A 56536-nucleotide genomic window follows, 5' to 3' on the forward strand; every position below is an offset into this window, starting at 1 on the left:
GCAATAGTCAAAATATCAATTAACTTGTGCCGCTTCGTGCGATCTATTCTTGGATCTGACATCACAGCAAAATGGTCGGCAATGGTAATTTTAGCCTTGAGTTTCACGCTTTGTTGGGGCTAGGTTCTACTTTTACTATGACTCTACCATCAATGAGCGATCGCTCAACCTCCCTGACACACGCGACCAAGCTTTTTTAGTAAGCATGTACTACATTTAGATGCGTTCGCCCTGCCTAATTCCAATAATGCAAGATAAGTTGGATGTTTAAAGGGATTTTTGCTAAACCGTTTGAGAATTGATTCTGTTTCAGCCGTTCCCAACTTTAAAGCAGTAGTAAACTTCACCATTTGGTCATACTGTTGACGAATCAAATCCCAGTTGATTGGGCGAGTCAGAATCGGTTGTAGATTAGGGTAAGCATCACTTTGTCCAACGTAAGGACGATATAACTTTTGTACCTTAATCCGCTTCAATCTGGGCATTAACTGAAATCCCAATAGGTGAGTAAAGGCAAACGCCACTTCACTTTGACCATGACTATCAACATAGTTTTTCTGCACATTCATATTAGTACAGTGACGTAAAACTCCTTCAATCATGGCTGCTACCTCACTACTAGAACAAGTTTTAAGTTGGGAATAGATACAGGTAGATTTCTTCTCGACGTGCCAATAAATCATGACTCCTCGACCCCCATAACGGAGATGATACTGGGTTAGAAGATTCTGATCCCATGCGCCAAAATGTTTGCTATCACTGGCGCAAGTAGTAGTTCCTTCTCCCCAAATATGAGGTAAGCGAATAGAGAAGATAGCATTAATAACATCACCAATTGCACTGCGTAACTGGTCTTTGTGGATATACCGACGACGTACATAAAGTAAATCTTGATAGTTTTCGCCATTAATACCTGTATTAATTCTCTTTAATCCAGTATTAGTTCCCATGCCATAAAGACACAGTAATAATCGCTTTTGTAGTGTTTCTCTGTCTATAATCTCTCTCGCACCCATACTTGTGAAGTTACGGGTAAAATCTACTCTTAAATCCGTTTCCTTGAGAATGTCTAAAAGACTGGTATGCTCCCAAATTTTGTTAATTTCTCCCTTGAGTTGTTTAAGATTAATGGGTTCAGGTGCAGGGTCTATAGGGCTAAGTCTAATAAAACTTTGACCTTTCTTCCCGATAATAGTAACATCTTGGTTCTTGGGCATTCCTTTATCTAATTTTTCTAGCCCCTGTGCCATTTGTTCTTGTAAGCTTGAGATAAAAGTTTCTACATCTAATGGAAGGCTTAAAGCCTGATAGTAGACTTGACGATGTTGTTCAAAATCAGTAGGTAAATTATGATCTGGATTACCATAACGAGATGCTCCTACTACCCAAATTTCTTTACAACTGAGTCTTTCTCTCAGAGCTTGTAAAACGCTAATTTCGTAGTTAATTCGGTTGATTCTATCTTTGCCAATCAGAATCTTTTTCTAAGAGAATTTCTTTCCAACCACTTTTGAGGACTCCATCAATCGGTATAGTTTCTCCGTTGTCATAATATCGGGATTTACTTTGAGCATATTTTTTTAGTAGCTCTAATGCCTGAATTACAGGGCGATGAATGTCATTATTAGAACAAAATTCTAAGACTTCTAATAGTTGAGGAATCAGCCGTCGATAGTGACTCGCAAAAGAAGAACGCATTACAGTATGTACTCTTTGACGATAAGCTGTACCAGTTGCTTTATATTCAGCCACTAAATCTCTAAGAGTTTTCTGAGAAACTACAGGATATATAACTTTTTCAATAACTCCCGAAGGTTCAGCTACAGCTACTTCTGCAATGCGGAATAAAATATTAGTTTTTCCGGTTACTTCTTTAAAGTCCGAGACTAATTCTTTGTTGATCCGCCTTTCCGCTCTTGTCCCAATTCGTTGAATAATTGACATTAGTAATTCGATGAGATTATCAGTAATCTCTTGAGCGCGTTGAACACAAAATGCTGCCATCAGAGTATAGCGAATCGCCGGGGGATGTTGTCGTAAAAGGTAAGGAGTTTCTGTAGCCGCCCGATGACGGTAGGTTTTAATTAGTTTGGGTGATATTCCTGCAAATAAGTCAAGGGGTAAACCAATACCGCGAATCCGTTTGAGTTTTTCGATTTCAGTTAGGAAACTTTCTAAGCCAACAGGCCCCGGATCTGTTTTGAGAAAGGCAAAATCAGAAGTTTTTAGTTTCAGAGAATCCTGTTTTTCTTCTGCATTCAGAGAATGTTCTGTGATTAAGAGAATATCAATTTCAGCCAGGTTTTCTTTTGATAACACAGAAAGTGTATGATAGCAGAATTCACTTTCATACTGACTGATAGCACTACGAATCAAACGCTCAATCCTTCCTGATGTGGGCGGTTCGATTTGCAATTCTCTCCATCTTTGATAGACACTTTCAACGAGTGATTCAAACTTTTGTTCGTGAGGTAATACTTCTTTAATTAGCCAGTCGCTCATTTCTACTGAATCTTGGACGGTAGCTACTCTAAAATTAAATAAACTACGAATTTCAACACGATACACTTTTGCGGTTCGTCCTTGCCAATCATAATCTGAGTATGAGCTTTCAGGAATTTTAAGTTGATTTGCTATGTAAGAGATAATAATTTGGGGAATAGACGATTTTTCGTCAGGAAAACAGGTAAAAATCTGAAAATGTTTTAATAACAGAGCAAATCCAATCTGATTACCGCCGACTTTGTTTCTGACTAATTCTAATTCCGTTGGCAGAAGTGTCCAATTTTCAATTAGTTCTTCTGTGTCCCAATTTGGCTTGACCATTCATCTTCTTCCCATCGTTTGAAAGCCTGAGTATTTCTCAAGCAAGTGTATGAGAAAAGATTGTTGCACTATGAGAAATTAATCAACATTACAAACTTTAGGCTATTTGTCAAATGTTCAAAAAATATATATTTAGAAAACTTATGAATTAGGGGCAAAAAGGGGGCTAAGAGAGAAAAGTCATTCAGAGGCTAGAATCCATATATATCAAATGTTCTAGCCACAGGCTGCACCTGATGACACGAACCTTCTATTTACGCCGTGTCCCAAGCTCTGTTTCCTGGTTCACAGTCTTCTTCGCATCCATGTCTAGACTGTCTAGCCTGACTATCTTCACCTGGAGGATCAAGAACATCCAGACGCGATTCAATCAGAGCGATCGCTGCTGCAAGAGTTGCAATCTGATCTCTGTCTTTCCTAATTTCCCCCATTAAGCCTATCTGATTATTAGCTATACGCCGTTTCAACTCATCCACCTCTACCTTGCTAATAGTTGGTTTAGCTTGGGTAGATTGAACAAGCAAAGGAACTGTTAGACGATTCTTCAACGCATCCAACACAAATTCTTTAAGAGAAATACGCTCATCTTGCGCTCGTGCCTTTACAGCCTCAAGTAGTTCTTTCTCGCCCTCTCCATCAAATTTGATGTTTAATTGTGGTCGGCTCATGACTAGACTTGACTAGACTTGTCTACCCAATAATAGAACAAACTGCATCCATCTGTAGGGGTTAGAGTGTTTTGTCCCATGACATGACACTACAACATCTACCCTAAAACAAGAGTCAGCTAATTACAGATGGCTTTTAGAGTGATATCAGTTTTGCTATCAAAATTGCCTGTCAACGCCAAAATTAACCCCACTATTGAGGTAGGGATTTAGATTAGGTCAGCTAAGGAAATTTTAATAGTACTATAGTACTATTAAAAATGATCTAAAGTAGCTATTAATGTGGACTGGACTGCTGTAATACCAAGGGTAATCAATATAATGCAGCGCGATCCTGCCTTGGAGGTAATAAAAGCGTTGTCTTGCCCTACCTTCTAAAATTACTATGGATAACAAGGTTGAGTACAAGATTAGGCGGTTTGTGCGAGATTTACACATTAATCTGCTGTACACACTTAAAAAAGTAGAGAAAAAAGACTCTCAAGGCGAAATTGAAATAAATTATTCTTTGTATAAACGATGGAAGCTAAGAAATGAAAATCAAAAAAGTATCGCCTTTGCTTTTACAAGTATTGAAAATGTAAGCGGACAAACAAGCTTATGGGTACATGAATTACAGGTTATCCGTGACCAAGATAAAGCTAAGGGTTTGGGTTCATATTTGCTTCGTAAAATTATTAAAAATGGTGAAAAATTAAATTTACCAGTATCCCTTTTTGCAGACCCTGGTGGTGCGGGCGGTGTTTGGTTAAACCAAGAAGAATTAACAAATTGGTACGCCAAGTATGGATTTGTAAAGGAAGGTGGAGCGATGGTTAAAAGACCTAAATTGCTTGACTCATGGTCATAATATTCAGATGTACCACCCTACCTATATTTTTTCAATTAGTACTAAATTTTATGAAACATATCTGTTACTATTGTAATGAAATTGCAACTACTAAAGAACACACTCCACCTAAATGTTTTTTCCCGAAAAAGAAAGATTTACCCTCTGGTAGCCCTGATTATCGAAAAAATTTAATTACAGTTCCATCCTGTGAAAAACATAATACTGGGCGTTCCAAAGATGATGAATATACAGCCGTGTCAATTATTATGCACTCTGACAACAGCGATTTAGCTTTTTCTTTGCTGATGTCTAAGTGGATAAACGTTTTAGTCAGGCAAAATGCATCACTAGGAAAGTTAATTTTCTCTAGGTCTACACCAGTGGTAATGCCTTATATGCATGGAGACTTGTTAATTCCAGGCAAAACTTTAGCTATCGCTTACGAACGAGAACGCATTGATCAAGTGATTAAATCTATTGCTTATGCTCTTTATTATCACGAATCAAACTATAAAGACAAGTGGAAGGGAGAGTGCATTATTAAAAGTCCAAAGTTCTTAATGCCTGATTTATCTTTAAACCCAGAGCATGATTATTTAGTTCGTTCTAGTCAAGCATTTAATGAATTAGGGCTAGAAAAGAAAGGAGGACATCCTAATATTTTTTACTATCAAATACATAAATTTAAAGATAAAGGTTGGGCGCTAAAAATGGTTTTTTATCAAAGTATTATATTTTTTGCATTACCTTGTTCTCCAGCATCTGAATTGATAATTTAGTAAAGAAAAGTACTTTTTGATTGGCTATTGATGCGTTTATTAAGGAGTTGAGGGAATGAGTAAATATCACTTTGCCCAGAGGTGGGACTAAAACCGCAACGAATATATTGAGTCAGATATGCACTGTGAGATTTGGAATGATAATAGCCAACTACTGATATGGACTGAATACTTCCCCACAGCATTGCGAGCGCTGACATTTACAAGGGTTAAATCGTTTTTGACGATTGTGTAGACTTTGGTTGTTTCACTCACTGTCTGACCTCATTTCAAGTAATATTTATTGATTTGTTCCCTCATATAAGCTAAAGCCGAATGAATATCTGAGAATGGTAGGCTTTCTTGTAGCACCATTAAATCCTCCACAGGCACATATAATTCACCCAAGTAGCAGCCAAGACGCAGATCAAACCACACGTCAATAATGCAGCCTTTATGCCAACCTTGCGAATAGTATTTATCGATCTGTTCCCTCATATAAGCTAGAGCCGAATGAATATCTGAGAAGGCTTGCCTTTGTTGCATCAACATTCTGTTGCGTACCGGGGCATATAATTCAGCCAAGTAGCAGCAACGCCTATCATCACGCCACACATCAATAATGCAGCCTTTATATTTTTCCGAATGCTTTAAATCCTTAGACAGTAAATCAATCATGATTATCACTCATTTTGTCAGACGTTACCAAGAAGACACTGTGTTTATACTTTATACCAATTAACCGCTTTGTTTCTTTAGGATTCTCCTCAATGTGATTCAGTATGTCGCTCATATTTTGGTGTCAAAAAACTTATTATTATGTTCTTTTACCACAAAATATACTATTTTAGAGATGTCTAATGTGTTACACAACTTAAAGTTATATTAAAGTAAAATTTAGCACAGAAGTATAGAGAAAAATATGAGAGATCGCTTAATGGAGAAACTGTTTAATGAGGCAGCCAGCCCAATCTTCTCTTCAAACAACTTAACTAAATATTCAGCGCTCAAACAAAGAGAAGACGAATTCAAAGCATTATTTAATATTGAACTAGTAGAATATGTTGACTCGAAGAGAGGATTTAACTTATCTCTATTTATCCGCGACTTTTTGAGCGAAGCTAAATTGCCATATAAGAGTGCCGTTCAGCAAAAATATGGAGAGCGAGCAGCGAATTTGATTGGGGAATTAATTTGTATTTGAAAGCCATATTTTCTCAACTAAACTTAAGCATAAATAAGGATTTTAATTGATTTTTACTGGCTGAACTATTCCATAAATTTAAATCAAATCTATATCCTGACTGCTAACATGGTGTCTATTATGTGATAACTCCTGTTTTCTGTGAAGTAATCGTTCCCTTTCTAAAATCATCACTTCTAGCTCACTCGCACGTTCTTCTGAAAGTGGAAATATCTCCTCACTCGTCTGTAGATTACCTCGACAAATTGTCCGTTTACCTTCATTTCGCACAATAAAATCACCACTGGGTTGCACATAAGCAGTCCAATGGCTACCAATTTTAAACTGCTCAATTTCATTACTTGCAGATTGATTGGCTTGTCGCTGTGCGTAGGTAGTAGCGATCGCCCCTACCAAATTATCAAACATTTCTTTACGCCAGAATTCACGCTGAGTATCTCGGAATTGTCCAGCAGTATCTAACGTTGGTTCTGATTCCGGTAATGGAACTTCTGGCAGATTGATTGATTCAGGATTAACCTTGAGGATAATACTAGAGCCATCTGGTTGCAAAGTAGCGGCAAATGTAGCACCAATTGGCAGTTTCGGACTGTCAGGAGCAAAAGTGCCTAAATTCTTACCATCAATCTGTAATATCGGTGTACCGTTGTAACGATAAAACTCTGGATGAGATTCGGGTAACTCAAAAACTCCTACTTCCAGAGTAACGCTGCGCTTTTTCCATTGCTGACTAGCAAAGTTTTCATTAGCAAAGTGATTGTATTTGATACCCAACACTTTAATTTCATCAAACTGAAAATCCTGAAGCTGTTGACATACTTCCTCTGTAAACAGGTTATATGCCAAAGCACCAACACCTGAATCCTGACGTGATGTTGCCCAACTATGATCTGCTGGAGAAATAATTCTCAAATCCTTGGGGATATTAAGTTCATCTAAATCGTTAATGTTTTCACCAAATTTAGCTGCTAATTTATCAACTACTTTGGGGGATAAGTCTTTCAAAGCAAATTCAATCAAAGGTAATTGAGGATGAATCGTGGCATCAAATTTAATTCCTTTTTGTTCTAAAGATTCTTTCCATTTAATAGCACCTGCACCGAAAGGAACACTCAAAACATAAATATCCTGTGGTAATGCAACGCTTGGCAGTTCATAATCGTGCTGAAACGAAAACGTAATTTCCATCTGTTCTGCCAGCTTTAAACAGTCTTTGCGATGCCGATCTAATTCTGGACGGGTATGTTGTGTGTGCCACAGCGCTGCTGCGCCTTCTGTGCGAGACGCTACGCATTGGCGGAGCCTGTCCGCAGGATTTACAAACCTCTCTTCTGGACTGGTGAATAATTCATCAATTTCCGCCCGATAGCTTTCGTAGAGCTTTCCTAGTTCCTCATTAAAGGCTTCCCTGTCATCTCCCACCCGTTCCTTAATTTCGTCTCTAGCTTGCTGAAACCTTGTTTTCAGTTCTTCTGCCCATTCCAAGGCATCTACAGATAGCGTCTCTTTAGGAAACAGGTAGCGAAACTCATGCCTATCTCTGCTGCGAATGCGTGTTGGTTCCCACAAAGGATTGACTACAACTTTTGCAATGACGTTGATTGAGCCGGGAGCATCCGCAGGCATGGCAAAGGAGCGATAAAGCCGTTCATCTTTCTTAAAGTCAAAAAAGTAACTGGGGTGAGACTCTGACCATTTTTTGGCATCGGCGAGCAAATTTTCCCCACCTATTTCCTTGATATCTTCCAATCTTTCTGCACTTTTGGGCGAATCTACCTCAACCTGAAGTGCCTGAAATAGGCGGTTTAGTAGCTTCCTTTGTCGTCTACCAAATCGCTCCACATTGTCACCATTTTGGGGCATCGATGACTGTACACGCCCAATATTTGTTGCTACCAGCCCTACTTTATTTTGACTGCTGGCAGCAGCAATCTCTGCTAAATTTTTGTATTTTAAGTTGCCTTCTTCATCTGTAATTTCCGTATACGCCAGCTTAGGGCGTTGTTTAACTGGCTCAAATCGTCCCGGTTCACCTGCGCGAAGAGTTTCTTGAGCAATATTAGGCAGTTTACTAGCAGGGCTGACCATTAATTGGTCGCCGTCAAAATCGGCTTGATGGTATTCCTCAGCATCCTTGGGGTGAATCCAAACTACGTTGCGAGTTTTCTTTAATTCTGGATCGTGGATGTTACTGTAGAGGCGGATGTTGTCTGAGTTGACGATGGGATAACGGGTGAGAATGACATCTCCTTCCGGTAGATGGGGTACACAGATTGTGCCACGAGTTAGGCGATCGCATGGCATTGCCATACCCGAATTATGGTTGTATCCTCCCTTAATCGCTAAATCCCGCCATTGATTGGCTATGTAATCGGTGGCAAACTTGCGGAATTTGGGGGTTTCAATCAATTGACCATATTTATCGCTGCGTAATAAGGAAATCCAGCGAGATTCCTGTGCTTGATTGTTAGCATTACCCTCAATTTCGTTAAAAGCTTCTTCAGATTGCTCTTGCTGCGATCGCTGTTGTTTGTCATATTGTTGGATGATATATTTTGCCAACACCAAGGGATTGCGCTGTAACTCGGCAAGTTCTCTAGCTTTTTCTTCAGTGGGTTTGCTCAAATCTTGTTTGATTGCTTCTTCTGAGTACCAAATGGTAAACTGCCAACTATTATCGTAGCTGGTAGCTTTGGCGTTACCTCGATTACCGATTACCGCTTGGGGAAACTCATAGTCACCGCAGGGGATTAAGTTTTTGAGTTCTGACTTTTTAATGCCTTTAATTGAGGAACGATCCATAATAATGTCGTAGCCTTGAGCATCAGTCAAATTCGCATCGGGTAGGAAAGTACCTTTGGATAAGAAGCTGGTTTTTGGACACTCGGAATTATCTGGTTCAGCCCAATTACTCCTCCAGGCAAACCGAAATTGGAATGGACAATTGCCTTCTCCTCCCAATTGTTTGGCAAGTTGGGGCGAAATCTTGCCGTGACAGTCTCCTGTTTTATAATGAGCATACTGTGGATCTTCAAAGTCCACAATTTTAACTCGCAGCCCTGTAAAAGTTTCTGAGCCTTTGTAGCAATTACTAACTAGTAAAGAACCATAGCGACAGGCAGTATCCGGTTCTGTAGCGAATAAGCGTCTAATTTTTTTATGCAGTGAACCATCAGCAAAGTAATAACTATTGCCAGAACTGAAAGCTAACTTGCGTCGGATTCCATCCTGAAAGGTTCTTTGTCTTAAATGGTTGGCATCTGGATTTTTACTGTCAATTTTAACCAGTAGTAGAGATTGTAAATCTTCTGCTTCAAACATCTGTTCGAGCAGAGAATTTTTAATGATTTCTGGTTCAGATAAATATCTCCCCTTACCATTGTTATACGACCCATCAAAGATAGGTATGCTCAAACCAGAACCTTCTAAGACTCTAGTGGTTAAATCCATTACCAATAATCTATTAGATAGCTTATCTAGCAAGCATGAAACTCTAATATTCACCTTGGCACGAAATTACACTCGATAAAATCATCCAACTGGATAATTTACTGATTTCATGGCAGGCGGTATTTTATACGGTATTAGCTCTGATATTAGACTTCCAAGAAAGTTAAGTAGCTGAACAGCGCTTTTTAAGCGTATTATCATTGTTACACTGTGTTACTTAAGCTACACAATTTTTAAGCTACCACTAGATTTTATGAATAAAAGAATTCAACGGCTAGAAGATGGTTTATTAGTAATGCTTTATGACGATGACCCAGATTCGCCAGGAGATGAGTTGATCACTCCTTCTGATGATATATCCCAAGATGAGCATTACCCCGAATATGCTCATCTGAAATCTGGTGAAAGCATAATAATTAAGGAAAATCCTATCAAACCTACATCAGGTTCTTATTATCCAAGTGGATATGAAGATTTAGATGAATTCCTGAATAGCGATCCTGGGGCAATTGATCGACTAGGTGATGAAAGTTCAACTACTCGTGGTTGGCGTCCACCTGAACCAGATGAATCTTGGTAAAACTTCCGGGAGCATCCACTTTTAGCAGATCGATTTTTTGGGACCAAGCATATAGTCATCGCTGAGAGATTAAGAACAAGCGCCTTTTGTCAATCAGTTAAAATACTCAAGATATTCTTAATAAGAATGATAATCATGTATGTGCAGAGGGGGATTTAGACCCACACTTCTTTACGAGACGCTGCGCGTAGCTTGCTTCCACGAAGTGGTACGACAAAGCTAGTGACCACCACTTGATTATTACACCACCAAATTTTGAACTTGGCGGGGGACTTAAACCCGTTTATTCAGACGCTCTCTACGAGACGCTGCGCGTAGCTTGCTTTCTGGGCAGGAGTCACGGACTCGCTCTAAGCGTTGGGGCAGCCTCTCTAAGAGTTGCTATGCCGAAGGCGTTGCCTCTGGTTCGCGTTAGCGTCTCCGTTCGCGCAGCGTCTCCGACAGGAGAAGGAGAAGAGAAGGCTTTACGCTGCGCTATCCGCCACTCGTACAGAATTCATTCTGAATTCTGACTCCTGAATTCTGATTGGTAAATAAACTGTGAAAATACTGCCTTTCCCTACAGTCGATGAAACAGAGATATTCCCTTGATGGGCTTCAACAATTTGACGGGACAAATATAATCCTAAACCGTTCCCCCGACGTTGATGCTTACCCTGTCGAAAGCGATCAAATAAGAGTAATTGTTCTTCTGGATTCATGCCAATACCTGTATCCTCTACTTCAATCGTTACCCCTTGAACAGTGGAATTGAGGCGAACTTCTACTGACCCAGCATCACTGAAGCGAATGGCGTTACCAACTAAGTTAGTGAGAAGTCGGCGTAGTTCCAGGCGATCGCCTTTAACTCTAACTAAAGAAGCTTCAGTACCCTCTGTCAAGACAGCTTTGAGAGTTAAATGTTTAACATTAGCCAAAGGCATTAGTTCTTGCACTACCTGCTGACATAATTCCCACAGGTCAACTACAAAAAAATCCAAAGTTTTGCCTCCAGCTTCATACTGGTAAACTTCTAACAAGGTATCGACCATTGACAACAAAGTTTGGTTACTCTGAGCCATTTGTTCTAAAGATTCACGCATTGCTGATAAAGTATTACCAAAAACACCTCTTTGTAGCAACTTTAGGAATTGGTCAGCAGCTATCAACGGAGTTCGCAGGTCGTGAGTGAGACGGGTCACAAAATCTTCCCGTCGCTGAATGAGGAACAGTTGTTCGTCCATACTGTGTTTCAGTCTCAACAAAGCCCGCACTCTGGCCAGTAATTCCTTCTTATCTACAGGCTTGCGAATAAATTCATCTGCACCTGCATCTAAACCTTTAACGACACTTGATTTTTCAGAACCTGTCACCAGCAAAATTGGGATAAAAGGTAAGTTTGAGTTGTGCTTAATTTGCCGGGTAACTTCATAGCCATCCATATCCGGCATCACCACATCAAGCACTACCAAATCGGGAGGAGATTCGGCAATTTTTACCAATGCTTCAGCACCACTGTCGGCTATGGTCACGTTGTATCCCTTCAGCTTTAAAGTGACTTGCAGCAAGCGGAGGCTGTCAGCTGAGTCATCCACCAGCAAAATTCTTTGGTTTCTTTGTTCTGAAGTTATATTCAAAGATAAAGTGTTTTTCATAAAACGCCTTTAATAAACCTAATCCCTTCCGAGTAGAGAAATAGAGTAGTCAAGCTAAATTTCGTTGGGAAAAGTGCAATTTCAAGCGCCATGCTGACCACTACGCAGTGATTAACATTCATCAAACTTTTCTAAAACTCAAGGCATTGTTCAACATAATTACTAATTCGTAATACTCGCCTCCAGCGAGAAACAAGGTACGTAATTTGTAATTAATAAACTGCTTATAGTCTCCCATTTTTACAGGTCACAACCTTATGGTTGGGGTCTAATTTTCCATCCATAACGTAATTACTAATTCGTAATTACAAATTGTTAATTTGGCTATGTTATGTGTAAGAGCCAGAGTTCTAGCTTAGAAATAAGCTACATCCTCCTGTAAGTGTGATGTGGACACAAGTCAGAATAAACTGTATTAGTCTCAGTTTAACCCCAGTGCTTTTATATTTTTTTATACTTTGGGAAGATTTTTTCAGAGAATTTTCAGATTAAATGATGTCCATTTTGAACATTGGAGCTTTTTCAACAGCCAGTTGAGATATGTAGCCCATGATATATGAACTTTTCAACCAATACTGTAAAAACTACTGGTTTCAATCTGGATGAGGTTTAATAACATTGAAATGCCGCTTTCCATCTCAATAGCCACATTTTGGCTGAATAGCTAAAATTTTTCGTCCAATGGAGTAATCCTTTCCTTGAAACCATATTCGACAGTTAAAAAAGTATAGTTACCAAGCTGCTGAGGTAAATGATGGTAGATATTCGAGTAGCAATTATTGAAGACCATAGCTTAACGCGGATTGGAATGCGTAGTTCTCTCAACGAGCAAGAAGGTATTCAAGTCGTGGGTGATGAAGCTACAGCCTCCAATGGGTTGAAACTGCTCCAAAGTACAAAACCAGACATAGCGATCGTTGATATTGGCTTGCCGGATAGAGACGGAATATGGCTGGTGCAGCAGTTTCGGGAATCTCTAATGTCGGAAACAGCAGCACAGACAAAAGTAATGATGCTCACTTCCTTTGCTAAAGAGCAAATGGTACTAGCAGCGTTTGCAGCCGGGGCAGACTCTTACTGTGTGAAGACAATTAAGTTCGAGTTGTTGCTGGAAGCGCTGCATATCACCCATGAAGGTCAGTCTTGGATTGATCCAGCGATCGCTCGTATTGTTCTCAAGCATACTCGTCAAGGAACGGTGGCTGTGGTAAAACCGAATGCTACTCAGACGGTGACGATCTCTGCAATTGACCCAGAGCAAGCAAGTATTCTACAAGCAGATCCACTGACAAATCGGGAACTGCAAGTCTTGGAGCTAATTGTCCAAGGCTATAGCAATAACGAGATTGCTCAGAAACTCTATCTCAGCTTGGGAAGTGTAAAAGTATATGTGCGTGGGGTTTTGAACAAGCTTTGTGCAAGCGATCGCACCCAAGCAGCTGTATTAGCGTTGCGGGCTGGTTTACTCAATTGAAGTCACTGTACAGAAGCAACTGTACAGTGCTTAGTTCTTAACTTGAGAGGGGAGCGATGTCTACGACGGTCACTGACTTGTACTGAGTGCAGTCGAAGTAGCTTTATCGTACTCCTACGGAGAAGCAAGTTAGCAACAGCGGACGCACCAGAAGTGCGGGCTACGCCTACGCACAGGAGTGACCGAGGACAATCGCCTGCATAATACTGACTTGCGTTGTATACAGGGATTTTCCGCTACCACTTTCTAAGTCGAAATAAGTAGCAAATCGTCGTAGTTTCCCCGTCGTCAATTGCAACAAATAATCAAAGGCTTCCGTAGCAACTCGCTGGTTAATGCTCAAGGACTGGCTATTGAGCAAGGCCACTTGTTCACAGGACAAGTTGTTGTCTGCCAATTCTTCTGGTTGTGACACCAGTAGATCGGGTTGCTGTATAGTTGGCGCAGGTAAGCGAAAGCAGCCTAAAGCCTCGAAATCATAGTCATTGGGGTTAGTAGACAGATGAGAACCTAATAGTACCTGACCACTACGCTTGGAGTTACCGCAATCCAAATGCCAAATGTTAGGCGCAGTGCGATGAGTGTTGTGCTGAAGTATTTGAGTAATTGACTCTCTGGCTTTGGCATTATCTACGCAAGCAGTGATAACAATCAGAGTATTGTAACTGGGGAGAATCCATTCGGGTTGGAAAGGTTGAGCGATCGCTGTAACTTCCATCTTCCAAGCCAGGGAGTAGCGCAGCGCCAGCGTTTTGGCTTTGTTGAGTCCAATTTCTGCATCACAGAAGCACTGGCGGAAAACGTTAGCTGACTCAACGCGATCGGGGTCAACAAAGTAGAGTTTCACCTGTTTACCTTGCTGAAAAAGAACTCTGCCTAACCGAACCAAAGAAGGAGCCAACCAAGAACCAGTACCGCCGCATCCAACTAGCCACAGTTCTATCTTCGAGTAGTTGACAGTCACGACAGGAGAAGCATTTGCCAAATCAAGATTTAGCTCCATAGTACGTTGGTTAAGTTAATACAGGTATCGGTGAGGGGACAGGGATTTGCCAAATTAAAATTCACCTCCATAAGTTCTCCATTACATTTACAGGCGATACATCCGTACTGTAAAATTTGCAGCCAGATGAAAGTGAGACATCAACCATAAAAAAGTCTGGGTCAATGTCAAACACTTCTCTAGCAGGTACATCCCAACAGTGGCGAAACAGTCCAACCCGTAATTTAATCTCTGGTTTGAGTGTATTAACTCTACCTAGTACTCCATAGATGCGAAAGCCAGATTCGTCAGCATTATCGGTGGTAGAGAAAAAGGCAGGTAAGGAACCGTGGGAATGGATGTCTACAGCCGCTTTCTGGTGGGAAGAGTCACTCCCAGAATGAGTTGGCTGGCAGCTAGTTGGAGTTTGAATTTGCTCTGGGACTTGTAAATCCCAACCCGCATCAGTACAGTGGAGGTGAAAGAGAATTTCATGAAATTGATTGCCAGCTTGATAACTCAACCGCCACATTTCCAGTAGTAGCGGTTTGGGAATTAAGGGAGTGACTTTGAGATAAGGTGTTAGGTAAGGTAGCCCTTTGATAGTTTGGGAACACAAAAAAATAGGCATTAATACCTCTATGCCAGGACGAATGGCTCTAGCAAAGATGCCATTTCCGGCATAAAGGTACTCTAGTCCACTGTTGGTGTGTGTTGGCAGAGATGAAGTTGTGACAATTTTGTAACCAATAATACCTTCAAGCAATGGGTTGATCAAGGATTTCCTGTACAAGCATAGCGACACTTTTCTGATTGCCGATAGGCACAAGATCAGATACAGGATAGGTTGCTCGTCTACATCTTTTGTGCAGTTTTAGAAGTTGCTGGCGAACATCCTTGCGGTATTTTTGTGATTTACTTATTGTTAAATGGTTAGTGAAAATACTGGAAATAAACAAATTCCAAACATGGTTAATTGATACACCATTAGCAGCAGGTGGTTCGTTCATTCCCCAGCAAACCTGTCCAGAACTGTAGACATTGGGTAGTGGCACATGAAAGGCTGGTGCTTGAGGAGTAAACTCCTGTTCTTGAATTGCCCAAACCCAATATTTTAATCCCTTGCCCACAAACACCATTGCAGGTAGCGGAACTGTTAAAGATTTAAGTTCATCGCAATTGATCGTATGAGTGGCTGGTGGGATAAATTTTACCAAGTATGTGTCTGTACTGCCCGTACCCCAGCGCACAATTCCTGGTTCCATCCAACCAGTATCAATTGGTTCATTGCTAAAGGCAGTTCTCAGGGCTGTCGGTGAGATACATTTGTAAATATGAGCATCGGCAATTTCTTTGTCTCGGTGGTGGAAGATGTAAATGCCATCCAAAAACAGCAATTCTGCTTGAATTACTGGAGATTTTCGGGGAGGGTCTGCCAAAATTGCTCGTAGAATCTCGCTGGATAGAATTGCTGTGGATGTAACGTCGATTAATGTGGTTTCAATGCTTGTTTCCATAGTTTTAGTAGGATTTGAGCATGAGGTTTTAAGTCTGCTTCTAGCCAATCAATTAAGTTGGCTGCACAGTTCAGCATTCGGTCGGCTTGCTGCCATTTTCTGGTGAGCAAATCAATAGATGCTTTTGACCAAGGTAAATAGGTGCAGTCAGGTTGATAGTAATAATCGTCTGCGTACTCGTCCAACCAAAGGTTTTTAGTTTCGTGATCTAGCAGCTTTAAAGTTAAAGGCAGAAACTTTAAAGGATTATCTAAGTGATGACACTGGTATTTCAGTTTTTTGTAGTCAATTTTGTCTGGGTGGTCGATGTCACTGTATGTAATTCCGTAAATTGCAAATTCACTATCAAACCACTCACTGCCTTCTGGGTCAATGTCATCAAGCCAACGGCGACCATCATGGCTAAAGGGTAAAAGTAGCTGCCAACCATCTTTGAGATGTTCAATTTCTCCATCCATTGTCCAGTCGATACCCATTGTGGTAATAGGAATCCTGTGCAATCTTTGTTCGTAGGCTGTTTCTACAGTCCAGTGAGATAACGGAAACAGATGAGTGTAAATCAGTACAATGAATTCCAGTTCTCTGGGACTATGGCAATCCACATCTGTAGGTGGGTAAATAGGAGCTTGGCTGGCTTTCCATTCGGTAGGGAAGTAGTGCTGATACAGTGCTAATAAGGAGTAGATGTTGAGTTGGGTTTCCAGATAATCTAGTGCTTCTGTGGCATTTAAGGTAAATTGGCACTGATAAAGACTATAGATTGCCTCTGCCATACTGAGGGGTACGAGGTGAGACATATTTTAGTGCAACTCGTTATTATGGGGGTTGAAATTAAAGAAGAGATGCAGGTAGGGTGTAGGGTCTACTTCAGCCGAAATCCAAACTGCTGTCATTTGGACAATAATTTACCCCTCAAGTCAATTTCCAATCCCTTTTGTCAGTACTCAAAAACCTTCAGGAATAATGCTAGATGTGGGAATGTAGGCTGTTAGGGATTTTAGGGTTTGGTTGAGTGACTCAGAAAATTCTGTCCCAGCTGCGATCGCCTCTTCAATCTGGACTGATAGCTGTGCTGCATTTTGCCAGTCAATTCCGGTGATGACCTGACGTTGACGCATTTGGTAGCACATTTGAACTGCGGGGTTAATTTCTTCAGGAGCCACTATCAGGCAATCTAGAGAAGAAGTACCTTTTTTACCAGGCTTCTTGATGATGTGAATGGGTTTTCCTGGTTGACGCTCAATGTCTGCGTTTGCCAGTTCAGCGCAAAGAGGAGTGAAGGCATCTCGTAGTAATTGGTCGTCAATGGCGATCGCTTCTGGAATCCAGTGCTGTTGACCTTCGTAGATGACGAGTAGTTTGTTGGTATTTGTAGTAGTCATGGCATTTAAAACAGTGATATTTGCGTAGTATTACTGTCTGGTTTAGTAGTATCTGAGCTAGCAGTTTGAGTACGAATTGGAGTCTGGGTAGTGGGCGGTTTATTGGTTTTGACAGTTTTAGTCTGGGCTATATTCCGGCGAATTTGACGATTAGGAAAATCGGCTTTCAGTTCATCCAGTAGTTGAACAATTGCAGGGGGGAAATCACCGAGTTCTTCTTGATTGAGCATGGTAACTACAGGGAAATCACCGTGACTGCTGGCAGCAATCATTACAGGTCTATCTCCTGTTTGTTGTGTAGGTAGTAAAGTGATGACAATTTGAACTTTACATTGCTCGAAAATAAATGGTTCTAATTGATTTACCTTGTTGGTAGCAGATGTTTCTATGTCATCGTTCTCTAACTCATGAGAGTCGATTTCATCTTCGGCGTAGCTATTTTCATCACTTACTGGTTCTAAAAGTTGCAAAAAGTTCGCCTTACCTGCACGCAAGCGTTCCCTGTCAAATAGCAATCCTAAAGCTTGGAATTGTTCTTCAGCAGTGGTTTTTCCCTGTTGTTCTGAAATGTAAGATTTTAAGGTTTCAGATGTAACAGTGAGGTTGGCTTTGACAATGGCCTGTTCTGGTGTTAGCCATTTTGTAGTCATAGTTTTTTTAGCCTTGTTAACTGGTGTGCAAGCGGTTGTGGCGGTAGCCAAAAGTAGAAACTGTTTTTGAGAGTAGGGTACTGCTAGACTAAAAACATATCCCGTTTGCTTTTCTCGACTGAGCCATGTCCACGGTAATTACCACTACCTTGACCCTGGAGGAGTTTCTCAAGCTACCAGAAACAAAGCCTGCCAGCGAGTACATTAATGGTGAGATTATTCAAAAACCAATGCCAAAAGGGAAGCATAGCCGATTACAGTTAAGGCTGTGCAACAGTATCAATGATGTTGCCGAAAGCCTGCATATTGCTTATGCTTTTCCAGAACTGCGCTGTAGTTTTGGTATCCGCTCAGTAGTACCTGATATAGCGGTTTTCAACTGGTCACGTATTCCCTTTGCTGCTGATGGGGAAGCACCCAATGATTTTCTGCTTTCTCCAGACTGGACAATTGAAATTCTTTCCCCTGAACAAAGTTCAAATCGAGTCACAGGCAATATTCTCTATTGCTTAGATCATGGTTGCCAATTAGGTTGGTTGATAGACCCAGAAGATCGTTCCATTTTGGTCTTCCGTCCAAATCAGCAACCAAAACTTTTGCAGGGTGATGAGCGTTTGCCAGTGTTAGCCGGGATAGACTTGGAGTTAACTGTAGCTCAAGTGTTTGGTTGGCTAAAAATGAGCAGTTAGAGAAACAGCTAAAACAAGTTCTCTACAAACTTTTGATAACGTAAAAACAGGAGTTTCAGCCATCGTGAATCAGGAGTATTCACCATTGGTTTAAGAGCGTAGATGCTTATAAGGCTTGTCGCTAAACATCGCTTGCTTCTGAGCTAGGGGTATCACCTGAAATGCTTACTAATAGATTGTTTTGCTCCCTCCCTGTATTTACCTGAAATGTCCGCTTGTCTTGACTTATAAAAAACTTTTTAGTTCACGTATAAGTAGCAGCCAACAAAACAGTAAAATTCCTGCTGTTGGCTGATAAATTAGTTAAAGCTATTGCTTATTGCTAAGTTAAAAGTGAGTCTTTGAAGTCGTGAATTGCCGTTGCTGTCAAAGCATAAATAACTCGGCGCTTACGCATGATGTGAGTGCCATCTACAGGAATACCTTTCTTCCAAGCAGCAATGATAGCTTTCTTGTCTGCTGAGTAAACAGTCTTTTCTCTGCGGTATTTTGGAGACAATTGTTCTGCATCTATCAGCACCTCACAATTTGGCGGATTTTCTTTAATTGTGATCCGAAGTGAATTACCAATCATTTGCTCAGGTAGAATTCCTGCGGCGGTTTGTTCTAAAATAGTTTCATCTAATTTTTGTCGCCAGCGTTCTAGTCTTAACAGTGCTGATTGATGTACAGCTTTTAGATGTTCTAGTCGTTGTTTAATAGCCGCTATTTCAGCATCCAGTTGCAATGCTAATTCTGCTTGGATATCAACAACTTCTTCCTGAACTTCCTGAGTTTCCCAAATAGCGGTGATGATCTCAGCTTCTTCTTCAGGAGTCTGGCAATTAGTTAGCTGTTCCCAGAGATGAGCAGCAGTTTGGGAAAGTCCTGCTAAGGATTGTTGAGCGAGTGTTAAATTCATGACTACCACTCCTCACAAACTTGGTAGTATTCATATTCAGCTTCAATCTGTTCTAAAATAGCTATAGTGCCTGAATCTAAATTAGTATTGTCAGATAAATTTGAATTGATCTTTTGTGTAAGTTGAGCATTTTGATGAGCAGCAGTAGTTGAATCAGGTGAAGTTGGAGTTGTTATCAATGTTTGCATAAATGTTGCTTGCTTAACACCAGCAATAGTAGCGCGATAGCGCCTCTGGGGAGCAACCGCAGCAACTTTATGTGCCGATAGCTAGGATTTCAATCCCTGACACAAATATCCTAAAAAGTTTAATTTATTAGTGTTTATTAAGACGGAAGAGCCATTATTATTGACGTAGATCATCAATAGGCGGATGCCAACCTGCTGTTAACCAAAGTTGACGGGAATTTAGAATAAACCCATCATCGTGGTCTTGATCGTTAAAATCAAAACGACTGCAAGTTGCACGACCTATAGGAGTTGTTCCAATGATATTTAACCCATTTTCTGTCCAGATAAAATGCTCTGACCAATTTTGATTTCTCGGATTAAATAATGGAACTTCTGTTTGTGTTTCTGGATCAATCCCAGTTGTAAAATTATACCGCCTTTGATTACAACGATGACAAGCTAAAGCCAAATTATTGAGATAGTCTGATCCGCCTAAAGATTGAGGAATAATGTGATCAATGGTAAAGGGTGTTGCATTTGAGCGTTCTGGAGAGTGACAATATTCACATAAGTATTTTGCCCTTTTACGGACGTTTAAGCGAACAAAATTGTTGATAACCACAATTAAGACGCAAGTTTAGCGTTGATAAAACTAAAGATTTTTTCTAATTCCAATAAACCAGCTAATTCTGCTTGTTCATCTGGATTGAGTAAATTTTCTTTATTTTTTTCTAATAGTTCCTCTAAACGAATTTGTAACTCTTCAGTAAAAGAAAAAGGACGAAACTGATCAGAAAGATTAAGTTTTATTCCATTTGGTAGCCAAGATGAAGGCTGTTCCATTAATTCTTTCATGGGTATCTCCGTTAATCAAGTATTTTGGTCATTAGGTTGACTGGGGTTAGATACTAGAATATTCGGCAATTTACTGAGAAAAGTTCATTGTTTGTTTTTTGTCGTTGATGTACAAATCTAAACAGAGTTTGAAGATTGGATTGATTAATTGTTATTTTAACAGGATTAATCAAAGTTTTCACTGACTCTAAGGCTTCTTTATGTCAATTATAGCACTTATTAAATAAACACTCATCTTTGTCTGTACAACTGTTCCTAAAACATCATTTTTCTATACTAAATTATGCTAAATAATCTCAAAAATACTGCCATTAAATTATAAACTTTAAAGCCGTATTTCTGTCATTTTTGTGATATCAATCACCCCTAAAATATAGACATCAGAAGATAATTTTAGATAATTTTTTGCTTGTTCATCAGGTATATATCCTGATGTACCAACAGCCCAAGTGCCGATAGAGGGTTTGCTGAATGAGAAGAGTGTTGATTTTCTTAACCGCATTAAAATCAATCAAAACCAGCTAACCATATTGCTGACGGCGGATGAGATTAGGGGGTTTCAGGTCACGGTGAATAGTATTATTATGCACTTGGTCAGTACCTGAGATGAGTTTTATTGATTACAATTAGGGTTGATACTTGCGAATAAAAATTATTATTAAACACGAGCAGCCTGATAAGTACTAATGTCTACTGGCTATTATCCGGTTATTCTTTATCCACCACTAGCAAGGCGCTTTACTAACGGTGATCAAGGAAAGGGGTATCTAAAAGCGTTGCTTCAAGGATGCGTTGCATTACCAGATGGGAATGGTACAGCCAAGCAAGGTGTGAGCGAAAAGGAGTTTTTTCGCCATTTACTGTGTGCGTTTCCAGGAAATCTTATCTGTCAAGCGGTTGAGTTTGAGATTCCAGGTTATCCTCAACGCTACTCGGCTGATTTTATCCTTTACCATCAATCTTCTGGGTTAGCTCTCGATATTGAGATTGATGAACCTTATGCTGGAGATACAGGTAAACCTCACCACTGCATTGATGTTGATGATGATAAAATCCGTAACCGTTTTTTCTTAGAACGCAATTGGGGTGTGGTGAGATTTGCAGAAGTTCAGGTGGTACGTCATCCTTGGAGTTGTTGTAAGGCGATCGCTCAAATCATCGCTAGGTTAACTGGAGATGATAGCGTATTCATATTATTGCAAAGATTAGCTGATGTACCTTTGCAGAAACAGTGGACAAAGCGTGAGGCTAGGCTGATGGCTAAGAACAATTATCGTCAGTCTTATTTACCGAAAATGGGAAAGTAAAACTAGAGATAGTACCTTCAACGAAGAGGCAGGGGGAAGGGGGCAGGGAGCGGGGGGAAATGACCCCAACCAAGAGCCGTGAAGCGGAGCGAAACATGGGTCTGAGTCGTCCACTTCTAATAAATGGTTCTCGAATTGATTGGGTCGAATCCCCATCTGAACCTTCTCCCCTGCTCCTTGCTCCCTTGCCTCTTCTTCAATACTCATCTTTAATAGTCATATAGTCGCCCCAGAATAGGGCTACCGTGTACACACAAGTATTTTAGAGTTGTCCCACACCGTTTTAATCTTGTATAAAGATATGTGTACACGGTAGATTATGGGTAGAAAATTGGAAGGGTGTTACATCGATTTTGTCAATCTCGCGTTAACTAATCTTTTTGGTTTTCTCACACATTGCTTTTTTGATGTGCGGTGTGACTTCCACTCACGAATGCTCATAGCGATAGAGCCAAAATCCCGACTGGCAAAGGCTGTTGTTTTATTCGCACTGTGCCAAATTGTATCCGCCTCAGTTGATTCAAGTGGAGGTGTACAGCGATCGCAATATCGGTCAAATAGTTGGCGTGGTTCGGGATAATAAGCGATTCGGTGTCTAGTGAGTAAATTAGATGTACCCAGTAGATTCCGAGCTAATTTATAGCCAGAATTGTTTCTGTTTCCCTCAGATTCGCCATAAGTTAGTAAAGTGCGATCGCTCAAAGTTAAACAGATAGACAAAGGAACAGACACTCCGCTAGCGCGTAGTTGTTTAAGAGATGAGCCATTATCTCTGGTTGTAGCCTGTATTACTGTTCCTCGTCGGCAATGCAAGGTTGAGCGAGGGACAGTCACAGAAGGTTGCAGTAACGCTGTTTGTGGGTCGATAACTTCTCCATTTTTCGCTCTTGTGAGAAGTTGCACCCACTTGCGCCAATGTTGCTCAGAAAGTTCGTAGGGAAATAAGGCTGTAGAATCAAATGCGGTTTTTAGTTCTTCCACATTGTACTGACAGTTTGACCAATGCTCTAGGGTAATGGGGATGGTTGCACTCAATATTCCATCCACCACCCGTCTGCGAAGCATACCTGGCAGTCTCATGGAACGAGCCAAATTACAAATGGCTGGGTCTGCGTTTTGGATAATCGTCAGTTGGCGATTGAGGTACAGCCATTCAGCAGGATTTAAGGAATGGCTGCATTTAAAGTAAACGTGCAGGGATTTTCCACCTGTATAAACTACGGCGGCGGGTTCCAAGTTCATTTCATCCTTTAACCAGTCTACAGCTTGTCGCTGCTCATTCAATGCCAAATCATCAATTTCGTAGAATAAACATTGGCATTGATTAACATGCTGATTGCTGATTCCCTTGTCTGGTTGGTTGGGGTAAAAACTGACTGTAGCACCAAGATATGACATTTTAAATGCCAATGCCCAACCATCAGCATATCGTTTAGGTGTCAGTCGCCAGCAAGTGTTGCCCTGTTTATCTCGACCTCCATAAGCGCAGCAGTATAGTTGAAATCCTTGCTGGGTGATTTTACCGCAGAGAATGTAGTGGGAGTAGACAAATTGACCATTGCGGCAGTAGTTATTCCAGTTTTTAGGTATCATTTCTGTGGGCAAGTCCCAAGAAAACCTGAGCCAAATTTTGGTTCCGGTGGTAAAGCCTATTTGTCTAAGAAATTTAATGGTTGTTTGTCTGGGATTGAAGGTCATGGCAGTTACGCCTAGAGAGTTTATCCCTCTCTAAGTGGCGTTAGCTGCGCTAGAACCAACTTTTCCACATTTGACTTACATAAATTTTCGCCTGAAACCTTTGATTGGCTTGTCTCACTCAGAAAAATTAGATTTGCTGCTTCTTAGCAAGAAGTTCCTCTAGTTCAGTTATTCTCGCTTGCAATGCCGCCACTTCTTGTTCAGAATAGCGAATAGGAATGTGCTGTGGACAGTTCCAATTCCAAGCTTCAATGTGAAACAGAATCACTCGTTCCACTTCTGCTTCATAGTTAGGAAGTTTCAGGCTTTCAATTAGTTCGCTATCATCTTCTACATACATAGCCCGCCCCCAAATTTTCAACCGTCGGCGATGGCGATAATCCATCAAAAACAAAAAAGCTTTATCATTTTCGTCAAGATTACCAACGGTAACATATTGAACATTGCCTTTGAAGTCAGCAAATCCTAAAGTCTTTTCATCTACAGCTTTCAAAAACCCAGGTTGTCCACCACGAAATTGAATGTAGGGATAACCATTAGAACCGACGGTTCCCAAATAAAAACCATCCATTTGGGCGATAAATTCCTCAATTTCTGGTGTGATGGTATCGTTAGAAGGGCCATTTTGCTCAAATCGAGCATAGGTCTGCCGTGAGCCACGTTGTTCTTGAGCAACTTTGACAGCAGGCGTGAAAGCAATTTGCGTAAATTTACGTGGCATATAACTCTTTATTTTTACATATCTAAAAACAGGGGAAGATAGAGAAAAGACAGGGGAGCAGTGAAGGGAAAAAATTCCTCTGACTCTCTACCTTCTCCATCTAAACTGGGTGTTATTTGCCTATACCAAGGCAGGTGCTGCAATTCCTTGCATTCCTATAAAACCGGGAAGGGTCTTAACTCGCTCAATCCATGCCAGAATATGAGGATAAGAGTCAAGAGCAATTTTGCCATCTGGTGCTAAGGCAACATAGGGGAATACTGCTATATCTGCAATAGTTATCCGCTCGAACTCTAACCATTGGCGATCGCGCAAATGTTGGTTAAGTTGTGTAAGAATAAACTCTGCTTTTTGGTTAGCTCTGTCAATATCAATACTGGTGGCATTAAACAGATAGTACAAACGAGCCGATTCTGGCCCCTGACGCACTTCACCCGCAGTGGGGAAGATGCTGCTATTGCCATTCAAGGCGCTCTGATTGTGGCGCAGGGTTTGGATGATGTGGCTCCTTTTGTCCGTGTGATGAAACAATTGCCACAACAACTGTGCCAAGATTTGTAGGAGAGTGATTACACAGTTCATACCAAATATTTGAAAATAGGTCTGTCCGATTCCGTTTTCCCTGGGATTTCAGATCAGGGGTGACAACTATATATTTACAACATCTACTGGGAAGCGATAGCCATTTGGTATGGCAATGAAAATATTACAGGTGTTGTTCAAGTTTTCATCTGAGCGTATTGGTTCATGAAGCCCTAAATGCTGACAAACAACATCCAAACTACTATCTCGCCGATAACTTAGCAGCCTAAGTCTCCTGTGGGTGCTGGCTGTTCCTTAGTCGATGGGATGGTGTTTCTTTTAATGATAACTGATATCAAAGTTCCCAACCTTGAAGCTCTGGTATTCGGCTTTGGTTGGGTTGCGAGTGATTGTTAGTTAGCATTCCATTCCAACCAGCTTCACCGGGAGAAACTTTTTTGGCTTGAGGTAGTTCAGCTAGTATCTCAGCTATCAAGTCCTCAACTTTCTCATTATCTTTAAAAGCGATGACTACTGTATCGATCGCTCGCAAAAATTCTAAAGGTATTTGCTCGCTATCACCTACACTCCAATACAATGTAGGTTTGCGCTTTTCTTTGTCAACAGTTGATTCTAAGGCAATAACAGAGAGAACTTCAATCGGGTCACTCACCAATACTGCTCTTTCTACTGTAGCATTTGTAGCAATCCAAAAACTACCATTTTTCGTAGCTTCAGAGTTCAGGGGAATGGCGGTGAAGTTACCTGTTGGTTCTAGCTGCTTGGCAAGAGTTGGAAGATCGTCGAGCGTGCGTTCCACAAATATTGCTTGACCTGTTTGGCTTGCATAGAGCCAACCCTTTTCATACAGTTCTGTGAGCAGAGAATTGGGTAAATTGTACTGCTGGCTTAACTTTAGGCGTATTTGCTCCCAGTTTGTTGGTTCTGGTATAGGCAAGGAGTTTGTTTGAGTAACTGCTGGTATAGGATTTTCAACAGTTTGCTCCATCAGTTTCTTTGTGCGTTTGTCATCCTGTTTTGGAGGTACTGCTGATGTGGGATTTTCAACAGCTTGCTCCATCAGTTTCTGGATGCGTTTGTCATCCCGCTTGGGACTGTAGTTTACCCCTCGATGCTTTTGTAAACCAGGAAAAGTATATGCTTTACCGAGATGCGTACCACTAAAAGCCACACCGTCAAGTTGGTAACTAATGCCTTTGACTTTGCCCGTGCAAGTATAACCAACGCGGACATTAATACCTTGTTGTTGCGTTCGCTCTATTAACTCTGGCATAGTAGGATGGTCGTGGGTTGCTTGGTCGAGCGATCGCTGAAGTCTCACTCTAACGCTTTCCTCTCCAGTTCTGACAAGTTGCCTACGTTCGCCAGTAGTTGGACTGTGCTTATCTTTTTCCCAACTTGGTTGCACCGATTGTAAATTGTATTCGTGCTCCAACTTACGAATTACCGCTTCACTTCTGCGATCGTCCCAGCTATCAGAAACTGTAGTGCCATCTAATTGAATGCGACTGGCAGCAATATGTATGTGTTCATGAGTCCGGTCAGTATGCCGCACTACGACATATTGGTTCATATCAAAACCCATTGCTTGGAGATACTTCTGGGCGATTTCATCCCAAGTATCATCATCTAAACTCTCTTTGTGGGCCAAACTGAGAGAAGCGTGATAAACAGCCCTACTCACCTTCGGGTTTAATCTTCGAGATATACCAAATTCAGCTGCTAATTCGCGTGGGTTTGTTCCTTCCATATTCCCACCGATTTGTCTTGCTCCATCTTTGCCAAAGAGGTAGTTTAGCAGTCCCCGAAAACTTTTACCTTTGATGTGCTTACCAATCATCCTTCATCTTGTAAATCAGTAATTAAATCAATTTCAGCAATCTCTCGCCGTACCTGTTTCACCAAATCTCTTACCTGTGACAACAATGCTCTATCTACGACCACAGGTTCTCCCATGAGTACTGAAGTATTGATTGCTTTAGCTATTTGGTTGAGGTTGTTGCCTATTTTCCCCAACTCCCAGTAAGTTTGACCTGCTACTTTGGTGACACGCCTGGGCAATCTATTTTTCAGAGTCTTGGCACGAAACAACTCACTCATAGTGAGATTATTTTCATCTGCCATTAACTGTGCTTTCTCGTATTCTGCCAAAGTCAGTCTAATGTCTATCCTGTGTGAGCGTTTTTGTCGCATTATTGATGCATTAGTCATTAGCTGTTTTAAGTTTGACGACTGCACTATCATTTGTCATTGACCAAGCGGTTACTTACGATTCTGGTTCAATACCAAGATGCGATGCGAGATAATGAAATGCGATCGCGCAATTGAAAAGCTAATCCGCCCAAACCTTGCAGAAATTTTCCAGGGTGAACTCTTACAGAGAATTTTCGTATCATCTTCCCCTCTGTCACGGTGGTTAACCTACTTAGGTAGGGGAACCGTGAAAAGAGGGCAAGTTTGTTGCCGCACCTGGGGGTGCGTTTTTTCTCCCCAGAAAAAATGTCCGGACAGCAACATAGCTTGCTACTCACCAAAGGTTTTTTTGGGCTACTCAAATTAAAAACATGAGTGGCATTGAGTTGGCATTTAAGTGGAACTGAGTTGGCATTTTTTGACCATTTTATTGTCAATAAGCTTAGTTCTTGATAATAAGAATATATACATAATGTATGCAGTGGCGTTGAATTGGCGCTCAATTGGGATTAAATTGGCGCTCAAGTGACACTTAAGTGGCGTTGAATTGGCATTTGAGTGGCGTATTTTTGAATCGAATTCAATAGCATAAAAATGACTAGTTGAGAAAATGCAGCTAAAAAATAACCAATGGGCTAATTTTTCGCCTGATAAAAATGGTCAGTGGGTAGATTGGCATGATTTATATTTGCACTTAACTTAAAGGAAAGCTTTTAGGTAAACCACAGTCAATGTCAAACTTGATAGTCAGTTTTGACCCTGGTGCTTCCTTGACCAAGATTGTTTACGAACTAGCAACTGAAGGCAAACCATGTTTGATGACAATGGAACCAGAGATGCTGAAGTTGCCTCAAAGTTCGATTGACGCTTATATGTCGAGTCGCAAGGGTCTTGAATCTCCTAAACCAGTAGATGAAGCCTGGGTGTCAAGTCCTGCGGATAATGATACACAATGTACGGTAGTTGGATTCCTGGCACGGCAGTTTTCAGCATCTGCCAGACTCGATAAGCTCAAGTACGAAACCTCAATTCACAAAGCCTTGGCGGTTATTGGTGCGATCGCTCAACACAACAAATTGCCTAACAGGTTTTCACTATCACTGACCTCACTACTGCCCTATGGTGAATATCAAAATCGCCAAGCATTTGAGCAACAGTTACAGTCTGCACTCAAGGATTTTAGGTTTCGGGGTCAAAGGTTGCGGGTGAAACTGGAGAGATTCGAGTGCTTACCCGAAGGTGCGGGATTGGCAATGATTCGTCAACGCCAGAATGGTAAAGAATGGTTTAATGCTCAAACCATTGCAGTGCTGATGTTCGGGCATCGCAATACCAGCCTTCTATTATTTGAACGGGGCAAGATGACGGCGGGTTACACCAATGGGCTGGGCTTTCACCAAATGGTAAAGCGAGTAATTGAGCGCACATCTGGACAGGATGCCACTGCTTTGACCTCTGCCATCTATGCAGCCGGTTCAGATATCACAGTTGATAACCAAGCAATTCGCACTCTGGTCAAAAGCAGAGAACCTAAAAATATTGATTATGAATTGCAGATGATTGTTAATGCCATTGCTACTGCTAAAACTGAGTATTGGTCTAGGCTTTACGATTGGCTGGAATCAACTTTACCTGCGGTGAACGAGGTGATTTTGAGTGGTGGCGCAGCATTGTACTTAGAGCAAGAGTTACAAGACTGCTTTCAAGAAATATCAACTTATTGGGGTGCTGACTTACAGCAGCAGGTACAAGAAGTATTCAAGGATAAAAGTAATGATTATTGCCATACTTTCCGAGAGCAGGAAGCTTTGTCGTTTAGGTTGATTGATGCGTTTGGTTTGTTTATGCGGTTTAGAGCGCAAATCGAGAAAGTAGCATGACTACAAATAAAAAACAACCCAAAAATAATGACAATAATAGACAGCCCAATAGTAGCGGTAGTCGCAGACTGCCTGAAGGAACTGATACTGACAGACAAAGACAATATAAAAATTTGACTCTTCGGCTTCGTGCTTACTCAAATACTGTTGATGCAAAGCTAATTATATATTTGCAAAAAGGAAATGGGGTCAGTACTAGCAAAGAGATGGTATTACAGGCATTACGAATGTGTTGGTTGCCTTTAGCATATCAAGCTCAAGCAAATACAGATGTAAAAATTAGTGATAAAGAGGTGCGTCAGGTAGGGTTAATTTGTTGTCATGCCCTGGAGCAACATTTGGCCTATTTGCGAATGGAACTAGGATTACCACATAAATCAAGTGATGTTTTGCCTGTACCTCTCAGCACTATGACCAATCCTCAAACGCTTGCTACTATGTTCGGTCTAGAAATTGGTAATAGCGGTAGTATTGATGATGAAAATGATAGTAATGCTAGCACTAAAGGTAAAAGTAAAGGCAATGGCAGTAGTAATAGTGACAACCAGCCAAAACACAAAATAGATTCTGATTCCTTCATTCCTGGTGAGGGGTCTTTCTATGATGAAACAGACGATATGTTTGAGAATATTTAAGTATTTATTAATGCACATTTAGTCAAATCACAAAGGAGATTTCAGATGGCAGCAATTCACTTCATGGATGGTGAAAAAGGTGGAGTTGGCAAGTCTTTGTTTGCACGGGTTATGGTGCAATACTGCATTGACAATAAACTCTCTTATGAGTTGGTAGAAGCAGACCAAAGTAATCCAGATGTGGGCGCATTTTACCCAGATAATCATAAAACAGCAGTTTTTAGCGAATCAGAGCGTAAAGCTTACGATGCTGATGAAATTTTTAATTTAGCACTAACAACTTCAGTCATTGTCAATTTACCTGCTCAAGTATACCCAGCAGTAACTGATTGGATTGAGCGTAATCAAATACTAGAACTTACTGGGAAAAATAAGGTCAAAATATACAAATGGTTTGTTTGTAGTGGTGGATATGACAGCGTTCAATTATTTATGCAATCTCTCGAACGCTTTGAAAACAAAATTAAGCATATATTTGTACGCAATTATGGTTTATGCGATGACTGGAAACATGTAGATGGACGTAAGAATTTACAGGAATTAATCAAAGCTTATAAAGTAGCTGTCATCAATTTTCCCAAATTCAGCTATCGAGAACGAGATATCCTTGATGCCAATCAGATAAATTTTTCTGCGGCTAGAGATTATGGAGAGTTAGGTGTATTGGGTAAGCAGCGATTACACAATTTTCTCAAAAAAGCTTCTGACGAAATTGAGAAAGCTAAAATTTGGAATCTTCCGACAGCTTCAATTACTGCCCCGACAGAAAAAGTTGATGATGCTAATGTCAACGGCAAGGTTGCTACCAAGAAGTAATCTAATTCAGGAGTGCTGTTAGCTGTAGCGGGGCGTTTAGCCCGTGCAATTAATTTTACTTTTTTACTCAGCACTCGTTACTCAGCACTTTTTCGGTGACATCTCCCACCACCAAATCGAATTCCTATACCAAATGAGCGTGGGGTATGAGAACGCGGATTAGCTAAAAGCAAATACAGATATGAGTAATTCTCACACTGAAGAACTCGATTTAGACGATGAATTTTTGGATTCAGTAGCCGCTAGAGGCAAAGGACTGAGCCAAATTCCTTACCCAACTTTATTAGATTTAGCCATTCGAGGTAAAGATGATTCATTTAAAGCTAGGGTTTGGGAAATAGTAGTCCAAACCGGACTAGACCCTGATGACCCAGCATTTCTGATGATGATTGCTACCGGCAGGCTACAAGTACTGTTGGAAGACAATCCCAAAGAAATGGAAGCAATGTTTGACCTATGGCAAACGCAGCTTTATGACCATCTCCAGACATATGAAAAGGCAGCAGTAAAAGGTCAGCAAAAAGCGATCGCTCAGGCTGTGACGGGATTAATTAGGCGTACTGAATTTGAACGTGCTATTCATTCAGTTCCCTCTCTAATTGCTGCGGGAATACTGCTATTAATTGCAGCTGGAGTAGGCGGACTGGTAAGTGTAGGTGGAATGTCCTGGTATCAATCCAGTCATCTAGATCCTGCTGGGCCACGCCAACTCACACAAGCCCAAGCCAATGCTTTGGAATGGGCAACCAGTAATGAAGGTAAGTTTGCTCACAACCTAATGCAATGGAATCAAGATTTGCTGAGTCGTGACCAAAACGGTCAACTTACTTGTGCTAAGGATGTTAAGCGTTTGGGGGTAACACTGGAAATTGGAGCAAGTAGCAGAAAAGCCTCATCCGGGTTCTGCACGTTATGGACATCACCTAGCAATCAGCGCCAGTTTGTATCTAAACCGCGTCAACCTTGAAAACTATAGTTTTTTGGAATTAGAGTAAAGCTCAGAACTCAAGCCACGAACAAATAATACACTCTCCTTAAAAACTCCAGGTTTCAAAATGGACGGGGTTTAAGTTAAAAAATTAGTTGTCAATTTCTCAATCGTAGAAGAGGATTCAGCAGATGTTTACCTGCAAAGTTAACTGGCTTTGGCTGCTAGTAATAGGAGGTATAGTTACAGCTTGTACCCCTGCTACTGTAAATGTCAGTAGCAAGGATGAGAAGAATACGACTCAAGCTCAAGCTGTGCCTGATTATCCACCGATGTATGACGTGGATGTTAAAGTTTGTGGCAACATTATTGCCCCTCTCAAGGATGGAAAACGTTGTGTAAATCAACAATTGCGTTTGTGGGGGCCAGTAGGAGAGGCAAAATTAGTTCGTGCTGGTATTTCTCTGCCATCAGTTTCTAGCGTAGAGCATAAATTAGCGATCGCCTCGAAAGGCTGTTATCCTGTTTATTCCCAACCTGACCAGCAGCAGTTTTATTGGGCTAATTCCATTATTCAAGTCAACAGGGGAGAAACTGCACCCACAGTCGAAGTCAAGCCAACTCAACTTTCAAATCAGCAGATTTATGAGTTGATGACTAGTAAACTTTCCAGTCGGACAATTACAACATTTGGCGGGGTGGGGTGCGAAGCTGCATCTTCGGTAAAATAAAGCTTTTACGGTTAAGGGTGGGTGGGCAAAAAAGTTACCCCACTAAAATGTGGGGCTACTGTGAGAACCAGCAGGTAATTATGAGGCTTTAGCCAATCTAGCTGTACGTTGTTGTTTATGAGCTTTGCGCCGCTCCCGTACTGCATCCAAATCTTTCAGTCCATACAGACGTTTGGCGTATGCTAGTAGTTCATTGATGGGAGTTTCGCTATAGTCCTGGCGAAAGTGAATGTTATGTTCGTTCCAATCAAACTCTTGCTGATTAAAACGTGCTTGAGCAGCAAGTTCTCTGCCTGATTCCTCACGTAAAACTTCCAGTACCATTAATCGCACTTTATCTTGATATCCTACTACCTGATCCAACGCTTTTGTTTGTTGTTGATTACGAGTCATTTGATTATCCTTTGATTAACGAATTACTACATCTCACCTAGACAGCATCGACAGATGCCTTCTGACTTAGAGTTCACTTTTGAATCTCTTTAATTCAGCAGCAATCGCTGCATTCAATTCTGTTTTTTGGATGCGGGTGGGCGGGAAATACAATGCCCTGAATTATCTAATTCAGGGCATTGTAATTAATCGTCAATTTCTACATCTTCGTCATCTTCATCTTCTTCAAAATCGTCATTTATCAAGTCATCAGAGTTGCTACTTAAACCATTGAGTCCGTCCATGCGTTTAGACCGAGCAGCTTTATGAGAAGCACGTCTATCTCGAATTTCATCAAGATTATTCAAGCCGTAAAGTTTGCGGGCATAATTCACCAGTTCTTTTAATGGTGTGTTTATATAGTCCTTACGAAACTGGGAATTGTGTTTGTCCCAATCAAACTCTTGTCCGTTAAATCTGGCTGCTGCTGCTAATTCTCTTCCTGATTCTTCCCGCAATACTTCAATTACCATCAGGTGTACTTTTTCCTGATAAGTCATTACTCGTTCTAAAGCAGGAATATGCCTTTCAATTTTACGTGATGCTTTAGCGGTTTTGCGAACGTTAGCGTTAACCATGAGAATTACTCCTTGATATTTAGTATTTTTCTCGTAGAAACAGCATCGAAAGATGCAATTCGCTCCATTTTCAATTCTTTATTCTGCAAAAAAATAACCTGTATTGTTTGAGGCAATACATGGTTATTTTGGGTTATTATTCTGTAAATTACTGAGAATAAGTCGGAATTATTTACTCGTCTTCATCTTCTTCATCTAATTCGTCATCTTCATCTAAATCCTCGTCGAGTTCATCTTCGATATCCTCATCCTCCTCATCTTCATCCAGGTCTTCGTCCAGTTCATCATCTAAATCGTCAAGTTCTTCCTCTTCTTGTTCTTGGAAAGAATTACGACGTTCCAGAGATGCACGGTTGAATTCAACTAAATCTGCTATTGCTTGCTCTGGGTCAGTGCTAATAGTGTCGTAGAGCATACTCATGAAAATTGCCACTACTTCTGGTGCATATTTGAGTGCATCTGGTTGTCCAAACAATTTAGTAAATAATTTGGTATTCCATTTCTGCCAATCAAACTTTTTGTTACCACCTTTCTTTTTCACCTGAGCAGCAATGTCAAGTCCGAGTTTTTCACGGGCTGCATGACCGATTTTAGTTGAAACACGCGAATCCCGTAGCTGTAACTTAACGCCGTATTCTTTGAAGATTAGGTTCCGCAATTCCTTCAACAATGCTAATGCCTCTTCTTGTGGTGAAGCATTTGCTACCTTTGATTTAGTTGTAGCGGATGTGCCATTGGTTTTGGCAGATGTTTTAGCATTAGCTCCGTTGCGATTGTTGTTATTGGTTTGAGCTTTAGCGATTCCTTCGGAGCGCTTTGTGTACGCCATTTTACAGCTTCCTTTAATCAAGTAAATTTTTCACCTCCTTGCCGCAATCGCGGCTTTCACATCCATTTCATTTCAATTTAATTTTTTTGCGATTTCAAACCTGTCTTTGCTGCGACGACAAATTTATGCTTTGGAATTAAGAGATAAAGAAACGCACTAGGAGCAGTTTCCGAAATTAACGCTGTACTGGAGGCGATCGCTCTTTTTCACACAAGAAATATAGCCAACCCGTTAGTAATAATTATCCGTGTGGCTAAAGCACCAGTAATAAATTTGCTCTAAAAGGGAAAAGTAAGTTGTTAAAGTCAGGTTTATGAAATTGATAACAGACTGGCCTGCTCTGGCTGACCAAAATACTCCAATTGTGGCTGTGGAGTATCATACGCCTGACAGAATGCAGATATTACAGCAGTTTTACCATTGGGGTGAAGAACGTTCTTTGTCAGTCTTTGTCTGGAATCCTGGTTACTGTAGACTACAGCAATTAATTCAGCATCAAGGTCAGTACATCTTACAGTCAACTAACAGGGGTAAAGACGGGGACATTATTCAGTATCTTCTGGAGGAATACCAACCAGGCATTTATTTACTGGAGGGAGTGCTAAATGAGAGTGATGGCAGCAAAATAAGTCAAAAACGTAGCTATCAATTACTTAATGCCTGTCATCAAGCTCTCTGGAGTCAGCAACATCATTACTGGGTGTTATTAGAAACTTACGTTCAACTACCTCTAGAATTACAGCCTTTTATTCCTGTACTGTCAAATCCACTTCCAGACCAACAGCAGGTGCAGATGGTTGTGGAGCAGTTTTGTGATGCCTGGGTTGGGCGTAGCCATCATCGTCTTCAGCAGTTTGCAGAGTGCGATCGCCTACGCCCCACCATACCCCATCACCATTCTTGGTTAAAGACAACAGAAAAAACATCAGCACTGCAATTGCTCTTCCGTGCCTGTCAAGGTTTACCCATAGGCGAGATAAATATGCTACTACAGCAATGTCTGGGTTTTGCAGAGCAGCTTGAGGAAATCGCCCAATTAGTGCTAGAGCATAAAGTTAGCAAACTGCGGGGACGGGGTTTAGAGTACATTGCCCAACCGGATATACCTTCAGCCGGGGGATTAGATTTACTAGAAAAAAGGTTAGAAACTATTACCTGTCTACTTCAACCTAAAGCAAAGCAATATGGATTGAAGTTTCCCACTGGGATGCTCTTGTGGGGGCCACCGGGTACTGGTAAAAGTCTTTCTGCCAAGTTAGCAGCTAAGAAAATGGGATTGCCACTGTTAGCAGCTAATTGGGGTGTACTACTGGGTGATCGTCATCCCGACAGAGCATTAAAGGAGTTTATTGCTTTGGTGACTTCCCTTTCTCCCTGTGTACTCTACTGGGATGACTTTGATAAAGGCTTTGCTGGCTGGGACTCCAATGCAGATGGAGGTGTGGCACGGCGGCTATCTGCGGCTTTGTTGACTTGGATGCAAGAGCATCAAGAGCCAGTTTATACCATTGCTACTGTCAATCGCTTGTCAATGCTACCTGCGGAATTAGTTCGCCGTTTTGATGATATCTTTTTTGTGGACTTACCCCATGAAGGGGCAAGATATGAAGTTTTCAATCTACATCTAGCTAAGTATTTTCCAGCATTTCGAGACAATAACTCACCTTGGAGCAATGACCAATGGCGTAGACTGTTGGCTGAATATCGCATTTGCAGTCCGGCAGAAATTGGTAATGCAGTCCGTCGTTGTGCTGAAGAGGCTTTTTATCAAGGTAGACCAGGGGAAATTGAGTTTGAGGATTTGCTGAAACAGCGACAAGAATTCACACCAGCTATGGAGCGAGAGTCAGAACAGATACAGGCAATTCGCAATCAGGCTATTTATGCTAAACCTGTGGCTAGTCAGGATGTTTCTCGATTTGCTTATCAGCACCGGGAGTTATTTGGGTAATCAATTTGGCGACAAAAGAATGAGTGACAGGCTCGTTCACCACAAATAAATTAGGAAGCTTCTCGACTCGCCAAAAAGCCTAGCCTCAATTAGCCTAATGTAATTTTTGAAATTTAGCTGGTGTCGAATTTTAAAATCCGACATTTATTAAAATTCTCAAACTTATTTTTGTCGGATTTTAAAATCCGACAAATCATTGATATACTGCGACTAAGTTTGAGTAATTTTTATGAAACAGATAGTTCTTGCGCTCCTGGCTAATGCTGGTGGAGTAGGTAAGTCTACCATTAGCACACATATTGCCTATGAAGTAAGTAAGCGGGGTTATACAGTAGCTATGTTAGATTTAGACCCCCAACGTTCATTAGATGTGTTTTGTGGTTTGTCTCCAGCCGAAGCAAACTTAACTACAGTAGAGTTACTGTCTAAGGATTTTAAAGGCGATTGGTCATTAGTACCAGTTTGGGATTCCAAAGTTGAGGTGTATCAAGGACATCCCTTGTTGGCTGAAATAGCTAATGAACTAGTTATCAGAAAACGTGGAGAATACAGTTTAGCGGACAAACTAAATAAATATTCATTACCTCATAACTTAATTATTTTGGACTGTCCTGCAACTTTGGGTATGCTAAATGTCAATGCTTTAGCTGCTGCTACTCATGTTTTAGTTCCAGTACAGTTAGAAATGAAAGCTATTTCTGGTTCGGCAGAGTTAGTTGAATGGTGTATTTCCACAAGTGACGAGTTACAACTTGAACCACGTCCACCAATTTTAGGGTTTGTTCCCAGTATGTATAACGAAGTAGTAGCTATGCATAGGCAATACCTAGCACAGTTACCTGCAATTGCTGAGAGATTAGGGATAAAATTGTATCCAAAAATTCGGAGTTCTAACGAGTTTAAAAATGCTAGTGCTTATGGGTTGCCATTGCACAAGTATCGTCCCAAGCATCCTGCTTGCAAAGATTTCAAGTTAATTGTTGATGATGTCATTGCATTAATTAAGGAAAAATAATGGCAAAAGCATTACCGCAAATAAGCGATAAATTTAAAGGGGCAGTGCAGAAAACCGATCAAGAACAAAGAATTACGGATCTGCAAGCTGAAGTAGAAAGGTTACGTGCTTTACAATCACCAGAATTAGAGACAGAAATCGCCAAACTACGCGAACAATTGCAAACGCAAACAGGTGAGATTGCCATTGATACAAGTCTAATTGACCCTAACCCTAACCAGCCAAGACAAACAATTACACAAGAGTCTATTCAGGCAAAAGCGAGATTACTAAAAAAACATGGGCAGATTACACCGATTATTTTAGTTCCTCACGATAACGGTCGTTATATGCTCTTGGACGGGCAGTTACGTTGGTCAGCAGCAAAGTTATTAGGATGGGAGACTATTCGGGCATTAATCGTACCTCAGCCACAGGATTTAGACCAATCATCGTTATTGACTTTTTTAGGTTTTGAAGATTTAAATCCACTAGATAAGGCAGAAGCAATATTTAAAGAGATCACCAAATCAACTGGTTTAGAAATTGATGAGGTTGCTACAACTCTTGGTGCTGTACTTAAGCGGCTTGAACGTAATAATCAAGTCAAAGAATTAACAAAATTATTAATTGCTAGTAGTGAGGAGCAACAACAAGGTTTAGAAGTACTGGATATTAATAACGAAGAGCAAGCTTTATTTTTAGTGTTCTTAGAATTTGGGTTGAATCCTGCTTCTGTTAAGTCCAATCTTTTACCAATGTTATCTTTGCCAGAAGATTTAAAAAAAGCAATTCGTCATCAAGAACTGAAAGGCGCTCACGCATTGGCATTAGCAACATTGTCATCAAAAATATTAAAAATTTCCGAACAAGAGTCCGCTATAGAACGAATAAAAGCAACAGACCAGGTATTAAAAGAAAGTTTAACTGTACCTGAGACACGCGATTTAGTTAAGAACATTAAAGCTAAGTATTTAACATCAGAACAATCAGAATCGAAAGAAATAAAAGCAGTTATTCAAAAAATCAATAGTGGATTATCTGAGATGATTTTAGCTAATGCTAGTAGGGAACAACTTCAATCTTTACAAGGAATTTTGGAGCAGAAATTAAATGAAATTGGTAAGTTAATCGGATAAAATTTTGTTGTTATTTGAACTATGGTAGTCAAGGTAAGCCCATCTCAAATGTTATTGACAAGCCGGTTTAGACTCCTCGTCAAGCTGAGGTAAAAGTCGCGTAGCCATTGTTACTTAGTTGTTAACAGAATTTTCCTTCATCAAACTCAAAGCTGACTTCTAGTTTTCTTCGCAGCTCACTCGATAATACTTCTCCAAGCATTGCAACAAGCCTTTTTAAACTGGAGTCAAGTAAGTCTGCCGTCTTAAAGACTCTAACACTGCATAGGCAAAGTAATCTAGTATTTCACCAGATCGCCAACGCATTTCTCGTTTGCGGATTTGTAGCAGTTGGCGATGTACCTATCGATTCAAAGTCCACAACGTCATGCATAAAGGTAATGGCTGACCGTTCCTTGAGCGCTGAATTTTCTTGTTGAAGATTCTATAGCTGCACTAATCGCTTCTCTATCTCCTACTCGTATTGTGTAATACTTAGTAGTCGTTCTGAGAAATTCCATGTATTACGTGGATGATTGGCATGATTTTGTCTCGTAATACATGGTGTGGCATAAATTTTAATTATTTTGCAACGCAGCAGTCAGCAATTACACTTACTTACGCCATAGCTTTCGCCATTTGACGACAAGAATCCGCACAGCGACGGCAAGATTCGGCACAGCGTTTACAGTGGTCGCTATCGTGTTTCTCGCACTCACTGGCACAGCGATCGCAAGCTTCAGCACAGACTCCGCACATCTGAGCATGGAGAGCCGAATTGCGAGACATAAAACGGGCACACAGAGCGCAAGTATCAGCACAGTCTCGGCACAACTTAATGCATTGAGCCATCATCTGTACCATGTTGCCACTTAAACAGGCATCGGCACAGTTCTCGCAATCGCGTAGGCAATCAAAGCAAGCCTCTATGCAAGTTTCAAGCAAGGATTGGTGAGATTGGGCTGTCGTCATAATTATACCTCCGATTTAAAGTCGTCAATTTCACATGAGGCAGTATTTATGCCTTCTTCGTGCTTACATTAAAAAACTATCAATATGCTTGCGTCTACCTAATGGTATGAATAATATTTATTACTAATTACATAGACCAATTTCATGCTGATTTCATTTGAGTATGCATGATTATTTTTTAATTAAAATTCCCAGGATTTCATATTAATTTCATCACTGTGTGGAAAGCTAAAAATATAAGGAAATATAGTGTTCTTAAAAATTGAGTTAATAATTTATGAGCTTTGATTATGACCTCTTTATAATTGGCGCAGGGCCTGGAGGTCTTGCTGCCGCTAGACAATCTGCTGGTTATGGTGCTCGTGTGTTAATTTCTGAACGCGACCAGGTAGGTGGCACATGTGTAATTCATGGCTGTATTCCAGAGAAACTGATGGCATATGCTGCTAGTTTTTCCCATGTTTTTGAAGATGCTGACGAATATGGCTGGGATAAAGTGAATGACCGCATTGATTGGCATAAATTTATGACAGCTAAAGACCGAGCGATCCAACATTTAAACAAATTGCATATTCAGCATCTTCAAGAAGCAGGAGTAAGCCTAATTTACGGAGAGACAAGATTTTTAGATTCTCATACTTTGGATGTTGGGGGACACCAGATTACTGCTAATAAAATATTAATTGCTGTAGGTGGAGAAGCTGTAAAACCCGAAATTCCAGGAATTGAATATGCTATTACTACACGTCAGATGTTTGAAATCAAGCAGCAACCGGAGCATATTGCGATTATTGGTAGTGACCAGATAGCAGTGAAGTTTGCTGGCAGCTTGAACGGTCTGATTTCAAAAGTTACTTTAATAGTGCCTGAAGAGTGTATTTTACCAGGTCGAGATGAAGATATTAGAGCTACAGTACAGCAAAGTATGATAAAAAATGGTATTCAAATTTTCTGCAATACTGTTGTTGAAAAAATTGAAAAAGTTCAAGATGGTTTATGTTTGAGTTTGTTAGGAAATAAACAAGACACTTTAACTGTAGATACCGTTCTTTGCGCCATAGGTCGAGTTCCTAATTTAAGTGGTCTTGATTTAGAAAAAGCAGGTATTAAAGTCAAACAAGGAGCGATCGCAGTAGACGAATATAGTTGCACTAACCAGTCCAATATTTTTGCTGTCGGAGATTGCACTGACCGACCCCATTGGACTCCTGTTGCTATTGCCACAGGTCGTGCTTTTGCTGACACGGTGTTTGGTAATCAGCTCCGAACTGTGAATTTAGAGTGCATTCCCTCAGTACTTTCTTCTCGACCTGAAGCAGCTACGATTGGCTTGACTGAAGCCCAAGCGCGTGAAAAATTTGGGGAATCAATACACTGCTATTCTCAAAGGTTTCAACCTCTTTTTGATGCCATTGCTGAACCAGAACAGAAAACTCTCATTAAATTAGTAGTTGATAGTAAATCAGATAAGGTACTCGGCGCTCATATGGTCGGTGAATACGCTGCTGAGATTATTCAATGTCTTGGACTTGCTATTCGGACAGGTATCACTAAAAAAGATTTTGATGCAACAATTGGTATCCATCCTTCAGCGGCGGAAGAATTTTTCACCTTACGCTAACTTTTGCTAATCATAAAGCCAAAACTATTTGAGAAGATATGTTTTTGAAGAACTAGCTTATTGTACATTCCAAGGTAAATATGCGCCCCAAATCAATTTTATGGATAGTTTTACTAGTACTAACTCTGGGATTAGTGCTATTAACTCCTCGTTTGGGAATAGGCCAGAAATCACCTGATTATCTTGAGAGAATTCCTAATTCTATTGCTCAAAACTCACCTTTACCTCAGCCTGCGAGCAACTCAAATATGCCCAGCATGAATATGTCTGGCATGAATGAGGCAAATTTCAAAAATTCTGCTTGGATTAATACTGTTTTGATTGTTTGGTTTAGTCTGACAGTTCTCTCAGTGATTTATGTAGCCTGGGATGCGTTTACCAGTAATCCTGAACTAACTGTAATGAAGTGGGGATGGTTGTTAGTGACTCTTTACACAGGAGTAATTGGTGCGGCACTGTACATTCTGTCTTGTAAAGAACCAGCCCCAATGCAACATGAGGAGTTTGTCAAGCCATTGTGGAAACAGACTCTTGGTTCGACAATTCATTGTTTAGCTGGTGATGCAACGGGAATTATCGTTGCTGCCGCAATTACCATGACCCTCGGACTACCCATGTGGCTTGATGTGATTTCTGAGTATTTTTTTGGCTTTGCCTTTGGGCTGTTTGTTTTTCAATCTTTGTTTATGAAAGATATGCTGGGTGGTTCATATCTCAAAGCCGTCCGGCGTTCTTTTATGCCGGAATGGCTTTCAATGAATGCGGTGATGGCGGGAATGATTCCAGTGATGGTCATCCTGATGAGCCGTGATATGACAGCAATGGAGGCAACCTCAATTCGGTTCTGGGGCGTGATGTCTTTGGCAACTTTAGTAGGATTTATAGTTGCTTTTCCCGTCAATATGTGGCTAGTTGCTGTTGGTCTAAAACATGGGATGGGAACCGTTCGGGCATTAGGTAAAGGTGGTCACAGTTTAGCTGCTGAAAGAGAAGGAATTACAGCAACTTCCGATAAAGTACCTGCACCCCATGCTGACACAGACCAGTCTATGGAAGGAATGTAACCATGAAAACCCATCGAAATATAGATATGAATTCTTCTGCTGCCGATTCGCACGCGGGTATGGTGATGAAACCCAAAGCTACGCGATCGCAACTTCTAGCAGTAACGCTATTAACACTATTAGCCTTAGCATTTGGTGTTTTCATCGCCGCACTCTACGGCAACTTTACCATGAGTGCTAGGAATATGCAGCCTGAGTCAATGCCGGGAATGAATATGGGCAACCAATCCATGCCTGGGATGAATATGAATAACGATAACGAGTCAATGCCTGGGATGAATATGGGCGGTGCGAAATCTCCGACTCCAATATCATCACTACCGCCTGCACCCATGAGTAGTGTCACTCAAATGAATGGTTTAGTTATGCCTCCAGGAATGATTATGACCTCTGATATGAGTATGGAAGCAATGGAAGACATGGCAGCAGTAGACTTGACAAAGATAGCCTACACTGCGCCCATTGATGCACGAGGGGATCGGACTCTAACACCTAAACTAGAGAATGGTGTGAAGGTCTTTAACCTTGATGTTTCTTTGATCAAATGGAATATCTTACCAAATGTTCAAGTAGCTGCTTATGCTTTCAACAACCAAGTTCCAGGGCCGCGGATTCGAGTTACTGAAGGCGATCGCGTCCGGATTGTAGTCAAGAACAACTTACCAGAATCAACCACAGTACATTGGCATGGCATGATTGTACCTAATAACATGGACGGGCCAGCTGATGTTACTCAAAAGCCAATTCTACCTGGTGCAAGCTATGTCTACGAATTCACTGTCAAGCAAGCAGGCACTTACTTTTACCACTCTCACAAAGATGTAGACCGCCAGCAAACTTTAGGGATGTACGGTGCATTAATCATCGATCCCAAGAATAAACCAGAAACTCCTGCCTACGATCAAGACTTTGTGGTTCAGCTTCAGGAGTGGACAGTAAAGCAAGGCTACACCTTTCCGGCAATGCCGATGGAAGGGCTAATGCCTAACTTCTTCACGATTAATGGTAAAGCTTATCCCTCTACTGAAACAATCAACGCCAAAATTGGTCAAAAAATCCGCTTCCGCTTTATTGGCTCAAATAATGCCTTCATCCACCCAATGCATATTCATGGTGGGCCATTCAAAATTATTGAAACAGATGGTAATCTCCTACCGGCCACTGCCCAAATTGAAAAGGATACTATCAATGTAGCTCCCGGTGAACGCTATGACGTAATTTGGACAGCTCGCGATCAGGGTAAGTGGTTGCTACATTGCCACATTGCCCATCACGCAACAAACGATAATGTTGAGGTAGAAGGTGGAGGTGGTTTAACAATGATTATCAACGTTACCTAAGTTGAAATAAGCTTGAGCGATCGAGAAGGCTAGTTCAGAACTGCGCCTGTTCAATGCGAGACTTTATACCTTTTATAAACCAAATTCTTGCTTGAGTTGAGTAACCCAAGCTTTAATTCGTTCATTCGTTAAATCAGATTGATTATCCTCATCAAGCGCTAAACCTACAAATTTACCATCGCGGACGGCTTTAGACTCAGTAAATTCATAACCATCTGTAGACCAATAGCCAACTGTTTCACCACCATTTTCTGAAATTTTTTCTGATAAAATCCCTATTGCATCTTGAAAACTATCAGGATAACCAACCTGATCGCCTGCTCCAAAATAAGCAACTTTTTTGCCACTAAAGTCAATGTTATCTAGCTCATCATAGAAACTTTCCCAATCACTTTGTAACTCCCCAATATTCCAGGTTGGACAACCAATGATGATATAAGCGTAATCATTAAAATCATTTGGTTCAGCTTGTGAAATATCATTTAAAGTTACTACGTCTTCTCCACCAAATTCCTTTTGAATTATTTCTGCTTCCGTCTGAGTGTTACTTGTTTGAGTGCCAAAAAATAAGCCAATATTAGCCATTTCTCCTCCATTATTTTCCTTTGACTAATTGTTTTACGTTGTGTTTATACAGTCACTACTTTTTCTTGAAGCTACTGTTGTGTTTAGGTGCTATCAGCTTATATCAAGTAAAATGGTAAATGATTTATGCTACGCCATACACATTTGATGACAAAAGTTTCTCGCTTCAACTTAAAAGGTTACAAGTATAAACTTCATCTTCCTAATGGCATGATTATAATTTATCTCTAACGACTGATAATGATTTCATCTTAATTTCATCTTGGTATGTATAAATACTCAATTATTTTTAAATTAAATTTACTCTGATGTCACAAGATAGGAAATTTTTGCTAATAGTGTTTAAGCGACTTCTTGAGATAAGTGCTAATAAAATACACTCTTTAGATTTAGCTAAAATTCACTTGCTTAAGCAAAGGAAGTTGAAGTGGCGATCGCTAATTATTGGAATATTATTTATAGTTTCGTTAATTGTGCTTTGGCAAGGATTTAGCACTCGCAAAACCTCTACCATTCCTGAACACACTCCACCTTTAGTAATGAAAGAAGGCGATCCTTACATTCGCGCACTAATGCGTACTATTACTGCCAGTGAAGCTTTAGATTCTAACCCCTATACTTTACTCTATGGTGGTAGGCATTTTTCCAATTTCAGTCGTCATCCCAATCAGTGCATAACAATTGTTTCTGGCCCTCATAAAAGCGAGTGTAGTACAGCAGCAGGACGCTATCAAATTCTGACAACTACCTGGCAGGAAAAATTAAAAAAATACCATCATAAATTCTTTAATTTATCAAGCGAAAATCCTAAGAGTTTTGAACCAGAAATTCAAGATCAAGTGGTATACGCCTGGCTCACTGATCGCCACGTTTGGGGAGTTGATATTGCAGTTCTGCTGAGACAAGGGAAACTAAATCAGGTTTTACAATTGTTATCTGGTACTTGGACAAGTTTGGGATATGGTACAGAAAATAATCAAGCTACGCCTTTGCTATCACAGGTTTATCAGCGAGTGCTAACAGAGGAATTAACAGCAATAAAAACAAGATAATTCTGAGAAAGAAAAAATAGATAAATTTCAGTAGAAAAGTAATAACTTAAATCTATGCACCTTTATGCTCTTGATGAAACTGTGCTGTTGTTAACGGTGATTTTTTTGCCTGCATTTCTAACAATTCTGGGATGGTTACAAACTTATAACCATCCTGTTTAAGTGAAGCAATAATTTGCGGTAAAGCTTTAACTGTATGTGAGCGATCGCCCCCACCATCATGCATCAGTACTATGCCACCAGGCTTTGCGTCCTTCAGCACATTATTGACGAGTCTGGATACTGGAGGACGGCGATAGTCGATCGAGTCATCTGACCACATGAGAACAGCGTAATTATTCTTTTGAGCGTAATCAGCTACACCATTGTTGAGGATGCCATAAGGCGGACGAAACAGAAAAGTTTTTACTCCCATAATTTGGTAAATAGCTGTTGCGGTGGACTCAATCTCACGCGCAGCAACAGACAGGTTCATATGCCGATACCAGTGATGCCACGTATGATTACCAATTGCGTGACCATCGGCTACCTCTAGCTTGGCAATTTGGGGAAAATAATGCACCATCTCCCCCACACAGAAGAATGTTGCCTTAATATTTTGTTGCTTCAGTATTTCTAACACCTGTTGTGTGTATTTAGGTGCAGGGCCATCATCAAAAGTTAGCGCGATAACTTTGTCTGGTTTATTCAGTTGTGCCTGTTGAATAATTTTTCCCTGAAACTCATTAGGGACTGTAAAGATGTGGCTGTTTACTTGTGCAACACTGGCTTTATCGGATACCGAACTATGCTGATTGCTCACAGCGCTGGCACTGAGTTGTTCTGGTTTTTTGACTAATTTTTGATGGTCTGAGCGTTCTGAAAACCAAAATCTTCCGAAACTAAAGTCGCATAGGACTGCGACTAGCGGGATGAATACTATTCCTCCAATCAATAATTTCAGCTTTACCATATTAGATTTACTTATATTTACTACAAAGGCAAATTATTTTAAATACGTTACTTTCATAACATGATTATTTGCCATATTCTGAACTCTGGAGCTAACGTCGGCAAAGCAAAGCGGGGTGTCACAAAAGAATTATCACCCTGTAGTCCTGTATTACAGTGTTCTAATTCCTTGTAGCTAGTCTTTGCCAAGAGCAGCAACCTTTAATTTCATCCTGATTTCATCTTCGGCTGTCAAACTATTTAGTAAGTACGATATTTGCATTGTAAGCAACCAGTTACTTGGGTGATTTTATTACCTGAGAAAAGAATAAATTACCTAAAGGGTTGACTCTCCAGTTTACTGGAGATTGCAAAATGAAATCAGGAAACATTTAGATAATCACTATGCAACTTTCTACTCTGAAAAACAGCTTTTTGTCATTTACCTTAATAGCGATCGCCTCTGTTCCTAGCGGCTTGTTAACAGCCTGTTCTACAACTACTTCCCAAAACCAAGCATCAAACCCTACTACCACCGCCACTGATACTAGCGACAAGCAACCGATGAATCACGATGGTAGCATGATGAATCAAGGTGGTAGCACAATGAACCACGACATGGTAATGGATTTAGGTTCAGCCGATGTTAATTATGATTTGCGCTTTATTGATGCGATGATTCCGCACCACCAAGGAGCAGTGGAGATGGCGAATGTTGCACAGGAGAAATCAAAACGTCCTGAAATCAAAAAGCTGGCTTCGGAAATTATCAAAGCTCAAGACAAAGAAATTGCCCAGTTGAAACAGTGGCGCACAGCTTGGTATCCCTCTGCAAGCATTACCCCAGTTGCTTATGATGCGAAAACAGGTAAAACAGTCCCAATGCCTCACCAGCAGATGCAAGGGATGATGATGAATATGGACTTAGGAGCCGCCGATACTGAGTTTGACTTGCGGTTCATAAATGCAATGATTCCCCATCATGAAAGTGCAATTACAATGGCTCAAGATGCATTGAGCAAATCTAAGCGTCCTGAAATCAAGAAATTGGCTCAAAGTATTATTGATTCACAGCAAGCAGAAATTAACCAAATGAAACAGTGGCGAAAAACTTGGTATAACCAGTGAGTCTAGTCCTGTAGTGCTTCCCTACGGAATGCTCCGCGTAGCTTGCTTCTTTGCAGGAGTACGCAGAAACCGCAGGGTAGGCGGGAAACCCGCCGTAGGGAACTGGCTATCTTCTCTTCTCTTCTTAGGCTGCACCCTAAGCGTAGCTATGCCGTAGCCTTTACGGGACGCTGCGCGTAGCAAGATCCCCGGAATGGTACGGGGACGAAGACAGCGAACGAGACGCTTTGCAAACTCAGTGGTAACGACGTTAAGAGCTTCACCCTAAGAGGTTTCCCAAGCTAGAGAACTGGTGTTAGCGAGTAGTCCAGCGTCAGTAAGAGCGTCACCTAAAGGGTAAGCAAAAGTATCTATGTGAAGCATGATGCAAGTATCCAATGCCAAATAAATAGGGAACACTTGCTTTCTTGAATTCCAGTTGTGTTTAGAGTGATGTGATTCTGAGAGCGGTCAAAACCTGATTTCATCCTAATTTCATTTCTGAATGAAATACTAGTAAAAGAGTGTATTTCTAAAACTTAAAAGTACTTTTGACCGTTGACAATTTCATCCGTCCCATACTCAAGGACTTTTAGTAGCGATGTCTAATTCTCTACGCTCCCAAACACCTACAGCTATTCGTTATGTTTCTGGCACATTCCTGAGCCTGCTGTTATTAGCAAGTCCCGCAGTTGTCCTGGCTCATGGTGGACATGGAGACGAATTTCAAGGAGGAAGTGAAGCCACTTCAACTAATAATTCTATTCAGGTTGATGCCGACACAGCCAAACGGTTAGGGATTAAAGTCGAGCCTGTCCAGCGTCAGCGGTTAGCCATTGGTATTAAAACTACTGGACAAATTGAAACTCTTCCCAGCCAAAAAGTGGAAGTGACTACCCCAATTGCTGGGGCGAAAGTTGTTGAATTGTTGGTAGAACCAGGTGCGTCAGTAAAGAAAGGTCAACCTATTGCTGTTGTAACCAGCCCAGATTTAGTGACATTGCGTGTGGAATCTCAGGACAAATTAGCACAAGGTCAAGCTGATTTACAGCTGGCGGAAGCTGACTTAAGACTGGCTCAACAAAATTATCAAAAATATCAACAAATAGCCGACTCTGAAATTGCCCAAGCACAGAGTCAAGTTGACTTTGCTCAAGAAAAGTACAACAAAGACAAACAGTTAGCCACTGAAGGTGCTTTACCGCGACGCAATGCCTTAGAATCTCAAACCCAGCTAGCGCAGGCAAAAGCCGAACTTACCAAAGCTAACAGCCGTCGGGACGTTATCGGGGCAGAAAATCAACTCAAACGCGCTCAAGCATCAGTTCAACTAGCAAAGTCAAATATTAATCGCAGTAATACTAGTTATCAAACTCGACTTGCTCAGCTGGGAAACCTTCCCAATGCTAAAGGACTAGTAACAGTAACCGCTCCCATCTCTGGTAAGGTTGCTGATAGAGAAGTTACTATTGGTCAAACTTTTAATGATGCAGGTGGCAAATTGATGACGATTGCCAACGACAGTCGGCTTTTCGCCACAGCTAACGTTTATGAAAAAGATTTAAGCAAGGTAAGAACTGGTCAAAGGGTGACTCTAAAAGTAGCCAGTGTGCCTGAGCGTACCTTTTCTGGACGAATTTCCCGGATTGGAACGGTGGTAGAAGGAGAAACAAGAGTTGTACCAGTACAAGCAGAGATAGAGAATTCAAGCGGACAACTCAAACCAGGAATGTTCGCCGAGCTAGAAGTCCTGACAAACCAAACGTCTTCTGCTATTTCAGCTATTCCTACCTCAGCAGTGGTTGATGCGAATGGTAAGAAAGTTGTTTACGTGCAAAATGGTAATGCTTACCAAACAGCTGAAGTCACATTAGGTCAGACTTCTGGAGATATGGTTGAGGTTAAGAGTGGCTTATTTGAGGGCGATATGATTGTCACTCAACGCGCACCACAACTTTATGCACAATCATTGCGGGGTGGTACTAAGCCAACAGGTGAGACAAAAGAAGCTCCTGCACAAGCGACTGAAGTTAAAACGCCCAGCTTCCCAGTACCGTTGTGGTTGCTAGGAGCAGGTGGAGGAACTGCAATAGCTGCTGTAGGTTTCATGGCAGGCCGTCGCAGCAAGCCTCAACTAGTTCCAGTAGGGGCAGAACTTGCCTATGATGTACCAGAAGATTCTATTAATGGTTCTACAAACTCAGATGATAACCACCGCGCGCCTCATGAAGAACCAAAAGTCATAATTATCAGTAAAAATACTCAACAATAAAGATGCTCAGTGCTATCATCAAGTGGGCGATCGCTCGCCGTTGGTTAGTCATATTAGGTACAATTATCCTGACAATTTGGATATTTCGGACGATTATCCAAATGCCCTTGGATGTTTTCCCCAGTTTTGCACCACCTCAAGTTGAAATTCAAACTGAAGCACCAGGACTCGCCCCCGAAGAATTAGAATCCCTGGTAACTTTACCAATTGAAAGTGCGATTAACGGTACTCCTGGAGTAACGGCAGTACGCTCATCTTCAGCAGCAGGAATTTCTGTCGTCAAAGTCATTTTTAACTGGGATACTGATATTTATCAAGCTCGCCAGCTAGTAACAGAGCGATTACAACAAGCTCAAAGTAAGCTTCCCGAAGGGGTAGAAACTCCGCAAATTTCTCCCACTAGTTCTCCCATTGGCACTGTATTACAATATGCCTTCACCTCCCAAAGCACTCCTTTAATGGAAGTGCGGCGGATTGTTGATTGGCAAGTAACAAACCGCCTTTTAGCTGTGCCTGGTGTTAGCCAAGTTGTCGCCTATGGTGGCGATGTTCGCCAATATCAAGTATTAGTAGATCCAGCGAAGCTAAGAGCCTTTAATGTCACTTTGGAAGACGTAGAGCAAGCAGCCAAAGCTGCTAATGTTAACGCTCCTGGTGGCTATTTAATTACTCCTGACCGAGAAAAGTTAATTCGTGGGATTGGCAGAATTGAATCTATTGAAGAATTACAGCAATCAGTAATTACCGCCCGTAATGGTACGCCTGTCAAAATCTCAGATATTGCTAATGTGCAAATTGGTGCAGCTATTAAACGGGGTGATGGCAGTTTTAACGGTCAGAAGGCAGTTATTGTAATGGTTAATAAACAGCCTCAAGCCGATACTCCTACTGTCACCCGTGCTATTGAAGCAGCAATGTCAGAGATTCAAGCAGGATTGCCTAAAGATATCAAAGTTACACCTACTTTTCGTCAAGAAAACTATATCGATTCTTCTATTGAAAATGTTCGAGAAGCTTTAATTGAAGGCAGCATTATTGTTGCCTTAATTTTAATTCCTTTTTTGATGAATTGGCGTAATCTAGCTATTTGTTTAACTGCCCTACCTTTATCTTTATTACTAGGAGTACTCCTACTAAATTGGTTAGGACAAGGTTTAAATACTATGACTTTGGGAGGGTTAGCAGTAGCAATTGGTTCAGCAGTTGATGATGCAATTGTTGATGCCGAAAATGTCTATCGTAACCTGCGAGAAAATAAATATTCACCCAACCCACGTCCAGTTTTAGATGTTGTATTTGACGGTTGTCAAGAGGTACGCGATTCGGTATTTGGAGCTACCATAATTACCATAGTTGTCTTCTCTCCTGTTTTTGCTTTAGCTGGTGTAGAAGGCAGCATTTTTATCCCAATGGGATTAGGCTATATGGCAGCAGTCATAGCCTCTAGTATTACGGCATTGACGGTAACTCCGGCTTTATGTGCAATCTTATTACCTTATGGTCGCTTGCCAGAAACAGAACCTTGGGTTGCGAGATTTTTTAAGAGGCTATATCGTCCTCTACTAACATTTTCTCTGCGGCGTTCTGGAATTGTGATAGGCGCTGCGGTTGCTAGTTTGGTGGCTGCGGCTGTAATTGTCCCCTCCTTTGGCAGAATATTTTTACCAGAGTTTCAAGAGCAAACTTTGGTGAATACTCTAACTCTTTATCCAGGTGTTTCTCTAGAAGCTACTAATGCAGCTGGTGAAGCACTTCAGCACGCACTTAAGGGAGACTCTAGATTTCCCTACGTGCAATTGCGTTCTGGGCGTGCGCCGGGAGATGGAGACGCAGCCGGGGTAAATTTAGGACACTTGGATATTGAGTTAAGCGACGCAGGGATGAAAGATAGGGAAGGAACGATTGAGAAGTTACGGGAGGAATTTGCTAAGTTACCAGGGGTAGCGCCAAACATTGGCGGTTTTATCTCACACCGCATGGATGAGGTATTATCTGGGGTGAGGAGTGCGATCGCAGTCAAAATTTTTGGTTCCGATCTAGAACAACTCCGCATCATTGGACAACAGGTTGATGATGTCATGAAAACTGTGAATGGGATTGTAGATTTACAACTAGAACCCCAAATACCAATTGAACAAATACAAATTAAATTCAACCGACCTGCTGCTTCACGGTATGGTTTAACAGTAGGCAAACTTTCCGAAATTATTGAAACTGCTCTCAATGGACGAGTAGTCTCTCAAGTTTTAGAGAAACAACAAACTTTCGATTTAGCTGTGTGGTTAAAGCCAGATGCCAGACAAAATTTGGATACTATTCGTAATTTGTTAGTTGATACTCCTAACGGTCAAAAAATTCCTCTTGCACAGGTTGCAACAATTGAAAATGGTACTGGCCCTAATACTATAAATAGAGAGAATGTATCCCGCTTGATTGTTGTTTCTGCTAACGCTAATGGTAGAGATTTGCGTTCCATTGTCAATGAAATTAGGGAGAAAGTTAAGCAACAAGTGCAAATCCCTGCTGGTTACTATATTCAGTATGCAGGACAATTTGAGGCAGAAGAAAGAGCAACTCAGAATATTTTAATTTCGAGTGCGATCGCCTTTGTCGCAATTACAGTCATCATGTATCTTTCTGTCAAATCTATCCCTTCTACCGCCATGATTATGATTAACTTGCCTTTGGCGTTGGTGGGGGGAGTATTTTCAGTAGCTTTGTCTGGCGGCGTTATTTCTATTGCCTCCTTGGTTGGTTTTATTACTTTATTTGGAGTTGCTACCCGCAATGGTTTGTTACTTGTGGATAATTATAACACCAAATTTACTGAGGGTATACCACTTAAAGATGTTCTTATTAAAGGGTCAATGGAACGTCTGAATGCCATTTTGATGACAGCTTTTACCTCTGCTTTAGGATTAGCACCTCTAGTAGTTGAGAGTGGCCCTGGAAAAGAAATTTTACAACCATTGTCGATAGTTGTGTTAGGTGGGTTGTTTACCTCTACGGCGTTAACTTTAGTAGTTTTGCCTGCTTTGTATGCCAAGTTTGGTAAGTTCTTGCTACCTAAGCGTACTATGTCAGTTATAGAGGATGGCAAGGTATCAAAAGCAGTTTTTGAGAATCAATCAGTATTATAAATTGATACTAAGATGCCATTCAATTTTATTGCCAACATTTCTTGGAATTTCAGCACAACAAAGCTTTGAAGTAAGGGTAGTGTTGCAAGAGTTGAATTTTATGGTTTGTTGCTACGTCGAGAGATAAAAACTAGACGTAGCACACCTCTAAAAGGTTTAGCTAGTAACACAGGGAGAAAGCACTTTCATGTATTACTGCACTGCTTAGTTAATTACTCTGAATGTGACTCTGGATAAAGAAGATTGTGTTCAGTATTAGGGGGATCAACAGCCGAACCCGCAGATCCAACATAGTCTATATTGTAGATTTTTTTGAGCTAGCTTCGCAGTTGATTGATTTCCCTTGTTTGCTGAGTGACAACATTGCCACCTAAGTTTACAAATTTTACATGATAATTGTCATTATTTTATATTATCAAATACTAACAATAAATTGATAGTAAAAAATCCATTAACTTCTTCTTTTAAAGAATTATAAAATTAATAATTTTTTCATGCTGGTTTCATTTTTAAATGTCAAAATAAGTAATGTAGTAGATAAATACTTTTCTAGGTCTAAGTTTATGAATTAGGTTTCAAAATCTGATTAATTTTGTCTAAATTCCTCAGCATAACTAAGGTATCAATCAACCTGTAAAGGTTATTGATCTTAATTTCTTTTACTTTTTGAATCAAGATATGATGATTGAAATTAATAATTGTTTATGTATTACCCCACATTCCGCACTTCATAATGTAGTCTAAAAATATTACATAAATCCGCGCTGATATGAGTAAATAAAAATACTCAGAAGGTTTAAGTAAATTGAAATTAAGAATAAATCTATATTGTGAAGTATAAAGTGGGTAAAAAGCTTATAAATGCTTGTTTTTAGGTCTTTTACAAGAATAAATATACATTGTTTTGTGATATCGACTGAGGAGCGATGCTATCCGTGAGACAATNTTATGTATTACCCCACATTCCGCACTTCATAATGTAGTCTAAAAATATTACATAAATCCGCGCTGATATGAGTAAATAAAAATACTCAGAAGGTTTAAGTAAATTGAAATTAAGAATAAATCTATATTGTGAAGTATAAAGTGGGTAAAAAGCTTATAAATGCTTGTTTTTAGGTCTTTTACAAGAATAAATATACATTGTTTTGTGATATCGACTGAGGAGCGATGCTATCCGTGAGACAATCAAAAAAACTCAAAAATTTTGAGAAGTAAAAAATGTCTCCAATCACAGAAGCGAAGATTAAAAATATCGATCACCTAGGAATAGTAGCTGGGCTAATTGATGAAATAGGAATAGTTGAAACAATTAATTCAAAATTAGGAATAGACCCTCGAGAAAAGATTACAGGGGGAATATTAGTCAAAGCGATTTTAATAAATGGATTAGGATTTGTATCAAGACCTTTATATTTGTTCAGTCAGTTTTTTGATGATAAAGCAATAGAAATATTATTGGGAGAAGATGTAGAAAGGGATTATCTCAATGATGATAAAATTGGCAGAGTAATGGATAAATTATATAAATATGGATTGAATAATCTGTTTATAGAAATTGGATTATCAGTGATTAAGAAATTTAAGATAGATACAAAATATTCACATCTTGATGCGACATCATTTCATCTACATGGTGAATATAAATGTGAAGAGAATCAGGAAAAAGAATCAGAAATAACTAGAGAAAGACCAATAATTATAACCAAAGGATATTCTCGTGACCACAGACCAGATTTGAAGCAATGCGTTTTAGATTTAATCACGAGTAGTGATGGAGATATACCATTATTAATGAGAGCAGGAGATGGTAATGAAGCGGATAAAGCAGTATTTGGTCAAATATTAGTAGAGTTTAAAAAACAAATAAATTTTGATAGTATTATGGTTTGCGATAGCGCATTATATAGTCAAGAAAATCTCAAACTAATTGAACATTTAAAATGGATAAGTCGGGTACCGATGACAATTAAGAAAGCACAAGAATTAGTTCAGTCTGTAGAGATAGAAGAGATAAGTAAAGAAGAAAAAGAGAAAAGAGCCACTCAAAATTTAGACGGATATACATGGAAAGAAGAAATAGTCAATTATGGTGGAATTAATCAAGTTTGGCTAATAGTAGAAAGTCAAAAAAGAAAAGATAGTGATTTAGACAAGCTAAATAAAAAGCTAAAACAAGAAAAAGATAAAGTTGAAAAACTACTTAAAGAATTAAAAAAAGAAAATTTTGAAACTCCGGAGCAAGCTAGATATAAGCTAAAAGTCATCAACAAAAAATTGAAACTGTTTGAAATTAAAGAAGTTAAACTTATTGAAAGTAAATCTAAAGACAATAAGATTATTTATAAAATAGAAGGAATGGGTTATGAAAAACCAGAAGAGATAGAAATACGAAGAAAAGAAGCTGGAAGATTTATTTTAGCAACTAATTTAGTTGATGAGAATAAGTTAGAGCCATCAGAAATTCTGAAAAATTATAAAAATCAACAGTCTTGTGAGAGAGGATTTAGATTTTTAAAAGACCCTTTATTTTTTGCCGATAGTTTATTTGTAGAAAACCCGGAACGAATTGAGACAATGTTATTTTTAATGTCTTTGTGCTTGTTAGTTTATAATCTTGGTCAAAGGGAACTGAGAAGTAGTTTAAAACGAATCAAAATCGGAATCAAAAATCAACTAGGAAAGTTAACGATTAGTCCGACATTAAGATGGGTATTTCAATGTTTTCAAGGAATTCATCTTTTAACTTTAAATGGGGTTAGTCAAATTATTAATTTAACGTCAGAACGCCATTTTATTTTGAATTGTCTGCCATCATCTTGTCAAAAATATTATCTACTTTATTAATCTCAAGAACATCTAGAGAGTGAATAATAATTTATCAATATCCGCAGGAATAGTAAGATTATTCCTCAAATTTTTAGTGCCATTTTATAAGTCAAATATAAAAGATTTGATTATTTCTCTTCACGCCGTAGATTAATTTAGTTTTGTTTTCTTAATTATCCTGATTTTTTGCTTTTTACTTGACTGTAATCTATTTATACTTCAACTTGAAGTGCGGAATGTGGGCTGGACGCAAACAATATTCTTCTACGCTGGCAAACAACAAAGCATCGGCTAATCGCCGATCGCTTGTATATTTGGCAATGTCAACCATTTGCTGTTGCATGTAGGTGTCATTTTGCAGTAATTCTTGTAGTACTTCTTGTAATACATCTACTACACTACGCTGGCGATCGCGGCTAAGAGCCACCCAAGTCTGAATTTTATTTCGTAATGTTGCCAAGCTCCCCAGTCGCGTTATCAAGTTACGATAGGCACGTTCTCGCCCTAACCCTAAGTAGCGTTGACGTAAAATTCTCCAGCGATACTCCATCGCTTGCTTGGCGATCTCAAGTTCTTTCGGGTTAAACATATCAAACCGTTTTGAGTCAGATCCCAAGAGCCAGAGAGTAATACTTTGTCTTGTAGCTTCACTTTGTTCTGGACATTCTACAGTCAAGCGCCTTTGCCAATCCAAAGCCAGTTTTTCCAAATCCTTTGTCATAGCGAGATTGCGCTCCTCGAAACTCAATTTTGAAGTTTGCATCACAACCCCCATTCATCCCATCTAACCTAATTGTTTAACTGGCAATTGCCCTGGATTTCATGAGTTTCATGAAAACGTTTCAGTGATTCCACTTTTATTACGTCTAAATTCACTAACTTTATGCAGAAATTTCTCTAGTTATGTTTTCCTTCGATATTCAAAGTGCCCTAAACCAATGTCTATGAGGGATTTCCGTCAATTCTATTAATTTAAACTTTTTGTTAAGTTATGTTTTTCAACTAACAACAAAAATGTATTTAGAGTAGTGAGGATAATACATCATTACAAAAGATGGGTTGGGGAAATTTGAATTTCAGGAACCCAATCGAGGAACGAATATAATTTAACTCAACATGAGACGTAATTTCACCCGTATAAGTTTCAACTCTCGCCAATATTTTACGTAGTTAAATACTTGGTTTTACTAGAAACCATAAATATAGTTTCACTAAGTGTATACATGGGAATTAGCAATCAATAATAATTTTGACTTTACGAATATATATATCAAGCTAATTGATGCTTAATAAGATGCCATCGCCAGGATTGATACTGCAATGGAAAAATACAGGATATTGACTGAATTTTATCAGGGGAAATTGGCAAACAAAACAGGTTTTATTCCATACTATTAAAGTTATTTTGTGTACCCGAAAAACCCAAAGAGCCAAAGCGTAGCTTTGTCTCCCCTCCCGAAGAGCCTACGGTGTACACACAAGTCTTGAAATTACACCTCACACTTGGTTTCGTCGTCTATCCCTAAGCTGTTGGATCGCTCCGAAAGCCTGTCATTGCGAGGAGGAACGACGAAGCAATCGCAAAAACCACGGGATTATGCGATTACTTCTCTACGAGACGCTTCGCGAACGCTTCGCTCGTAATGACAGTTAAAATGGTCTTTACGGCTTGAAACCCTTACAGATAGTACTTGTGTG

The 56536-nt window shown here is 40.3% G+C and carries 48 protein-coding genes and 2 pseudogenes; 23 read left to right on the top strand and 27 right to left on the bottom strand.

Annotated features, from left to right (window positions below):
* Positions 1 to 227 precede the first annotated feature (227 nt).
* Positions 228 to 2826, bottom strand: a pseudogene (locus tag VF06_RS43635) (Tn3 family transposase); the annotation flags it as partial.
* A 254-nt stretch (positions 2827 to 3080) separates the two neighbouring features.
* Complete coding sequence (locus VF06_RS29525; RefSeq protein WP_099068937.1) at positions 3081 to 3494, bottom strand: hypothetical protein; 414 nt, start codon at positions 3492 to 3494, stop codon at positions 3081 to 3083.
* 385 nt (positions 3495 to 3879) lie between these two features.
* Here VF06_RS29525 and VF06_RS29530 point away from each other — a divergent pair, with 385 nt between their 5' ends.
* Together VF06_RS29530 and VF06_RS29535 are read left to right on the top strand one after the other, a co-directional pair.
* Positions 3880 to 4344, top strand: coding sequence for a GNAT family N-acetyltransferase (locus tag VF06_RS29530; protein WP_099068938.1), 465 nt, complete (start codon positions 3880 to 3882; stop codon positions 4342 to 4344).
* A 50-nt stretch (positions 4345 to 4394) separates the two neighbouring features.
* Positions 4395 to 5105 carry a hypothetical protein gene (locus VF06_RS29535; RefSeq protein ID WP_099068939.1) on the top strand — a complete coding sequence of 237 codons (711 nt, stop codon included), beginning with the start codon at positions 4395 to 4397 and terminating at the stop codon, positions 5103 to 5105.
* A gap of 264 nt (positions 5106 to 5369) precedes the next feature.
* Here VF06_RS29535 and VF06_RS29540 read toward each other — a convergent pair whose 3' ends face one another.
* Positions 5370 to 5762: a hypothetical protein gene (locus VF06_RS29540; protein ID WP_244917946.1), complete on the bottom strand. Its 393-nt coding sequence runs from the start codon at positions 5760 to 5762 to the stop codon at positions 5370 to 5372.
* Between the two features lie 244 nt (positions 5763 to 6006).
* On the opposite strand from VF06_RS29540, the gene VF06_RS29545 reads away from it, so the two are divergent.
* Positions 6007 to 6288: a hypothetical protein gene (locus tag VF06_RS29545; RefSeq protein WP_099068941.1), complete on the top strand. Its 282-nt coding sequence runs from the start codon at positions 6007 to 6009 to the stop codon at positions 6286 to 6288.
* Positions 6289 to 6366: 78 nt separating this feature from the next.
* Here the strand turns inward: VF06_RS29545 and VF06_RS29550 are convergent, their stop codons facing one another.
* Entirely contained in the window at positions 6367 to 9738 is a 3372-nt protein-coding gene (locus VF06_RS29550; RefSeq protein ID WP_099068942.1) for a hypothetical protein, read from the bottom strand.
* Positions 9739 to 9991: 253 nt separating this feature from the next.
* On the opposite strand from VF06_RS29550, the gene VF06_RS29555 reads away from it, so the two are divergent.
* On the top strand, positions 9992 to 10318 hold the full coding sequence (locus VF06_RS29555) for a hypothetical protein (protein WP_099068943.1): 327 nt from the start codon (positions 9992 to 9994) through the stop codon (positions 10316 to 10318).
* A 464-nt stretch (positions 10319 to 10782) separates the two neighbouring features.
* On the opposite strand, the gene VF06_RS29560 is transcribed toward VF06_RS29555, so the two are convergent.
* Positions 10783 to 11952: a hybrid sensor histidine kinase/response regulator gene (locus tag VF06_RS29560; protein WP_099068944.1), complete on the bottom strand. Its 1170-nt coding sequence runs from the start codon at positions 11950 to 11952 to the stop codon at positions 10783 to 10785.
* A gap of 754 nt (positions 11953 to 12706) precedes the next feature.
* Here VF06_RS29560 and VF06_RS29565 point away from each other — a divergent pair.
* Complete coding sequence (locus VF06_RS29565) at positions 12707 to 13426, top strand: response regulator (protein ID WP_099068945.1); 720 nt, start codon at positions 12707 to 12709, stop codon at positions 13424 to 13426.
* 166 nt (positions 13427 to 13592) lie between these two features.
* Here VF06_RS29565 and VF06_RS29570 read toward each other — a convergent pair whose 3' ends face one another.
* The 6 genes from VF06_RS29570 to VF06_RS29595 all read right to left on the bottom strand — a co-directional run bounded on the left by VF06_RS29570 (position 13593) and on the right by VF06_RS29595 (position 17957).
* Entirely contained in the window at positions 13593 to 14429 is an 837-nt protein-coding gene (locus VF06_RS29570) for a ThiF family adenylyltransferase (RefSeq protein WP_099068946.1), read from the bottom strand.
* A 61-nt stretch (positions 14430 to 14490) separates the two neighbouring features.
* Positions 14491 to 15174 (bottom strand): hypothetical protein, encoded by a 684-nt coding sequence (locus VF06_RS29575; protein ID WP_099076412.1) that lies wholly within the window; start codon positions 15172 to 15174, stop codon positions 14491 to 14493.
* Complete coding sequence (locus VF06_RS29580; protein ID WP_099068948.1) at positions 15167 to 15925, bottom strand: hypothetical protein; 759 nt, start codon at positions 15923 to 15925, stop codon at positions 15167 to 15169. Before VF06_RS29580 ends, VF06_RS29575 begins: the two co-directional genes overlap by 8 nt.
* Entirely contained in the window at positions 15898 to 16722 is an 825-nt protein-coding gene (locus VF06_RS29585) for a hypothetical protein (RefSeq protein ID WP_143861654.1), read from the bottom strand. Before VF06_RS29585 ends, VF06_RS29580 begins: the two co-directional genes overlap by 28 nt.
* Positions 16723 to 16869: 147 nt before the next feature.
* Positions 16870 to 17307 carry a hypothetical protein gene (locus VF06_RS29590; RefSeq protein ID WP_099068950.1) on the bottom strand — a complete coding sequence of 146 codons (438 nt, stop codon included), beginning with the start codon at positions 17305 to 17307 and terminating at the stop codon, positions 16870 to 16872.
* 5 nt (positions 17308 to 17312) lie between these two features.
* Positions 17313 to 17957: a hypothetical protein gene (locus VF06_RS29595; RefSeq protein WP_099068951.1), complete on the bottom strand. Its 645-nt coding sequence runs from the start codon at positions 17955 to 17957 to the stop codon at positions 17313 to 17315.
* A gap of 125 nt (positions 17958 to 18082) precedes the next feature.
* On the opposite strand from VF06_RS29595, the gene VF06_RS29600 reads away from it, so the two are divergent.
* Positions 18083 to 18646, top strand: a complete 564-nt coding sequence (locus VF06_RS29600; protein WP_099068952.1) for a Uma2 family endonuclease — start codon at positions 18083 to 18085, stop codon at positions 18644 to 18646.
* Positions 18647 to 18968: 322 nt separating this feature from the next.
* On the opposite strand, the gene VF06_RS29605 is transcribed toward VF06_RS29600, so the two are convergent.
* The 4 genes from VF06_RS29605 to VF06_RS29620 form a co-directional block, all read right to left on the bottom strand.
* Positions 18969 to 19547 (bottom strand): siphovirus Gp157 family protein, encoded by a 579-nt coding sequence (locus VF06_RS29605; protein ID WP_099068953.1) that lies wholly within the window; start codon positions 19545 to 19547, stop codon positions 18969 to 18971.
* Between the two features lie 2 nt (positions 19548 to 19549).
* The gene (locus VF06_RS29610) at positions 19550 to 19735 is read right to left on the bottom strand and encodes a hypothetical protein (protein WP_099068954.1); all 186 of its coding nucleotides are present in this window, start codon (positions 19733 to 19735) and stop codon (positions 19550 to 19552) included.
* Positions 19736 to 19892: 157 nt separating this feature from the next.
* The gene (locus VF06_RS29615; protein ID WP_099068955.1) at positions 19893 to 20339 is read right to left on the bottom strand and encodes an HNH endonuclease; all 447 of its coding nucleotides are present in this window, start codon (positions 20337 to 20339) and stop codon (positions 19893 to 19895) included.
* A gap of 2 nt (positions 20340 to 20341) precedes the next feature.
* Positions 20342 to 20572 carry a hypothetical protein gene (locus VF06_RS29620; RefSeq protein WP_099068956.1) on the bottom strand — a complete coding sequence of 77 codons (231 nt, stop codon included), beginning with the start codon at positions 20570 to 20572 and terminating at the stop codon, positions 20342 to 20344.
* Between the two features lie 686 nt (positions 20573 to 21258).
* Here VF06_RS29620 and VF06_RS29625 point away from each other — a divergent pair.
* On the top strand, positions 21259 to 21879 hold the full coding sequence (locus VF06_RS29625; RefSeq protein ID WP_099068957.1) for a hypothetical protein: 621 nt from the start codon (positions 21259 to 21261) through the stop codon (positions 21877 to 21879).
* 342 nt (positions 21880 to 22221) lie between these two features.
* Here the strand turns inward: VF06_RS29625 and VF06_RS29630 are convergent, their stop codons facing one another.
* The 5 genes from VF06_RS29630 to VF06_RS29650 all read right to left on the bottom strand — a co-directional run bounded on the left by VF06_RS29630 (position 22222) and on the right by VF06_RS29650 (position 27052).
* The gene (locus VF06_RS29630) at positions 22222 to 23577 is read right to left on the bottom strand and encodes a hypothetical protein (protein WP_099068958.1); all 1356 of its coding nucleotides are present in this window, start codon (positions 23575 to 23577) and stop codon (positions 22222 to 22224) included.
* 127 nt (positions 23578 to 23704) lie between these two features.
* Positions 23705 to 24298, bottom strand: coding sequence for a pyridoxamine 5'-phosphate oxidase family protein (locus VF06_RS29635; RefSeq protein ID WP_099068959.1), 594 nt, complete (start codon positions 24296 to 24298; stop codon positions 23705 to 23707).
* A gap of 120 nt (positions 24299 to 24418) precedes the next feature.
* Positions 24419 to 24880 carry a glutathione binding-like protein gene (locus VF06_RS29640; RefSeq protein ID WP_099068960.1) on the bottom strand — a complete coding sequence of 154 codons (462 nt, stop codon included), beginning with the start codon at positions 24878 to 24880 and terminating at the stop codon, positions 24419 to 24421.
* 295 nt (positions 24881 to 25175) lie between these two features.
* Entirely contained in the window at positions 25176 to 26681 is a 1506-nt protein-coding gene (locus VF06_RS29645; RefSeq protein WP_099068961.1) for a relaxase/mobilization nuclease domain-containing protein, read from the bottom strand.
* A complete protein-coding gene (locus VF06_RS29650) occupies positions 26678 to 27052 on the bottom strand; it encodes a plasmid mobilization protein (RefSeq protein WP_223265518.1) in 375 nt (124 codons plus the stop codon). Before VF06_RS29650 ends, VF06_RS29645 begins: the two co-directional genes overlap by 4 nt.
* Before the next feature lie 713 nt (positions 27053 to 27765).
* Between VF06_RS29650 and VF06_RS29655 the strand changes: the two genes are divergently transcribed.
* The 5 genes from VF06_RS29655 (at position 27766) to VF06_RS29675 (ending at position 32024) form a co-directional block, all read left to right on the top strand.
* Positions 27766 to 28914: a ParM/StbA family protein gene (locus VF06_RS29655; RefSeq protein ID WP_099068962.1), complete on the top strand. Its 1149-nt coding sequence runs from the start codon at positions 27766 to 27768 to the stop codon at positions 28912 to 28914.
* Positions 28911 to 29549, top strand: a complete 639-nt coding sequence (locus VF06_RS29660; protein WP_099068963.1) for a hypothetical protein — start codon at positions 28911 to 28913, stop codon at positions 29547 to 29549. The genes VF06_RS29655 and VF06_RS29660 overlap by 4 nt, the downstream gene beginning before the upstream one ends.
* 45 nt (positions 29550 to 29594) lie before the next feature.
* Positions 29595 to 30365 carry a mobilization protein gene (locus VF06_RS29665; RefSeq protein ID WP_099068964.1) on the top strand — a complete coding sequence of 257 codons (771 nt, stop codon included), beginning with the start codon at positions 29595 to 29597 and terminating at the stop codon, positions 30363 to 30365.
* A 181-nt stretch (positions 30366 to 30546) separates the two neighbouring features.
* Positions 30547 to 31332, top strand: a complete 786-nt coding sequence (locus tag VF06_RS29670) for a DUF6753 family protein (protein ID WP_099068965.1) — start codon at positions 30547 to 30549, stop codon at positions 31330 to 31332.
* Between the two features lie 152 nt (positions 31333 to 31484).
* Complete coding sequence (locus VF06_RS29675) at positions 31485 to 32024, top strand: hypothetical protein (RefSeq protein WP_099068966.1); 540 nt, start codon at positions 31485 to 31487, stop codon at positions 32022 to 32024.
* 78 nt (positions 32025 to 32102) lie between these two features.
* Here the strand turns inward: VF06_RS29675 and VF06_RS29680 are convergent, their stop codons facing one another.
* The 3 genes from VF06_RS29680 to VF06_RS39705 form a co-directional block, all read right to left on the bottom strand.
* On the bottom strand, positions 32103 to 32417 hold the full coding sequence (locus VF06_RS29680) for a hypothetical protein (RefSeq protein WP_099068967.1): 315 nt from the start codon (positions 32415 to 32417) through the stop codon (positions 32103 to 32105).
* A 185-nt stretch (positions 32418 to 32602) separates the two neighbouring features.
* Positions 32603 to 33034: a hypothetical protein gene (locus VF06_RS29685; RefSeq protein WP_099068968.1), complete on the bottom strand. Its 432-nt coding sequence runs from the start codon at positions 33032 to 33034 to the stop codon at positions 32603 to 32605.
* 172 nt (positions 33035 to 33206) lie between these two features.
* Positions 33207 to 33863, bottom strand: coding sequence for a primosomal protein (locus VF06_RS39705; RefSeq protein ID WP_100793661.1), 657 nt, complete (start codon positions 33861 to 33863; stop codon positions 33207 to 33209).
* A 313-nt stretch (positions 33864 to 34176) separates the two neighbouring features.
* Between VF06_RS39705 and VF06_RS29695 the strand changes: the two genes are divergently transcribed.
* The 3 genes from VF06_RS29695 (at position 34177) to VF06_RS29705 (ending at position 37947) form a co-directional block, all read left to right on the top strand.
* Positions 34177 to 35814, top strand: a complete 1638-nt coding sequence (locus tag VF06_RS29695; RefSeq protein WP_099068969.1) for an ATP-binding protein — start codon at positions 34177 to 34179, stop codon at positions 35812 to 35814.
* Positions 35815 to 36043: 229 nt separating this feature from the next.
* Complete coding sequence (locus tag VF06_RS29700; RefSeq protein WP_099068970.1) at positions 36044 to 36829, top strand: ParA family protein; 786 nt, start codon at positions 36044 to 36046, stop codon at positions 36827 to 36829.
* A complete protein-coding gene (locus VF06_RS29705; RefSeq protein ID WP_099068971.1) occupies positions 36829 to 37947 on the top strand; it encodes a ParB/RepB/Spo0J family partition protein in 1119 nt (372 codons plus the stop codon). Before VF06_RS29700 ends, VF06_RS29705 begins: the two co-directional genes overlap by 1 nt.
* 597 nt (positions 37948 to 38544) lie before the next feature.
* Here the strand turns inward: VF06_RS29705 and VF06_RS29710 are convergent.
* A complete protein-coding gene (locus VF06_RS29710; RefSeq protein WP_099068972.1) occupies positions 38545 to 38898 on the bottom strand; it encodes a four-helix bundle copper-binding protein in 354 nt (117 codons plus the stop codon).
* A 277-nt stretch (positions 38899 to 39175) separates the two neighbouring features.
* On the opposite strand from VF06_RS29710, the gene gorA reads away from it, so the two are divergent.
* The 3 genes from gorA to VF06_RS29725 all read left to right on the top strand — a co-directional run bounded on the left by gorA (position 39176) and on the right by VF06_RS29725 (position 42923).
* Positions 39176 to 40519 carry a glutathione-disulfide reductase gene (gene gorA / locus VF06_RS29715; RefSeq protein ID WP_099068973.1) on the top strand — a complete coding sequence of 448 codons (1344 nt, stop codon included), beginning with the start codon at positions 39176 to 39178 and terminating at the stop codon, positions 40517 to 40519.
* An 80-nt stretch (positions 40520 to 40599) separates the two neighbouring features.
* Positions 40600 to 41583 carry a DUF4396 domain-containing protein gene (locus tag VF06_RS29720; RefSeq protein WP_218963783.1) on the top strand — a complete coding sequence of 328 codons (984 nt, stop codon included), beginning with the start codon at positions 40600 to 40602 and terminating at the stop codon, positions 41581 to 41583.
* Between the two features lie 2 nt (positions 41584 to 41585).
* On the top strand, positions 41586 to 42923 hold the full coding sequence (locus VF06_RS29725) for a multicopper oxidase family protein (protein ID WP_099068974.1): 1338 nt from the start codon (positions 41586 to 41588) through the stop codon (positions 42921 to 42923).
* A gap of 72 nt (positions 42924 to 42995) precedes the next feature.
* Here the strand turns inward: VF06_RS29725 and fldA are convergent, their stop codons facing one another.
* Positions 42996 to 43508, bottom strand: a complete 513-nt coding sequence (fldA, locus tag VF06_RS29730; RefSeq protein ID WP_099068975.1) for a flavodoxin FldA — start codon at positions 43506 to 43508, stop codon at positions 42996 to 42998.
* Between the two features lie 338 nt (positions 43509 to 43846).
* On the opposite strand from fldA, the gene VF06_RS29735 reads away from it, so the two are divergent.
* Positions 43847 to 44560, top strand: a complete 714-nt coding sequence (locus VF06_RS29735) for a glycoside hydrolase family 24 protein (protein ID WP_244917945.1) — start codon at positions 43847 to 43849, stop codon at positions 44558 to 44560.
* A 52-nt stretch (positions 44561 to 44612) separates the two neighbouring features.
* Here VF06_RS29735 and VF06_RS29740 read toward each other — a convergent pair whose 3' ends face one another.
* Complete coding sequence (locus VF06_RS29740) at positions 44613 to 45512, bottom strand: polysaccharide deacetylase family protein (RefSeq protein ID WP_099068977.1); 900 nt, start codon at positions 45510 to 45512, stop codon at positions 44613 to 44615.
* A 383-nt stretch (positions 45513 to 45895) separates the two neighbouring features.
* On the opposite strand from VF06_RS29740, the gene VF06_RS29745 reads away from it, so the two are divergent.
* From VF06_RS29745 to VF06_RS29765, 4 genes are all read left to right on the top strand, one after another.
* A complete protein-coding gene (locus VF06_RS29745) occupies positions 45896 to 46618 on the top strand; it encodes a DUF305 domain-containing protein (RefSeq protein WP_099068978.1) in 723 nt (240 codons plus the stop codon).
* Positions 46619 to 47198: 580 nt separating this feature from the next.
* On the top strand, positions 47199 to 48869 hold the full coding sequence (locus VF06_RS29750; RefSeq protein ID WP_099068979.1) for an efflux RND transporter periplasmic adaptor subunit: 1671 nt from the start codon (positions 47199 to 47201) through the stop codon (positions 48867 to 48869).
* 2 nt (positions 48870 to 48871) lie between these two features.
* A complete protein-coding gene (locus tag VF06_RS29755) occupies positions 48872 to 52009 on the top strand; it encodes an efflux RND transporter permease subunit (RefSeq protein WP_099068980.1) in 3138 nt (1045 codons plus the stop codon).
* 1221 nt (positions 52010 to 53230) lie between these two features.
* The gene (locus VF06_RS29765; RefSeq protein WP_099068823.1) at positions 53231 to 54856 is read left to right on the top strand and encodes an IS1634 family transposase; all 1626 of its coding nucleotides are present in this window, start codon (positions 53231 to 53233) and stop codon (positions 54854 to 54856) included.
* A 226-nt stretch (positions 54857 to 55082) separates the two neighbouring features.
* Here VF06_RS29765 and VF06_RS29770 read toward each other — a convergent pair.
* Positions 55083 to 55613 (bottom strand): annotated as a pseudogene (locus VF06_RS29770) (HetZ-related protein 2); the annotation flags it as partial.
* Positions 55614 to 56536 lie beyond the last annotated feature (923 nt).

This window comes from Nostoc linckia z4, assembly GCF_002608075.1.
Lineage (GTDB): Bacteria > Cyanobacteriota > Cyanobacteriia > Cyanobacteriales > Nostocaceae > Nostoc > Nostoc linckia.

Coding starts and splice junctions, on each gene's coding strand:
- VF06_RS29525 (WP_099068937.1), bottom strand. CDS start 3,494: ATGAGCCGACCACAATTAAACATCAAATTTGATGGAGAGGGCGAGAAA.
- VF06_RS29530 (WP_099068938.1), top strand. CDS start 3,880: ATGGATAACAAGGTTGAGTACAAGATTAGGCGGTTTGTGCGAGATTTA.
- VF06_RS29535 (WP_099068939.1), top strand. CDS start 4,395: ATGAAACATATCTGTTACTATTGTAATGAAATTGCAACTACTAAAGAA.
- VF06_RS29540 (WP_244917946.1), bottom strand. CDS start 5,762: ATGATTGATTTACTGTCTAAGGATTTAAAGCATTCGGAAAAATATAAA.
- VF06_RS29545 (WP_099068941.1), top strand. CDS start 6,007: ATGAGAGATCGCTTAATGGAGAAACTGTTTAATGAGGCAGCCAGCCCA.
- VF06_RS29550 (WP_099068942.1), bottom strand. CDS start 9,738: ATGGATTTAACCACTAGAGTCTTAGAAGGTTCTGGTTTGAGCATACCT.
- VF06_RS29555 (WP_099068943.1), top strand. CDS start 9,992: ATGAATAAAAGAATTCAACGGCTAGAAGATGGTTTATTAGTAATGCTT.
- VF06_RS29560 (WP_099068944.1), bottom strand. CDS start 11,952: ATGAAAAACACTTTATCTTTGAATATAACTTCAGAACAAAGAAACCAA.
- VF06_RS29565 (WP_099068945.1), top strand. CDS start 12,707: ATGGTAGATATTCGAGTAGCAATTATTGAAGACCATAGCTTAACGCGG.
- VF06_RS29570 (WP_099068946.1), bottom strand. CDS start 14,429: ATGGAGCTAAATCTTGATTTGGCAAATGCTTCTCCTGTCGTGACTGTC.
- VF06_RS29580 (WP_099068948.1), bottom strand. CDS start 15,925: ATGGAAACAAGCATTGAAACCACATTAATCGACGTTACATCCACAGCA.
- VF06_RS29585 (WP_143861654.1), bottom strand. CDS start 16,722: ATGTCTCACCTCGTACCCCTCAGTATGGCAGAGGCAATCTATAGTCTT.
- VF06_RS29590 (WP_099068950.1), bottom strand. CDS start 17,307: ATGACTACTACAAATACCAACAAACTACTCGTCATCTACGAAGGTCAA.
- VF06_RS29595 (WP_099068951.1), bottom strand. CDS start 17,957: ATGACTACAAAATGGCTAACACCAGAACAGGCCATTGTCAAAGCCAAC.
- VF06_RS29600 (WP_099068952.1), top strand. CDS start 18,083: ATGTCCACGGTAATTACCACTACCTTGACCCTGGAGGAGTTTCTCAAG.
- VF06_RS29605 (WP_099068953.1), bottom strand. CDS start 19,547: ATGAATTTAACACTCGCTCAACAATCCTTAGCAGGACTTTCCCAAACT.
- VF06_RS29610 (WP_099068954.1), bottom strand. CDS start 19,735: ATGCAAACATTGATAACAACTCCAACTTCACCTGATTCAACTACTGCT.
- VF06_RS29620 (WP_099068956.1), bottom strand. CDS start 20,572: ATGAAAGAATTAATGGAACAGCCTTCATCTTGGCTACCAAATGGAATA.
- VF06_RS29625 (WP_099068957.1), top strand. CDS start 21,259: ATGTCTACTGGCTATTATCCGGTTATTCTTTATCCACCACTAGCAAGG.
- VF06_RS29630 (WP_099068958.1), bottom strand. CDS start 23,577: ATGACCTTCAATCCCAGACAAACAACCATTAAATTTCTTAGACAAATA.
- VF06_RS29635 (WP_099068959.1), bottom strand. CDS start 24,298: ATGCCACGTAAATTTACGCAAATTGCTTTCACGCCTGCTGTCAAAGTT.
- VF06_RS29640 (WP_099068960.1), bottom strand. CDS start 24,880: ATGAACTGTGTAATCACTCTCCTACAAATCTTGGCACAGTTGTTGTGG.
- VF06_RS29645 (WP_099068961.1), bottom strand. CDS start 26,681: ATGATTGGTAAGCACATCAAAGGTAAAAGTTTTCGGGGACTGCTAAAC.
- VF06_RS29650 (WP_223265518.1), bottom strand. CDS start 27,052: ATGACTAATGCATCAATAATGCGACAAAAACGCTCACACAGGATAGAC.
- VF06_RS29655 (WP_099068962.1), top strand. CDS start 27,766: ATGTCAAACTTGATAGTCAGTTTTGACCCTGGTGCTTCCTTGACCAAG.
- VF06_RS29660 (WP_099068963.1), top strand. CDS start 28,911: ATGACTACAAATAAAAAACAACCCAAAAATAATGACAATAATAGACAG.
- VF06_RS29665 (WP_099068964.1), top strand. CDS start 29,595: ATGGCAGCAATTCACTTCATGGATGGTGAAAAAGGTGGAGTTGGCAAG.
- VF06_RS29670 (WP_099068965.1), top strand. CDS start 30,547: ATGAGTAATTCTCACACTGAAGAACTCGATTTAGACGATGAATTTTTG.
- VF06_RS29675 (WP_099068966.1), top strand. CDS start 31,485: ATGTTTACCTGCAAAGTTAACTGGCTTTGGCTGCTAGTAATAGGAGGT.
- VF06_RS29680 (WP_099068967.1), bottom strand. CDS start 32,417: ATGACTCGTAATCAACAACAAACAAAAGCGTTGGATCAGGTAGTAGGA.
- VF06_RS29685 (WP_099068968.1), bottom strand. CDS start 33,034: ATGGTTAACGCTAACGTTCGCAAAACCGCTAAAGCATCACGTAAAATT.
- VF06_RS39705 (WP_100793661.1), bottom strand. CDS start 33,863: ATGGCGTACACAAAGCGCTCCGAAGGAATCGCTAAAGCTCAAACCAAT.
- VF06_RS29695 (WP_099068969.1), top strand. CDS start 34,177: ATGAAATTGATAACAGACTGGCCTGCTCTGGCTGACCAAAATACTCCA.
- VF06_RS29700 (WP_099068970.1), top strand. CDS start 36,044: ATGAAACAGATAGTTCTTGCGCTCCTGGCTAATGCTGGTGGAGTAGGT.
- VF06_RS29705 (WP_099068971.1), top strand. CDS start 36,829: ATGGCAAAAGCATTACCGCAAATAAGCGATAAATTTAAAGGGGCAGTG.
- VF06_RS29710 (WP_099068972.1), bottom strand. CDS start 38,898: ATGACGACAGCCCAATCTCACCAATCCTTGCTTGAAACTTGCATAGAG.
- gorA (WP_099068973.1), top strand. CDS start 39,176: ATGAGCTTTGATTATGACCTCTTTATAATTGGCGCAGGGCCTGGAGGT.
- VF06_RS29720 (WP_218963783.1), top strand. CDS start 40,600: ATGCGCCCCAAATCAATTTTATGGATAGTTTTACTAGTACTAACTCTG.
- VF06_RS29725 (WP_099068974.1), top strand. CDS start 41,586: ATGAAAACCCATCGAAATATAGATATGAATTCTTCTGCTGCCGATTCG.
- fldA (WP_099068975.1), bottom strand. CDS start 43,508: ATGGCTAATATTGGCTTATTTTTTGGCACTCAAACAAGTAACACTCAG.
- VF06_RS29740 (WP_099068977.1), bottom strand. CDS start 45,512: ATGGTAAAGCTGAAATTATTGATTGGAGGAATAGTATTCATCCCGCTA.
- VF06_RS29745 (WP_099068978.1), top strand. CDS start 45,896: ATGCAACTTTCTACTCTGAAAAACAGCTTTTTGTCATTTACCTTAATA.
- VF06_RS29750 (WP_099068979.1), top strand. CDS start 47,199: ATGTCTAATTCTCTACGCTCCCAAACACCTACAGCTATTCGTTATGTT.
- VF06_RS29755 (WP_099068980.1), top strand. CDS start 48,872: ATGCTCAGTGCTATCATCAAGTGGGCGATCGCTCGCCGTTGGTTAGTC.
- VF06_RS29765 (WP_099068823.1), top strand. CDS start 53,231: ATGTCTCCAATCACAGAAGCGAAGATTAAAAATATCGATCACCTAGGA.